52 protein-coding genes and 1 tRNA gene are annotated in these 57122 nt (G+C 56.3%); 11 read left to right on the forward strand and 42 right to left on the reverse strand.

From position 1 onward, the window contains the following. Nucleotides 1-310: 310 nt before the first annotated feature. Together ACCC84_RS11870 and ACCC84_RS11875 are read right to left on the reverse strand one after the other, a co-directional pair. Nucleotides 311-694 carry an acyl-CoA thioesterase gene (locus tag ACCC84_RS11870; protein WP_004958505.1) on the reverse strand — a complete coding sequence of 128 codons (384 nt, stop codon included), beginning with the start codon at nt 692-694 and terminating at the stop codon, nt 311-313. Between the two features lie 402 nt (nt 695-1096). Then, entirely contained in the window at nt 1097-1459 is a 363-nt protein-coding gene (locus ACCC84_RS11875; RefSeq protein WP_039991714.1) for a helix-turn-helix domain-containing protein, read from the reverse strand. Between the two features lie 1033 nt (nt 1460-2492). Here ACCC84_RS11875 and ACCC84_RS11880 point away from each other — a divergent pair. Together ACCC84_RS11880 and ACCC84_RS11885 are read left to right on the forward strand one after the other, a co-directional pair. Next, on the forward strand, nt 2493-3125 hold the full coding sequence (locus tag ACCC84_RS11880) for a response regulator (protein WP_039991716.1): 633 nt from the start codon (nt 2493-2495) through the stop codon (nt 3123-3125). Between the two features lies 1 nt (nt 3126). After that, nucleotides 3127-6756 (forward strand): response regulator, encoded by a 3630-nt coding sequence (locus ACCC84_RS11885; RefSeq protein WP_371901936.1) that lies wholly within the window; start codon nt 3127-3129, stop codon nt 6754-6756. A gap of 22 nt (nt 6757-6778) precedes the next feature. On the opposite strand, the gene ACCC84_RS11890 is transcribed toward ACCC84_RS11885, so the two are convergent. The 4 genes from ACCC84_RS11890 to gbpA form a co-directional block, all read right to left on the reverse strand. Next, nucleotides 6779-7417, reverse strand: a complete 639-nt coding sequence (locus ACCC84_RS11890; protein WP_004958523.1) for a response regulator transcription factor — start codon at nt 7415-7417, stop codon at nt 6779-6781. Nucleotides 7418-7763: 346 nt separating this feature from the next. Further along, nucleotides 7764-8501, reverse strand: a complete 738-nt coding sequence (locus ACCC84_RS11895; RefSeq protein WP_102991036.1) for a carbonic anhydrase — start codon at nt 8499-8501, stop codon at nt 7764-7766. Between the two features lie 200 nt (nt 8502-8701). Then, nucleotides 8702-10033, reverse strand: a complete 1332-nt coding sequence (locus ACCC84_RS11900; protein ID WP_371901937.1) for a PepSY-associated TM helix domain-containing protein — start codon at nt 10031-10033, stop codon at nt 8702-8704. A 130-nt stretch (nt 10034-10163) separates the two neighbouring features. Beyond that, entirely contained in the window at nt 10164-11582 is a 1419-nt protein-coding gene (gbpA, locus tag ACCC84_RS11905) for an N-acetylglucosamine-binding protein GbpA (RefSeq protein WP_004958531.1), read from the reverse strand. Nucleotides 11583-11900: 318 nt separating this feature from the next. Between gbpA and gspS the strand changes: the two genes are divergently transcribed. Then, a complete protein-coding gene (gspS, locus tag ACCC84_RS11910; protein WP_273872383.1) occupies nt 11901-12296 on the forward strand; it encodes a type II secretion system pilot lipoprotein GspS in 396 nt (131 codons plus the stop codon). A 3-nt stretch (nt 12297-12299) separates the two neighbouring features. Here gspS and ACCC84_RS11915 read toward each other — a convergent pair whose 3' ends face one another. The 18 genes from ACCC84_RS11915 to ACCC84_RS12000 all read right to left on the reverse strand — a co-directional run bounded on the left by ACCC84_RS11915 (nt 12300) and on the right by ACCC84_RS12000 (nt 27069). Continuing rightward, nucleotides 12300-13076, reverse strand: coding sequence for a prepilin peptidase (locus ACCC84_RS11915; protein ID WP_198773800.1), 777 nt, complete (start codon nt 13074-13076; stop codon nt 12300-12302). Continuing rightward, nucleotides 13069-13533: a type II secretion system protein M gene (locus ACCC84_RS11920; protein WP_371901938.1), complete on the reverse strand. Its 465-nt coding sequence runs from the start codon at nt 13531-13533 to the stop codon at nt 13069-13071. Before ACCC84_RS11920 ends, ACCC84_RS11915 begins: the two co-directional genes overlap by 8 nt. Next, nucleotides 13530-14681, reverse strand: coding sequence for a type II secretion system protein GspL (gene gspL / locus ACCC84_RS11925; RefSeq protein WP_371901939.1), 1152 nt, complete (start codon nt 14679-14681; stop codon nt 13530-13532). The genes ACCC84_RS11920 and gspL overlap by 4 nt, the downstream gene beginning before the upstream one ends. A gap of 10 nt (nt 14682-14691) precedes the next feature. Further along, a complete protein-coding gene (gene gspK, locus ACCC84_RS11930) occupies nt 14692-15594 on the reverse strand; it encodes a type II secretion system minor pseudopilin GspK (RefSeq protein WP_273872376.1) in 903 nt (300 codons plus the stop codon). Further along, nucleotides 15591-16172 (reverse strand): type II secretion system minor pseudopilin GspJ, encoded by a 582-nt coding sequence (gene gspJ, locus ACCC84_RS11935; RefSeq protein WP_198773804.1) that lies wholly within the window; start codon nt 16170-16172, stop codon nt 15591-15593. Before gspJ ends, gspK begins: the two co-directional genes overlap by 4 nt. Then, nucleotides 16169-16531 carry a type II secretion system minor pseudopilin GspI gene (gene gspI, locus ACCC84_RS11940; RefSeq protein WP_198773805.1) on the reverse strand — a complete coding sequence of 121 codons (363 nt, stop codon included), beginning with the start codon at nt 16529-16531 and terminating at the stop codon, nt 16169-16171. Before gspI ends, gspJ begins: the two co-directional genes overlap by 4 nt. Then, nucleotides 16528-17046 (reverse strand): type II secretion system minor pseudopilin GspH, encoded by a 519-nt coding sequence (gene gspH / locus ACCC84_RS11945; RefSeq protein ID WP_198773806.1) that lies wholly within the window; start codon nt 17044-17046, stop codon nt 16528-16530. Before gspH ends, gspI begins: the two co-directional genes overlap by 4 nt. Continuing rightward, nucleotides 17043-17480 carry a type II secretion system major pseudopilin GspG gene (gene gspG / locus ACCC84_RS11950; RefSeq protein WP_198773807.1) on the reverse strand — a complete coding sequence of 146 codons (438 nt, stop codon included), beginning with the start codon at nt 17478-17480 and terminating at the stop codon, nt 17043-17045. The genes gspH and gspG overlap by 4 nt, the downstream gene beginning before the upstream one ends. Nucleotides 17481-17512: 32 nt before the next feature. After that, nucleotides 17513-18718 (reverse strand): type II secretion system inner membrane protein GspF, encoded by a 1206-nt coding sequence (gene gspF, locus ACCC84_RS11955; RefSeq protein ID WP_198773808.1) that lies wholly within the window; start codon nt 18716-18718, stop codon nt 17513-17515. 2 nt (nt 18719-18720) lie between these two features. Further along, a complete protein-coding gene (gene gspE, locus ACCC84_RS11960; protein WP_371901940.1) occupies nt 18721-20193 on the reverse strand; it encodes a type II secretion system ATPase GspE in 1473 nt (490 codons plus the stop codon). 2 nt (nt 20194-20195) lie between these two features. Next, complete coding sequence (gene gspD / locus ACCC84_RS11965) at nt 20196-22145, reverse strand: type II secretion system secretin GspD (RefSeq protein WP_273872375.1); 1950 nt, start codon at nt 22143-22145, stop codon at nt 20196-20198. 47 nt (nt 22146-22192) lie between these two features. Then, on the reverse strand, nt 22193-22672 hold the full coding sequence (locus ACCC84_RS11970; RefSeq protein ID WP_198773811.1) for a type II secretion system protein N: 480 nt from the start codon (nt 22670-22672) through the stop codon (nt 22193-22195). Nucleotides 22673-22674: 2 nt separating this feature from the next. Continuing rightward, nucleotides 22675-23184: a winged helix-turn-helix domain-containing protein gene (locus ACCC84_RS11975; protein ID WP_198773812.1), complete on the reverse strand. Its 510-nt coding sequence runs from the start codon at nt 23182-23184 to the stop codon at nt 22675-22677. Between the two features lie 244 nt (nt 23185-23428). Further along, a complete protein-coding gene (locus ACCC84_RS11980) occupies nt 23429-23938 on the reverse strand; it encodes a cytochrome b (RefSeq protein WP_273872371.1) in 510 nt (169 codons plus the stop codon). Nucleotides 23939-24344: 406 nt separating this feature from the next. Further along, nucleotides 24345-24800 (reverse strand): hypothetical protein, encoded by a 456-nt coding sequence (locus ACCC84_RS11985; RefSeq protein ID WP_371901941.1) that lies wholly within the window; start codon nt 24798-24800, stop codon nt 24345-24347. Nucleotides 24801-25144: 344 nt separating this feature from the next. Further along, nucleotides 25145-25633, reverse strand: a complete 489-nt coding sequence (locus tag ACCC84_RS11990; RefSeq protein WP_198773815.1) for a hypothetical protein — start codon at nt 25631-25633, stop codon at nt 25145-25147. A gap of 187 nt (nt 25634-25820) precedes the next feature. Continuing rightward, nucleotides 25821-26543 (reverse strand): lytic polysaccharide monooxygenase, encoded by a 723-nt coding sequence (locus ACCC84_RS11995; protein WP_371901942.1) that lies wholly within the window; start codon nt 26541-26543, stop codon nt 25821-25823. A 355-nt stretch (nt 26544-26898) separates the two neighbouring features. Next, nucleotides 26899-27069 (reverse strand): hypothetical protein, encoded by a 171-nt coding sequence (locus ACCC84_RS12000; protein WP_198773817.1) that lies wholly within the window; start codon nt 27067-27069, stop codon nt 26899-26901. A 521-nt stretch (nt 27070-27590) separates the two neighbouring features. On the opposite strand from ACCC84_RS12000, the gene ACCC84_RS12005 reads away from it, so the two are divergent. Beyond that, nucleotides 27591-32237, forward strand: a complete 4647-nt coding sequence (locus ACCC84_RS12005; RefSeq protein WP_371901943.1) for an acyl-CoA-binding protein — start codon at nt 27591-27593, stop codon at nt 32235-32237. 197 nt (nt 32238-32434) lie between these two features. Here ACCC84_RS12005 and ACCC84_RS12010 read toward each other — a convergent pair whose 3' ends face one another. From ACCC84_RS12010 to ACCC84_RS12025, 4 genes are all read right to left on the reverse strand, one after another. Continuing rightward, a complete protein-coding gene (locus ACCC84_RS12010; RefSeq protein ID WP_273872367.1) occupies nt 32435-35869 on the reverse strand; it encodes an autotransporter outer membrane beta-barrel domain-containing protein in 3435 nt (1144 codons plus the stop codon). A 222-nt stretch (nt 35870-36091) separates the two neighbouring features. After that, entirely contained in the window at nt 36092-36433 is a 342-nt protein-coding gene (locus tag ACCC84_RS12015; RefSeq protein ID WP_273872364.1) for a hypothetical protein, read from the reverse strand. Nucleotides 36434-37238: 805 nt separating this feature from the next. After that, nucleotides 37239-37880, reverse strand: coding sequence for a hypothetical protein (locus tag ACCC84_RS12020; RefSeq protein WP_371901959.1), 642 nt, complete (start codon nt 37878-37880; stop codon nt 37239-37241). 458 nt (nt 37881-38338) lie between these two features. Continuing rightward, nucleotides 38339-38414, reverse strand: a tRNA-Phe gene (locus ACCC84_RS12025). 688 nt (nt 38415-39102) lie between these two features. Here ACCC84_RS12025 and speF point away from each other — a divergent pair. Together speF and ACCC84_RS12035 are read left to right on the forward strand one after the other, a co-directional pair. Next, nucleotides 39103-41268, forward strand: coding sequence for an ornithine decarboxylase SpeF (gene speF, locus ACCC84_RS12030; protein ID WP_004958715.1), 2166 nt, complete (start codon nt 39103-39105; stop codon nt 41266-41268). Between the two features lie 95 nt (nt 41269-41363). Beyond that, complete coding sequence (locus tag ACCC84_RS12035; protein WP_039992561.1) at nt 41364-42479, forward strand: GGDEF domain-containing protein; 1116 nt, start codon at nt 41364-41366, stop codon at nt 42477-42479. 46 nt (nt 42480-42525) lie between these two features. Here ACCC84_RS12035 and mltC read toward each other — a convergent pair whose 3' ends face one another. The 3 genes from mltC to mutY are packed head-to-tail and all read right to left on the reverse strand — an operon-like array spanning nt 42526 to nt 45056. Beyond that, entirely contained in the window at nt 42526-43602 is a 1077-nt protein-coding gene (mltC, locus tag ACCC84_RS12040) for a membrane-bound lytic murein transglycosylase MltC (protein ID WP_004958721.1), read from the reverse strand. 56 nt (nt 43603-43658) lie between these two features. After that, a complete protein-coding gene (locus ACCC84_RS12045; protein ID WP_004958724.1) occupies nt 43659-43931 on the reverse strand; it encodes an oxidative damage protection protein in 273 nt (90 codons plus the stop codon). Nucleotides 43932-43973: 42 nt separating this feature from the next. Continuing rightward, nucleotides 43974-45056 carry an A/G-specific adenine glycosylase gene (mutY, locus tag ACCC84_RS12050; RefSeq protein ID WP_198773684.1) on the reverse strand — a complete coding sequence of 361 codons (1083 nt, stop codon included), beginning with the start codon at nt 45054-45056 and terminating at the stop codon, nt 43974-43976. 165 nt (nt 45057-45221) lie between these two features. On the opposite strand from mutY, the gene trmB reads away from it, so the two are divergent. The 4 genes from trmB (at nt 45222) to ACCC84_RS12070 (ending at nt 48060) form a co-directional block, all read left to right on the forward strand. Then, nucleotides 45222-45941, forward strand: a complete 720-nt coding sequence (gene trmB / locus ACCC84_RS12055) for a tRNA (guanosine(46)-N7)-methyltransferase TrmB (RefSeq protein WP_004958730.1) — start codon at nt 45222-45224, stop codon at nt 45939-45941. Continuing rightward, nucleotides 45941-46267, forward strand: coding sequence for a YggL family protein (locus ACCC84_RS12060; RefSeq protein WP_004958734.1), 327 nt, complete (start codon nt 45941-45943; stop codon nt 46265-46267). Before trmB ends, ACCC84_RS12060 begins: the two co-directional genes overlap by 1 nt. A gap of 111 nt (nt 46268-46378) precedes the next feature. Then, nucleotides 46379-47302: a glutaminase B gene (gene glsB / locus ACCC84_RS12065; protein ID WP_039992564.1), complete on the forward strand. Its 924-nt coding sequence runs from the start codon at nt 46379-46381 to the stop codon at nt 47300-47302. A 41-nt stretch (nt 47303-47343) separates the two neighbouring features. Continuing rightward, on the forward strand, nt 47344-48060 hold the full coding sequence (locus ACCC84_RS12070) for a YggN family protein (RefSeq protein ID WP_004958739.1): 717 nt from the start codon (nt 47344-47346) through the stop codon (nt 48058-48060). Between the two features lie 218 nt (nt 48061-48278). Here ACCC84_RS12070 and hemW read toward each other — a convergent pair whose 3' ends face one another. The 6 genes from hemW to ACCC84_RS12100 are packed head-to-tail and all read right to left on the reverse strand — an operon-like array spanning nt 48279 to nt 52447. Next, nucleotides 48279-49430, reverse strand: coding sequence for a radical SAM family heme chaperone HemW (hemW, locus tag ACCC84_RS12075; RefSeq protein ID WP_198773680.1), 1152 nt, complete (start codon nt 49428-49430; stop codon nt 48279-48281). Beyond that, the gene (locus ACCC84_RS12080) at nt 49420-50016 is read right to left on the reverse strand and encodes an XTP/dITP diphosphatase (RefSeq protein ID WP_039991745.1); all 597 of its coding nucleotides are present in this window, start codon (nt 50014-50016) and stop codon (nt 49420-49422) included. Before ACCC84_RS12080 ends, hemW begins: the two co-directional genes overlap by 11 nt. 18 nt (nt 50017-50034) lie before the next feature. Next, the gene (gene yggU / locus ACCC84_RS12085) at nt 50035-50328 is read right to left on the reverse strand and encodes a DUF167 family protein YggU (RefSeq protein WP_004958746.1); all 294 of its coding nucleotides are present in this window, start codon (nt 50326-50328) and stop codon (nt 50035-50037) included. Next, entirely contained in the window at nt 50325-50879 is a 555-nt protein-coding gene (locus ACCC84_RS12090; protein ID WP_004958747.1) for a YggT family protein, read from the reverse strand. The genes yggU and ACCC84_RS12090 overlap by 4 nt, the downstream gene beginning before the upstream one ends. A gap of 18 nt (nt 50880-50897) precedes the next feature. Then, nucleotides 50898-51719, reverse strand: coding sequence for a pyrroline-5-carboxylate reductase (gene proC, locus ACCC84_RS12095; RefSeq protein ID WP_198773679.1), 822 nt, complete (start codon nt 51717-51719; stop codon nt 50898-50900). A gap of 20 nt (nt 51720-51739) precedes the next feature. Beyond that, nucleotides 51740-52447: a YggS family pyridoxal phosphate-dependent enzyme gene (locus ACCC84_RS12100; protein ID WP_004958752.1), complete on the reverse strand. Its 708-nt coding sequence runs from the start codon at nt 52445-52447 to the stop codon at nt 51740-51742. A 20-nt stretch (nt 52448-52467) separates the two neighbouring features. Between ACCC84_RS12100 and ACCC84_RS12105 the strand changes: the two genes are divergently transcribed. After that, on the forward strand, nt 52468-53463 hold the full coding sequence (locus ACCC84_RS12105; protein WP_004958757.1) for a type IV pilus twitching motility protein PilT: 996 nt from the start codon (nt 52468-52470) through the stop codon (nt 53461-53463). 68 nt (nt 53464-53531) lie between these two features. Here the strand turns inward: ACCC84_RS12105 and ruvX are convergent, their stop codons facing one another. From ruvX to endA, 5 genes are all read right to left on the reverse strand, one after another. After that, nucleotides 53532-53954, reverse strand: a complete 423-nt coding sequence (gene ruvX / locus ACCC84_RS12110) for a Holliday junction resolvase RuvX (protein WP_004958759.1) — start codon at nt 53952-53954, stop codon at nt 53532-53534. After that, nucleotides 53954-54517 (reverse strand): YqgE/AlgH family protein, encoded by a 564-nt coding sequence (locus ACCC84_RS12115; RefSeq protein ID WP_004958763.1) that lies wholly within the window; start codon nt 54515-54517, stop codon nt 53954-53956. The genes ruvX and ACCC84_RS12115 overlap by 1 nt, the downstream gene beginning before the upstream one ends. A gap of 109 nt (nt 54518-54626) precedes the next feature. Continuing rightward, complete coding sequence (gene gshB, locus ACCC84_RS12120) at nt 54627-55577, reverse strand: glutathione synthase (protein ID WP_004958765.1); 951 nt, start codon at nt 55575-55577, stop codon at nt 54627-54629. A 14-nt stretch (nt 55578-55591) separates the two neighbouring features. Then, nucleotides 55592-56323: a 16S rRNA (uracil(1498)-N(3))-methyltransferase gene (gene rsmE, locus ACCC84_RS12125; RefSeq protein WP_004958767.1), complete on the reverse strand. Its 732-nt coding sequence runs from the start codon at nt 56321-56323 to the stop codon at nt 55592-55594. An 87-nt stretch (nt 56324-56410) separates the two neighbouring features. Beyond that, the gene (endA, locus tag ACCC84_RS12130) at nt 56411-57106 is read right to left on the reverse strand and encodes a deoxyribonuclease I (RefSeq protein ID WP_004958770.1); all 696 of its coding nucleotides are present in this window, start codon (nt 57104-57106) and stop codon (nt 56411-56413) included. Nucleotides 57107-57122: the final 16 nt, after the last annotated feature.

Consider the following 57122-nt stretch of genomic DNA (forward strand, 5'->3'; position numbering starts at 1 on the left):
TCGGGCTTCCAGATTGATCATGGTTGCCGACCAGGCAGTGCTCCGTTGTCCTGCAAGCAGGGAGATATCCATCTGTGCCCTCGTTAACGATCTGTGACAGTGCTGGGCAAAAGCATATAACAACGTTTAGGCACTTGCATGTGCGCTTGCCGCACTGGCGAGGAGCATGGCACAGGTTTGGCAGCGGAGAAAAGTTTTATAGCGGGTAATCACCATGGTCGGTAATACACTATCGGTGTGATGCATCTGGGCAAGCGGATAAAACGCCCTGCTAGCGCTGGCTAGCCGGGCGGTTAGCGTAGCCGTGCGGTTATTCAAACAGCTGCGCCAGACTTTCCGGCACCGACGGGCGGCCATTGACCAAACAGGTGGCGACAAATACCGCTTCGGCGTAGACCACATTATTCACCAGAATTTGCTGCTCGAAGTTCACCCGGTTGCGTTTTTCACTTTTTACCGGTTTGCAGGTGACCACCATGCTGTCGCCGGCCTTCAGGCTCTTCTTAAACTTGAGCGAATACTCCAGCAGCATATGGACGCGGCCCTGCTTGAATTCCTCCTCGATATCCAGCCCCAGCGCTTCTGCCATAAACGCATGGCGCGCCCATTCAAGGTAGAAAGGGTAATAGAGGCCGTCTACCACGCCTTGAAAATCGACATGCCTGGGATCAACGTCATAGTTTTTGCTAAACATAAGTTATTTATTCCTATCGATATTTGCCGGGGCATTAGTTGCAGCGCTTAACGTTAACGCATTTATAAGGTTTTAACCAAACAATGTTGACGCTAAGGGGAGGGCACGCTCTTCCCGGGCGCACTGCCGGATGATGAGCCTCTGGCAAACGGCCTTTCACCCGGGGAGGGTTGGTACCGGCTCATGGCAATCAGACCGCGATAGGCGGATAACGCTTGCCGCAGGGGTCAATGAAAGGGATTTTTAGTTGGAATAATAGCGTGGGGGGCGCTAAATCAGCGTTGTAGCCCCAACTGGGCAAAGTGCGAATGACGCGGTTAACGGTAATTTTTATTTTAACACTATTTTTATATTTTTAATGGTGTTTGAAAAGCAATTCCCTGGTGCCAAATGTTATTTTTGTTAGCTGTTTCGTAAAAAATTACTTTCGATAACGCTAATGGCAGAGCTGTTGTTGGTAAAATAGTGGAATAAAGTATAACGGGTGGAGATATTTAATCTTTCCTTAATATTGCTGGCATGGCTGTAAACGGTTTTAACACTCAGGGTGTGTTTCTTGGCAATTTGATTGGTGCTCATGCCACGCATGATTTCGCGCATTACGCGCATTTGCGCCTCGGTAATATTAATGTTTTTTATGATGGTTGCATAATGCTCCGCGCAACTGCGCAAACGGCCTGAGCCTATTGCTGTGTTTATCTTATGCAGGATTTCCTCAAGGGCGCTGTTGCTATCGATATAATCATCACCAAGATGATGGGGCATTTTACTCCTGATGGGATCGGCAATGAAAATGCAGCGACGGTGGGGAAACAGTGTCTTTAGGGTTTTCAGCCGTAATACCAATTCTATCAATGATAGGTCATATCGGATGTCTATGATTAAAAGTTCGGCTGTCGGGGGGATGGTGACCGGCTGTGAGCCGATAAGTTGGCGTATGGCAACCCTGGTGAAATGGCACGGTGTTATTACATGGCAGCTTTTCATAATTGAACCCTTGGCAGGGAATGGAGAATTGACATGTTTTCCATAAATTAGCGCTATCCTTTAGTGAATGAATGATGGCATATAACAGCATAATTAATGGGCGTTATTAATGGGAATGGCGGAGCGATGCTGTAGGGAAAGGATTCAGCGCTAACGGCTTGTCAGCAATGGAATTGTACGGTGATAAATGCGCGATTTTCAGCATCGCGCAAAGGGTATAAAAAATGTTAAATCTGCAGGAGGTTGTTAGGTGATACGCTCTTTCATCGGCACAGGGGAATAGCATTTCCTCTGCTTGTCATCCATGCCTTACAAATTCCCTCATATTATCCGATTCACAATTTTTAACCTTTTGCTACGCTGCCAAGGCGATTAACGTCCAAAGAGACCTGTCGCATCACTATCTTCGACAACCTTTTAATTTTATCACCAGGAAGAAAATGATCGGCATAATTATCACTTTCAGCATAATCTGCGTTCTTTGCGTATTCAGCGCATTCAGCTTTTGGCGGCATACAAAATTACGCCAAAGGACAAGACTCTATTCGTACAAATAAATCAGGTCTTGGCGCCAGCATGCGGTGGCCCGCTGCCGGTTGCCAGTCCAATGGCTTTATCTTTTCTACTAAAATGGCGTGATGTGACTTCGTAAGCCGGCACAAGTGCCGGTTTTTCTTATTACTTGAGCATTGATAAAGCTGGTGTGCGGAAAGTTGGTAAAAAGGATCTCGCTGTTTTCAACGCAACGATACCCATCGCGTGTGGTTTATACTATTTTGATTACCTGGCGAAACGGGAGTTAAACACCAGCATGGCATCCATCTTTATCATTGACGATCACCCGGTAGCCCGCCTCGCGGTACGTATGTTGCTGGAAAACGCCGGGCATCAGATAGTGGGCGAAGTCGACGACGGGCTGCGGGCTTTACAACATATTCGCAACATGCAACCCACGCCAGACATTGTAGTCGTCGATCTGGACATTCCGGGCTTAAGCGGCATTGAGCTAATGGAGAAGCTGCGCCACGGCGGTTTTGACGGCGGGCTGCTGGTGCTGACCGGCCGCGACGACGACCACTACGTCAGCCGCTGTCAAGGTGCGGGTGCGGATGCCTTTGTCAGCAAGCGCAACAACCTTGAGGAACTGGCCGACGCGGTGCGTGCCATTGAACGCGGTTATGGGTATTTCCCGCTCAAGCGTCAGGCGCACGGTGCACCGTCAATGTTTACACCCGATAGCGAGGTGATAGCCGGGTTGTCCAACCGCGAGCTGCAGGTGCTGCAACACCTGGCGCGTGGGGTGAGGGTGATTGATATTTCCCAGCAGATGCACATCAGCACCAAGACCGTCAGCACCTACAAACGGCGCATCTTTGAGAAAGTGGGGGTGGATTCGACGCTGGCGCTGGTGGATTTTGCCCGCCGCCATAACCTGGACGTCTAACGTGCAGGCCCTGTTCCGCGCGCTGCTGTTAGCGCTGCTGACGCTGAGCCTGGCGCCGACGTATGCCGATGCGCCGGCGCAACCTCTGCTGATCAACAGCCGAGAAAGCTATTCGCCAACGGCGTTTCATTTGGACGACCGGGTGTGGCGCTGGTTGGGGAAAAAGTATGCCATCAACGTCGCCGTTTGGCGTCCGTCGATCCCGCCGCTGGACATTTTTACCGATGAGGGGCGTTTCGAGGGCATCACCGCTGACTATGTGCTGTTGATTTCGCAGTATCTCGGGCTGCGCGTCAACGTGCATGAATACCCCAGCCGTGACGCTGCCATCGCCGCTCTGCGCAAGGGGGCCGTCGATCTGGTAGTGGACTCTTCCGGCAAGATGTTTCCGCTGGACAACGGGCTGGAGATGTCTGACCCACTGATCGGCGACAACCCGGTGCTGGTGCATGCATACCGCCGCGATAATACCCCTTCCCACTATCAGCAAGGCATGCAACTGGCGGTCTCGCGCTGGTACTACGACCATGACTGGCTGCAGCAACGCTTCCCCGGTGCGCACATCGTGCGTTTCGACTCCGACGATGAGGCGCTGTCGTCGGTGGCCTTTGGCGACAGCGATTTTTATATCGGCAGCCTGGTCACCACCACTTACCTGATCGACCGCAACTACAGTTCCTACCTGGAAATACAAACCAGTTATCCAGAGCGTGATACCGGCAGCCGTCTACTGCTGCGCAAGGATCAGCATATGCTGCTAGACAGCATCAATCGGGTACTGGCGGTCATTCCCGACAGCCAGCATCAGGTGATCCTGCAGCAGTGGGGCGAACGGGCCGATCTGTGGCGGGTGCGCAAAGAAATCGCCTTCAGCGCTCAAGAGCAAAAATGGCTGGCGGCCAATCCGACCATCAAGGTATCGGTCAATGAATTCTATGCGCCCTTTACCATGATCGATGCCGACGGCAATTTTTACGGCGTTACCGCCGACGTGTTGCGCTTGATTGAATTGCGCAGCGGGCTGAACTTTCAACTGATGTCGGCCGGGGCGGTGGACGCGATGATGGAGCAGGTCGCCGACGGTGAAGCCGCGTTTGTCGGCGCCCTTAGCGCCAGCGGGGAACGTAGCCAAAAGTTACTGTTTTCCCGCCCCTATTTCAGTTCGCCGTTTGTGCTGGTGGTCAAGGCCGGCCGTGAGCAGGGGCGTCCGCTGGTGGCCGGTGAGCGGGTAGCACTGGTAAAGGGGAATGAACTGCGGCGCGACTTGCAGGCGCGCTATCCGGGTATCGAGATCGTTGACGCGCCCAACGCCAACCTGGCGATGCAGTGGGTGGACGAAGGCAAAGTGGATGCGACGGTGAACACCCTGTTTGGTTCGTCCTATATGATCGGCCACTATTTCAAAGATCGCCTGAAAGTGGCGGAGCGCGTCGGCAAGGATGTGGCGGCGATCCGTTTTGCCGTTGGGCGCGATCGGCCGGAGTTATTGAGCATTCTCAACAAGTCGCTGGAGAGCATCAGCCCTAACAATATGTCTGCCATTCTGAGTAAATGGCAAACCCGGCCGGACGTGCAGCTTAACACCTGGCAGCTGTACCGTACCCAGTTCTGGTTGCTGGCTGGCGGCGGCGGTGCGCTGGTGCTGACCTCGCTGCTGTGGATCTTTTACCTGCGGCGTGAGGTAGCCGCGCGCCACAAGGCGCAACAGGGATTGCAGTCGCAGCTGATGTTCAATGAAACCCTGCTCAACAGCGTGCCGATCCCGTTGTATGTGGTCGATCGCCACGGTGAACTGGTGATGTCCAACCCGGCGTGGCGTAATTTCTTCCACGGCGAGGCGCGTGAAACAGGGCTATGCGGCCCGCAGCACGTCGCCAGTCCGTTGCATCAGGTCTGGCAGACGGCGGCGGAGCGATTGCTCGACCAGCACAACCCACATCACAGCCACACCGACACCGTCGATATTTTTGACGGCGAGCGCCAGCGTACGGTGGTGCACTACGCGGTCACCTACGCCCGGTCGGATGCGCATGTCGACGGGCTGATCTGTGCCTGGATGGACATCACCGAGCACCAGGCGCTGGCCAAGGCACTGCATGACGCGCGCGAAAACGCCGAACAGGCTAACCGCGCCAAGAGCACCTTCCTGGCAACCATGAGCCATGAAATCCGCACCCCGGTCAGCGCCATCATCGGCCTGCTGGAGCTGGCGGTAAAAACCTCTGACCAGGCCCGCGACCGCGAAGATCCGGTGCGGGTGGCCTGGGAATCGGCGCGTTCGCTGATGGGGGTCATCGGTGACATTCTGGATATGGCGCGCATCGAGTCCGGCCGGCTGGAGCTGTCGCCGGAATGGCTGCGCACTACCGAGCTGCTGCCGCCGGTGGTGCGGGTGTTTGAGGGATTGGCGCGGCAGAAAGGGCTGCGGCTGCGCAGTTCGCTGCCCACGCAACTGCCGTACGAAATCTTTGTCGATCCGCTGCGCATCCGCCAGGTGATTTCCAACCTGGTCAGCAATGCGGTGAAGTTCACCGAACAAGGCGGTATTGATATCGATCTGGATCTCGCCGCGCTGCCTGACGGCCGCGCGCAGCTCAACATCAGCGTGCAGGATAGCGGGCGTGGGATTAGCGAGGCAGAGCAGCAGGATATTTTCGACCCCTGGGTGCAGGCGAAAAACGGCAGCGTGACCGGAGGATCCGGGCTGGGGCTGGCGATCTGCGCGCAACTGGTGAACATGATGGGGGGCGAGATCGCGATGAGCAGTCGCCCAGCGCAGGGAACCCGGGTCAGCTTCAGCATCCCGGTGGATCAACACCATGAGCGGCCGATCGGCGCAGTGCTGCAAGCGCCGGAACCCGTGGTGCGTCACGTCGCGCTGCGTATCTTGATCGTTGACGATCATCCGGCCAATCGCCTGTTGTTGCGCCGCCAGCTTGGCCACCTGGGTCATCAGGTGACCGAGGCGCAGGACGGCGAGCAGGGCTGGATGCTGTGGCAGCAGCAACGATTCGAACTGGTGATCACCGACTGCAGCATGCCCGGCATGGACGGCCTGGCATTGACGCGGCTGATCCGCCAGCATCAGACTCAACCCACCATCGTCATGGGGCTGACGGCCAATGCCTGGCCGGAGGAACGCCAGCGCTGCCAGCAGGCCGGCATGGACGATTGCCTGTTCAAGCCGCTGCAGTTGCAGCAGTTGCAGAGCATACTGGCCGACGCGGCGCAGCGCCTGCATCCACAGCTGGCAACGGCAGCGGCCGCGCAGGGCGTTGCGCTGGAAGCGCTGGTAAACTATCAGGGCCTGCGCAACTTGACCCAGCATGACGATCGGCTGATGGGGGAGCTGTTAAGCGCCACCCTCAACGGCAATCGGGCGGACTTGCAGGCGGCAGATCAATGCCTGGCAACAGAAGCGTGGCTGGCGTTGGCGAAGCGTATTCACAGCATCTCCGGGGCGGTGCAGATCGTTGGCGCGCAGCAGGTGGCCGAATGCTGTATCCGGCTTGAGCGGTTGTGTCAAAAAGAACCGTTGGAGCTGGAGGCGATCCGCCAGCAGTGGCAGGCGGTACGGCGGAGCGTCGACACGCTGAACCAGGCGATCGAGGCCTGGCTGGCGGCGCGCTGAGCGTGGCAGCGTCATGCGTTGATTATTCAACCAGCGCGTGACGTTCCGCCAGCGCGATCAGATCGACCAGATTGCGTGCATCCAATTTAGCCAGCAGCCGCGTCTTATAGGTGCTGATGGTCTTGTTGCTCAATAACAGTTCGTCGGCTATCGCCTTGTTGCTCCAACCCCGCGCCAGGTACTGCAATACCACCAGTTCACGATCGGACAGCGTAGCCAACCGCTGCGATTCGCTGCGGTTTTTTTCTGGCGCTATGGCGGCAATGCCTGTGCCGTAGCAGGATGCCGGCAAATACACCCGACCGGCGCGCAGCGTTTTCAGCGCTTCCGCCATCCCCTCCAGCGCGTCTTTTTTGGCGATAAAACCCTGCGCCCCTGCCAGCGCGCAGCGGCTGGCGAAATGCTCCTGCACCTGGGAGGAGATCACCAGGATACGTGTCGTCATGCCCAGGGCGCGCAGACGCGTGATCACTTCCAGCCCATCCATTTTGGGAATGCCGAGATCCAATACCATCAGCGCCGGGTTCAAGGTTCGCGCCAGGTTCAGTGCGCTTGCGCCGTCACCGGCCTCGCCCAGCACCTCAATGCCCTCGCGTTCTAGAATCAATCTTATCGCCATGCGCATCAGCGGATGATCGTCGACAATTAAAGCACTTTTCATGGGATCCTCGTGGTGCCGTCTGGTTTTGGCAGTCTGATAAACGTCATTTTCCGCTGGCGGCTATCGGACGCGTCCTACGCCGCCGGCAGAATGCGCCGACAGCGTGAAAAATTAAAAAAAGCTAATATTATTAAACAATAACGGAATTACTCACCTCCGAGGATAATCCTTTGGTTGCCGCTGTGGCTGCGGCAACGCTTTTTTCCCCGAGGCGGGTGCTACCATTAGTGATAATGTAAAATCAGGGCAGACGCAGTGGGTCTGTCCTTTTTGTTGCCGTTAACACGGCGGTTTGCCTATAGAGCCGCAGTGTGTCACTGCGGCTCCAGATAGCCGAGACGGGGGATCAGGCGAGAAACTCGACCTTGCCGCCGACCAGGTGGTAGAGGGCGCCGACGATCTTGATTTTCCCTTCCTGCTCCAGTTTGTTCAGCACCGAACTGCGGCGACGGATGTCCTGCAACGTCATCTGCACGTTGGTGCGGGCCACCGCATCGACAAAGTCGTAGTTGCTGGCGCTGCGTTCCCCGTCATAGCGGGTGGCGGCAATGGCCGGTTTGATCTTGTTCAGCAGTCCGGTCAGGTTGCCCAGTTCGGCATTGGCGATGGCGCCCTTTACCGCACCGCAAGAGGTATGGCCCATCACCAGCACCAGCTTGGCACCCGCCAGCGCACAGGCAAATTCCATGCTGCCGAGGATGTCGTCGTTCTCAACGTTACCGGCCACCCGGCTGTTAAAGGTCTCACCGATGCCGGCGTCCAGCAGGATTTCGGCCGGTGCACGTGAATCAATGCAGCTGAGGATCACCGCCGAAGGATATTGCCCTTTCTGGCTGGCGCGCTTTTGCGCCAGGTAGTCGTGCTGCAGCATTTTGCCGGCGCGAAAACGCTGATTGCCGGCCTTCAGGGATGCGATCACCTCATCGGGGGTCATGTTATCGCGTTGTTCCTTGCTCAGCGCGGCGGCGAACGACACGGCGGGCAGAGAAAAACCGGCTATGCCGGTCATTGCCAGCGCGGACAGGCCAGCGGTGCGTTTCAGCAAGCTGCGACGGGACGTATTTTGTTGCTCAGAGTGAGCCATGCTTATCTCCTGGATAAAGAAAGAACGCGGCATATCAACTGCCGCAGCCGGTTATCAGACCGGCTGCGGCGGATAGCCGCCAAGAGTGGTGCCTGTTTCATTACCCGGAATTATTGGTGTGATAAGAATTTTCTTGTATCGGTGCGCTGCACGCGCAACGTAGTCCTGCGCCTCCTCTTTTGTAGTCCATGGATGACAGGCTACCTGCGGCGGCTTAGCGCGCTGTCCAGCAGCAACAGCAGCAACAGGCTCAGGCACAATAGCGGCATCAGCCAGGCGCCAAACGCCGCCAACGGCAGTAATCCGCTCTTTACGCGCCAGGGCAGCCTGCGCCATAAAGCGACGATCCCCTGTGTGCCGGGTGGCGTGATGGCGAGCGTCGCTAAACGACGCCACCACATCAGATACCCCCAGACGATCATCAGGCACAGTGCGATACCGAACAGCGCCAGTAGTAACTGATTGATTACGCCGAACAGCACGCCCATATGGGCATCTATCCCCCAGCGAATCAGTTTGCCGACCAGCGGATACTGTGCGAACGCCAGCCGATCGAGGATCTTGAAGTTGCTGGCGTCAATGGCCACTGCGTCGACCTGGGTTGGCCAACTGCGGTCTATCTCGCTGACCGTCCAGGCGCGGTCAGCGGCGGCGGGTGGGCGGATTTCTACCCTGGCGGCGTCGATGCCGTGCAGACGTGCCTGGAGCAGCACGCCGTCGAACAGCCCCGGCCACGGGTTGCGCGGCGCGGTGCTCAGGGCGGCGTGTGTGCCGTGGTGTGCGTGTTCATCACTCTGCGCCGTTACCGCGCCCAGCCCGGTGTTTAACGCCGGTGATTGCCAGTGCAGCCATTGCCGGATCTGGCTAATGTTCTCTCCTGCCCATTGCGACCAGGTCAGCCCGGTGGCGGAGAACAGCAGCAGCAGCGGCAACAGCACCACGCCCAGCGTCGCATGGCGTCGGCGCAGATTTTTTTTAGCCGAGGGTTTGCGCAGCACCCAAAGCGCCACGCCGCCCAGCGCCGCAACCCACAGCCAGGACGCCGCCAGCTCGCTGTAGTAGCGGCCCAACGGGCCGAACAGCGTACCGCTGTGCAGATAGTCGATGGTCATGCGTAGCGGCAGCGCGCCGCTGGTGCCATACACCGTGGCTTCGCCCAGCACCGCCAGCGTAACGGGATCAATGAACAGCGCGCGGTTTTCGCCGGCTTTCAGCGTGGCATCGCTGAACATCACGCGGGTACTCTGTCCCGCGCTCGGCGCCGGGCGTACCGCGACCAACGGCGTCTGCACCCCGGCCACCCGCTGGGCGGCAAAAATCTGTTGTTCCAGCGATCGCGGGGCGCCCTGGCTATCGGTAAACAGCAAATGGGCGTACAGGCGGTTTTCCAACTGCGGCGTCAGCACATACAGCGTGCCGCTGAGCGCCGCCAGTAGAATGAAGGGGCCGATAAACAGGCCGAGATAAAAATGCAGGCGCAGCATCAGCGCCATCAGCGTCGAGCGCTGGGAAGAAGCGGGCGTGACGGACATGGCATTTCCAATGAATGAAATAACGCGTGAGGATCCACATATGACGCGGATAAAAATAAAAAATCGCGCGGTGAGTCATTTCTGAGCCCGGCCACGCGATTTGGCTTACTGGTTTAACGCTGCGGAACGATTATTTTTCGATCCAGGCGTCCTGCCAGTTGGAACCTACGCCCGGCACATAGTGAGGGGCATTGATGTTGCACCAACCGCTGTAAGGGAACGGCTTGCACTCATACACTTTGTCAGTCTGAGGTTGCAATACCACGGTGCCGGCCTTGTAGTTGCCCAGTCCTTCCGGATAGACGAACTCATAGTCGCCGCCGCTGCTTTCCGCACGCAGGGAGAAGTTGAAGCTGTCCTGAACGCTCTGGCCTTTGTCGTTGGTACCGGTGATCACCAGGGTGTATTTGCCGGCGGTGACATCGCTCAGCGGAATGTTAAAGCCCTGAGCGCTGTCTTCCAGCGCACCGCTGAAATAGCCTTTGGCATTGTTGTCGGCGTCAAAGATTTTGCCTTCCAAGGCCAGTTTGCCATTCACCGCCAGGTCGAAGCTGATGGTCGCCGCGTGGTCGGTAATAATGTACTGATCCTGCAAACCGTTTACGCTGAAGTTGCCAACGCTGCCTTCTTCGGCAGGAGTCACCTGGATCTCAACCCGCACCAGGCCGCTATCTGCTTTAGTGTAAAGGGTATTGTTGCCGTAGGTCGCTACCACCTCACCGCTGCTGTTTTTGCGGCCGGCGCGCAGATTGTCCTGCTCCTGATTGATCTTGCTGGCCAGGGCGTGTGCCCATACGCTCTTCTCGCCCTGAGCGGCCGAGTTGATGACGATTTCACTGGACAGATCCGGGCGTTCGCCGTTGGCGTCGAACACGCGACTTTTCACGGTAGAGCCTGGCAGCAGATCAATGGTTGGCATGATGTTGCCGATGGTGTTGCTCCACGGCGACGGCACGCCTTCATAGTCTTGTTCGAATTCGGCATCGATCATGTGGTGGAAGGTGGCGGCGGTGTCGGATACGTCCCAGGTGCCGTAGATCACATGGTAGCCGCTGCGCTCAGGCACGTCGCAGGTGTGAGTGGAGGTGCCGGTGGTTGAGGCCGGGCCGCCCGGAATGACGCAGAACGGCGTCAGTTCCAGCGAGTCGCGGGTCAGCGGCTGGTTTGGATTCCAGTTCTCTTTGGTGATGTAGTATTTGAAATCGGCGATCGGGTGGGCTGCCAGGAAGCGCCAGGTGAACTCGTTCGGGCCAGACTGCATTTTGCGCTTGGTCCAGCGATCGGCGGTCTGTTCGTTCAGTTTGACGCCGATCCAGTTGGTACCGCCGCTGGCACTGGCCAACTCACCGTCACGCGGGCCGGCTGCCGGGAAGCCGTCCGGACCTTCGCCGGTGCTTTGCGGCTCATACTGCGCTTGGCCGCAGTCGCTGTTCTGGCCCATTTTGCACAGATAAGCACGTGATTCCGGTTTCTCAATGTAGCCGTGGGCAAACGCACCGCCGCTGACGGTCATGGCCGCGATGGCCAACATGATCTTGTTCAGTTTCATCTTTATGTTTCCCTCTCCATGATGTCGAAAAATGCAAATGGCCGCCGGACTCGGGCTGACAGCAGGTGTATCGGCGACCGTGGGCAAGACTAAGTAAAACCGTGCACAATCCGTACTTAACAGACCTTAATCTCGGCGAGATTAAGGCGTTAATGCGCTTCGCCGCCTGTACGACAGCGCGGCCAAAAAGGGCTTAAAATCAGTAAGGGGGGAGAGGGGGCTTAAACAGTCTTAATCCATTGAGGGTGCCTTGTCAGCGTTAAGGGGCTGACCTAAGATAGTTGAATCTTTTGCCAATTCTCGGTGGGTTACTCCGTTATGCAACGCATGCTTCGTTCATTTTCCTTTGCCGCCGCGGCGGTGGTATTGCTGGCCGGCTGTCAACAGACCGCCCTGCAGCCGCAGACGCAACCGTCGCTGACCGCGCAGTTGGATCAGCTGTCTGCGCTGTTGGCCGGTAGCCAGTTCCTGCGACAACATTGTGCGCGTACCGATATTCCGGATGACGCCAGCCTGCAGCGTAGCGCGATCGGGGTGGCGCAACAGCGTGGCTGGAATACCCAGCCGGCGGAGTATCGCCAATTGCCGGTGCGCGCCCAGCAGCGTTATCAACAGTTGCAACAGGACGGTACGCCGCTGCAGCAAAAATGCGCCGCCCTGAATACCAGCACCGCACGCTTTATTGCCGCTGCACAGTCGGACGCCAGACAGTAAAACTCAGCTCAATGCGGCGTTATGCAGGAACAGCCCCCAACCGCTCAGCGCCAGTAAGGGGCCGAACGGTAATGGCGCATCGAGCGGCCGTCGATGGCTCAGCCGAGCTGCCAGCGTGACCACAATCCCCGCCGTCGCCGCCAGCAGCAGCAACGTTGGCAAGCTGGCCCAGCCCAGCCAGGCGCCCAACGCCGCCAACAGTTTAAAGTCGCCATAGCCGAGCGTTTCTCGCCCGGTCAGCAAACGAAAAGCCCAATACAGCAACCATAGGCTGAGGTAGCCGGTCATGGCACCGATCACCGCGTCCGCCAGCATGACCGTGCCGCCGGACAGTTGAAACAGCAGTCCCAGCCACAGCAGCGGCAGTGTCAGACAGTCCGGCAGCAGTTGGTGGTCGTAGTCGATCAGCGCCAGCGCCAGCAGCAGCCAACCCAGCGCCCAGGCGGCAAGCAGCGTCGGGCCGGGTTCAATGCACCACGCGGCGGCCAGCGCCAGCCATAGCGCCGCCAGTTCGGTCAGCGGGTAACGGCGCGCAATCGGCGTTTGACAATGACGGCAGCGACCGCCCAGCAGTAACCAACTGAGCAATGGAATATTGTCACGCCAGCCAATCGGGATTTGGCAGTGCGGGCAATGCGATCGCGGCCACCACAGCGAATAGGCGCCGGGAGCCGATTGCAGCATGCGCGGCAAGCGGTACACCACCACGTTGAGCAGGCTGCCGATACACAGCGCCAGCGCTGACAACAATAGCCAATGTGGCCAGTCGAGGTCATTCATCGCCCAGGAACCTCAGCGTGCCGCTCAGTTGCCCGCCGGGTTCCGCCTGCAAGGTCAATTGGCTGACCTGTACGGCATGGTTCAGCTCTAACTGCGTCAGCCAGGCCAGCAGCGGCGGGAAAGGCTGCGGCGGCAGCGTCAGCAGGTCCGCTTCGCCCTGAACCAGTGCGATCTGCATTTCGGTCGCACTGCGTTGGATCAGCGCCGGGCGCGTTTCATCGCCTTGCTGTGGCTGCTGCCGTTGCAATGCCTGCAACCGTGGCTGCTGCAATTGTATCCACTGCAGATCCTGATGGGCCCGCAGCTGGTGGTGCCATTGCTGCTGCCGCCAGTCGTTCAGTGGTGCCAGCAGTCCATGGTAAAAAACCAGTATCAGCAGTACCGCGGCGCCCAGCAGCAACAGCCCGCGTTCACGTCGGCTACATTGCCGCCAGCGCAATGTGAAGGTTTGCATCATGATTCCGGCCTCGTCAGCGTCAGTCGGGTGGTTTGCCCCGGGGCGGGCTCGGTCAGTATGCTGAACGACTCGGCAGCAAACCTGGCCAATAGCGGTTGCAGCCGCTGTTCCGGCGTGGACAGGGTTAAGGTCAGGCGTTTGCCGTCCCAGTCGAGCGTCTGCAGTTCACCGGGGGGCAGAGCGTTGAGCAGCGCGCTGCTGTGCGCCAACAGCGCCAACAGCCCGGGTTGCGGCAGTGCGGCCTGCGCGTCGGCAATGCGCTGCGCCACTTGTCGACGCGGCTGGGTGGCAGGCAGCGCCGTCGGAAAATAGCGTTGATAGAGCGCAGCGGCCTGCTGTTGCAGGCGTTCGGTTTGCTGCCGAGCCTGTAGACCGCTCCACAGCGGCTCGACAATGAATGACAGCAGGCAACAGCACGCCAGCGCCAGCGGCAGACGATGCCGCTTACTGGCGACGGCGGCAGGGCGGCGAACGGCGAACTCGCCGTGCAGCATATTGCAACGGCTGTTTACCACGCCCTGTGCCAACAGCGCCAACGGCGGCTCAACGGCAGCGGGTTGCCAGGCGACGCCACTGGGCACCGGCCGATGATGACAAAGGATATCGGGGAATAACCGCAGCAGCGGCAACGCGCTCTCGGCCGCATTAAAACCCTGGTAGTCGCCGCTGCGCACCAGCCATTCGTTGCCCAGCAAGGTGGCGCTGGAGCAGGGCAATGCCAACACGTCCGGCAGCGCGCGCCGTGGCTGCAATCCCCAGGCGGTCAACTGGCTCAGCCAACGTTTCAGGTGGCTTTTGTCCACCGCCGCCAGCCAGTAACGGTTGTCTTGTTGCTGTAATACCGTTACGTGCAGTTGTTCAATTTCACCCAGCGCAAAGTCCTCCAGTTGCCACAGCAGCGGTTGCGGCGTGTTGCGGCGCAGCTTGCCGTCGAAGCTGACCTGGCGCAGCAGGATGCGGCCGGCCGGCAGCAGCAGGATGAGGTTGCCATCCGTGATCGGCAGATTGTGCGTCGGGGCGTCTGGTGACAAACTGCCTTCCTGCGCCGCGCCCTGCGCAGGCTGGTAGCGCCAGTGCCACGCGGCATCCGGCTCGCTCGCAATACGCATAATCACCTGACCACGCCGGTCGTTTGGTTGTTTTTTCATGCTGCCCCTGTTATTCGGTGATGCCATAGCGGCGTTCGGTAACGCGAAAACCCTGTTCTGAGCGCACCAGGCGGCTGCGTAGCTGATGGCGGTGCTGGCCCTGTTCGGTCCACAGCCGCAGTTCCATATCATCGCTACTCAAGGTGACGACGCTTTGCAACTCGGCAAAGGCGTTGACCGCCGCGTCGTTCGGCGGCTGGCCAATCAGCGCCGCCACGCTGGGCCAGCCGGTTGCCGGACGAGCGGCGAGCCGCGCTTGTGCCTGACGTGGTGAAAGATGCCCCTGCGTCAGCGCCGTCAGTAGCTCGGCACCGGCCGCGCCGCTCAAGGTATTGGCGTTGATGCGCAGCCGATGATGGGGCTGAACGCACACCAGTGGTTGCAACCGCTGCCACCGTGGGCGGTCGACGCCGGGCAGCGCGCGCAGTTGGCTGCTGTCCCGCAGCGGAGTGGCGGCCGCCAGGCTGGCGGTCAGCGTCGCGGCTTGCGTTTCATTCATCCCTTGCTGGAGCATCAATTGCTGGAACAGACGCTGGGGCAGAGGGGCGCGCGCAGGCGCCGGCGTCGTTGCCTCGGTCGGCTGGGCGCGCACTGGCCTGACGGCGTTCAGATTAAAGCAGGCGTGGTTGTCACGCAGTTGATAGGCGACGGTGACGTCGTCCAGTTGAAAACGCTGGCCGGCCTGTGCCCAACGCTGGCCCAGATGCACGCTGTCGCTCGGTAAGCCCTCCAGCAATTGCAGACGTACCCACTCTTCCGCGCCAAGCAACGTCCACTTTGCCTGCTGGCGAAACTGCTGGCTTTCGGCACGGTTGACGGCGCGCAGCCAGTATTCCTGCGTGTTGACCGCTACGGCGGCCATGGTTGCCACCATCAACAGCACGATCAGCAACGCCATACCGCGTTGTTTCATGACTCCTCCGTGATGAAAATCACCCGCTGCAAGCTGCCGTACCCGTCCATGTCCAACGTCACCTCAATCGCCTGCGGCAGGGCATAAGCGGCGAACCAGTTATCCAGCCACCGGCCGTTGAGCCAATAGCGCAGGCGCATGGCGCTCACCTGTGGGAACTGCGTGCGGAGCAAGGGCTCGTCCTGCGGCGGGTAGCCGAAGCTGTGGCGCTGCAGGCGTTGCTGGTGCACACGCCATACCACCTGTTCCAGCGAGGCGCGCGGCAGGTAGCCGCCGGGGTTAAACCAATTACGCCGTAGCAGCCGCAGTTGCTGATTGTCGCCCGGCAGCACCAGCGATGCGCCATTCAGTTGCCGCGTGCTGGTTACCGGCGGCGTTAGCGCCTGGGCAATATCCTGTTCCAACAGGCTGAATGCGCGCTGTGCCTCCGCTAACCGCCCGACATGCTGCCGGCTGAGTTCACCACTGCGCAGTACGCCCTGCAAAATCTGGAAGCCGATCAGACCGATCAGCGCCAACAGCGCGAGGGCGACCAGCATTTCCAGCAGCGTAAAACCGCGTTGTGTCATCGCTCTCATGGCCGCGCCTGGTAACTGCGCAGCAGGGCCAGCGGCGCGGCATCCTCGACATCCAGCCGCACTTCGATCTCCACGGCGCGCAGTGCGGCAGCGGAGGTTGCCACTCCGCGCCAGCGCCAGTGCCACTCCAAACCGGCCATGACGCTGACGCCATGGTGCCAGCGTTCTGCCGGCCACACCTGCTGCAACCGCAGCAGCGTCAATTGATTGTCGGCGACCCAGGCGGCAAACTGTTTTTGCTCCAGGCGATCGAGATTACGTATCTGCTCGCCGCTGGTTTTCATTACCGCCAAACCGGCCAGCGCCAGGATCGCCAGCGCCACCATTACCTCCAGCAAGGTCATGCCGCGCGCTTTCACCCAACGGATCCCGGCTCAGGGGCGATGATGCGCGGCGGCTGGTTCTCCGCCAGCAGCCGCAGCTCGAAGCCGCTGACCTCACCGCCCGGCATAAACAGAATGCGCGGTTCCAGCCCCTGATCGTGCAGCCGGGAACTGAGCGGCAGCTCATGACCTTCCAGCAACAACTGCAGGCTGGCACCCTCAGGCAGTGGGGGGAGCTGCGCCGACCTGCCGTTATCCACCGGCTGCCAGTAACGGCCTGGCCAGTAATAGCTGGGCTGCCCGCCGTCCGACGTCTGCACCAGTTTGACCAATTGCCACTCCCGGGCGGCAACCGCCAGTCCGTACACCTGGCCTTCCTGCACCGCACGTTCATTGGCCCATTGCAGTTGCGCAGACAGGCGCTGTTGGTGTTGCTGTAGTGCCGGTTGGCCGGGCAAGGCGCCGATGACCAGCGTTGCTACGCCGCCAAGCAACACCAGCACCAGCATGATTTCCAACAGGCTGAATCCGCTGCTATTTTTTTTGTTCATCGGGTGTGATCCTCCAACACCCAGTTGCCGATATCGTCCTCGTTGCCGCTTTCGCCATCCGGGCCGGATGAGAACACATCGACAGTGCCGTGTTGCCCGGGGCTGACGAGGTGATAGTCAATACCCCAGGGATCCTGCGGCAGACGGCGCAGATACCCGTCGGAGCGATAGTTGCGCGGCAGCGGCGCCAGTAACGGCTTGCTGACCAGTGCGCGGATGCCCTGCTCGGTGGTGGGGTAGCGGCCATTGTCCAGTCGGTACATATCCAGCGCATTTTCCAGCGTCACGATATCGCTGACGGCTTTTTGCCGATCGGCCCGATCTTTGTTGCCCATCAGACTGGGAATGGTCAGGCTGGCGAGTACGCCGAGAATGACGATCACCACCATGATTTCCAGCAGGGTAAAACCGCGCTGATGCGTTGTGTGTTGCATGCCGTTGTCTCCGGTATTATTGAGCCTGGGGTCTAGGCCATCAGGCTGTTGAGTTGCAAAATCGGTTGCAGGATCGCCAGAATGATAAACAGCACCACGCCCGCCATGCTGACCACCAACAGCGGTTCAAACAGGCCAAGCGCCAGCGTCATTTGGCTGATGAACGCCTGATCTTGAATATCGGCGGCACGACCGAGCATGTTGTCCAGCTCGCCGCTGCTTTCGCCGCTGGCGATCATATGGCGCATCATTGGCGAGAGCAGGCGGGTCTGTTCCAGCGCCGTGGCCAGCGAGCAGCCTTCTCGCACCCGATCGGCGGCCTGTAGCAATTGGCGGCGGGCGTGATCGTTGGTCAGCACCGCGGCGCTGATGTGCATGGCCTCCAGCAGCGGCACCGCGCTGGCGTTGAGAATGCTCAGGGTGCGCGCATAACGTGCAACGTTGAGCCCCAACGCAATGCGGCCAACCACCGGCAGCCCCAGCAGTCGGCGGTGCCAGCGCAGCCGGTAGTGCGGGCGGCGCAGCAGACGCTGCCACACCAGCAGGGTCAGCAGTACTGCCAGCAGCAGCCACAGACCGTAGCTGCGCACCAGATCGCTGCTGGCGATCAATAAACGGGTGCTCAGGGGCAATACCTGCTGCATATGGGTGAACTGCTCAACCACTTTGGGCACCACTGCCGTCAGCAGAATGGCGATGACGCCAAGCGCCACCAGCGTTAGCGTCAGTGGGTAGAGCAATGCCTGCATCAGCTTGCTCTTCAGGCGTTGGGTTTGTTCGCTGTGATCCGCCAGCCGCGCCAGCACCGGCGCCAGATGGCCAGAGGCTTCGCCAGCGGCGATCATCGCGCAATACAGCGGGCTGAAGGTGCGGGGAAACGCACCCAGCGCCTCCGCCAGCGAGGCGCCCTCCAACACCTTGCTGCGCAACTGCTGGATCAGGCGCGCCTGCGGCGGTTTTTCACACTGTTGCGCCAAGGCCCGCAGCGCTTCCTCCAGCGGCAGCGCCGCGCCAACCAGCGTCGCCAGTTGACGGGTGAGCAACACCAGATCGCCGCCGCGAATGGCGCCGCACCGGTCGCGCGTCGGCCAGCGGCTGGCCGTGGCCGGCGCAATGCTCCATACCTGCAACTGTTGCTCACGCAGCCGCTGGCGGGCGCTGCCCGCCGAGTCGGCGCTGATTTCGCCGCGCACCACCTTGCCCTGCGGATCGCGGGCGCGATAACGGTATTGGTTCATCTTCAATTCTCTCGGGTCACGCGCAGCACTTCTTCCAGCGTGGTTTCGCCGCCAAGCACTTTTTCCAATCCATCGTGGCGAATGCCCTGGCTATGGCGACGGGCGATATCCAGCAACTCGGGTTCACTGTCGCCGCGGGCGATCGCCTGGCGCAGCGCATCATCCACCGGCAGCAATTCATGGATACCGGTACGGCCGCGGTAACCGCTGAAATTGCACTGGTCGCAACCGACCGGCTGATAGCATCGCCATGGACGCGGCGGCAACGCCGACAGGCCAGCCTGTCGCAGGCGTTGCTCGTCCGGCTCAAACGGTTGGCGGCAGTGCTGACACAGGGTGCGTACCAACCGTTGGGCCAGCACGCCAATCAGTGAGCTGCCCAACAGGAACGGTTCGACGCCCATATCGCGCAGGCGACCGATCGCGCCGAGGGCGCTGTTGGTGTGCAGCGTGGATAGCACCAGATGGCCGGTCAGCGAGGCCTGGACGGCGATTTGCGCGGTTTCGCCATCGCGGATTTCGCCGATCATCACCACATCCGGATCCTGGCGCAGAATGGCGCGTAACCCGCGCGCAAAGGTCATATCGACTTTGGGGTTAACCTGGGTCTGTCCGACCCCCTCCAGCTCGTATTCCACCGGATCCTCTACCGTCATGATGTTGCGTTCCTGGCTGTTCAGCCGGTTCAATGCGGCATACAGCGTGGTGCTTTTGCCTGAGCCGGTAGGGCCGGTGACCAACAGGATGCCGTGCGGGTTGAGTATCAATTCCTCCAGCGTCTGACGCTTGGCGGCGTTCAGGCCAAGGTGGCCGAGATCCAGCTTGACGGTATTTTTATCCAGCAGGCGCAGTACCACGCGTTCGCCATGGCTGGCGGGCAGGGTGGAAACGCGCACGTCAATGGCGCGGCCGCCGACGCGCAGCGCAATGCGGCCATCCTGCGGCAGGCGTTTTTCGGCAATGTCCAGCCTGGCCATTACCTTGATGCGTGACACCAGCACCGGCGCCAGTTGGCGCTGCGGGGTGAGGATCGAGCGCAGTACCCCGTCGATGCGAAAGCGGATCGTCAGCCGGCGTTCAAACGGTTCGATATGAATGTCGGAGGCGCCTTCCTTGATGGCTTCAGCCAGCATGGCATTGATCATGCGGATAATCGGCGCGCCGTCGTCGCTGTCGAGCAGATCCTCATCCTGCGGCAAGGTGTCCACCAACTGATAGAAGTCGACCTCGTTGCCCAACTCCTCCATCATTTGCCGTGCCTGGTTGGAACCCTGCTGATAGCTGCTCAGTAGCGCCTGCTCAAAAGCGGTATCGTCCAATGGCAGCAGCGTGCACGGTGGCAGTACGCGACGCGCTTCCAGCATCGCCTGTACGCTGGCACCGGTGCGAAACACCAGTTGATGCTGTTGATCCAGATAGCGGTACAGCACGCCCTGTTGTTGTGCCCAGGCGAAAGGCAGCGGTTTTGCTTCCATGCTTATCCCTTACGATAAAATGCGTCGATGTCGCGCTGGATCTCTGCCAGCGCATGGCTGTTTTGCGGCAGTGCCAGTTGGTCATCAAGCGCCTGGGTCAGCTGCTTGCTGGTTTCGCCGTCGGCCTGCTGACGGTTGAACTTGTCCAGCCTGCCGTTGCTGAGCCGGTTGTAGGTTTCCTGCTCGCGAATGATGGTCGGGCGGATGAACAGCATCAGATTGCGTTTGGCGGTTTTTTGCGATTTGGCGCCAAACAGATTGCCGAGCAGAGGAATACGGCTGAGCAGCGGCACGCTACTGTTCTGATCGTTATGGGTGGTGTCGAGCAGGCCGCCGACCACCACCGTATCCTGGCTGCCGACCAGCACCGCATTGCGCACGGTTCGGGTATTGAACGTCGGGCCGAGGGCGTTGTTGCCGGCCTGCGCATCGACGCTGGAGACTTCCTGTTCGATCTCCAGCAGTACCGAATCACCCTGGTTGATCTGCGGTTTGACCTTCAGCTTGATACCGACGCTTTTGCGTTCGACGGTGTTGAACACATTGTCGCCGCTGGTGGTCTGTGAACCGCTGAGCACCGGCACGTCCTGACCGACGTTGAATTCGGCCTCCATGTTGTCGAGGGTGACGATACTGGGGGTCGCCAGAATATTGTTGCGGCCGGTGGTTTGCAGCGCGGTGAACAGCCCGGCCCAATTGCCATGATAAAAACCGGCCGCCAGCCCGCTGACCTTACCCAGAGTGTCACTGATGCCGCCGGGCTGCATGTCTGCCACCGGAGCGCCGGTGTCAGGATAGTTGGTGCCGCCGCCGTATTTGTTGAACCATTGCACGCCGAGGCTCATGCCGTCGGCATCCTGCACTTCGACAATGATCGCTTCCACCAGCACCTGCGCGCGGCGGATATCCAATTGCGCGATCACCTGTTCCAGATCGCGCAACATATCCGGTGCGGCGTTGATGATCAGTGCGTTGGTCTGCTGATCGGCCTTGATCACCACGTTTTTCAGCATCGCCACATTGGGGATTGCCGCAGCGTCGGTCGGCTGGCTCTGGCCTTCCTGTAGCGAACTGCTGACGCCGTTCAGCACTTCCAGCAGGCTCTGTGCCTTGGCATATTTCAGATAGACCACTTTGGTGTTGCCGCGGGTTTCCCCCTCGTCATCCAGCTGCAATACGGTATCGATCAGCCGTTGGCGGGACTTTTCTTCGCCGCTGATCAGCACCGAATTGGTGCGCTCATCGGCGACAATGTTCGCTTTTTGCCGGCCGTTGGCGGATTTGCCCTGATCCTTTTGCAGCGTGTTGACGATCCGCGCCACCTCACTGGCCGAGGCGTGATCGAGCTTGATGGTTTCCACCGCGTGGTCGCCGGCGCGGTCGACATTGTCGACAATGGCCAATAGCTGGTTAACCACCGCCGCGCGGCCGGTGATCAGCAACACGTTGGACGGATCGTAATGCACCACGCTGCCGACCGCGGCGTCATTGAGCTGCTGCAGCAAGGGCGCCAGTTCTTTTGCGGTGACGTTGTGTAACGGCACCACGCGCATCACCACCTCATCGCCGATCGCCGGATGCTCACCGTCCACCAGCGGGATCGCCGCGCCCTTGGCATTTTTGGCCGGCAACACTTTCAGCACGCCGTTTTGCATATCCACCACCGCAAAACCGTAGACGTCCAGGACGCTAAGAAAGAACTGGTAATATTGCTCCTCATCCAGCTGTTCATAACTGCGTACGCTGATATTGCCCTTCACCGCCGGATCGATAATCACCGTTTTATGCAGATTCTTGCTGACGGTATTGATGAACTCATGGATGTCGGCATGGTTAAAACTGGCAGAGTAAGCGCCAGCTGTTTCGGCCCTGCCGGCCGTGGGCAGGCACAGTGCACTGGCCAGCAACAGGGCGACGCAGAATAAACGGGAAACGGGGCGCTTGATGATCATAATCGGTCTTCGGTTCGGGCAGGTCGCACGCGGCGGCTGCGGCTAGGTTAATGCAGCGCTAGGGCTTCGTATTGCCCCTGGCGGCTGATGATGATGCGATCGCTAAAGATGCGGACGATTTTGGCCTGGTCGGCCAGGGTATCGCCGGCCACGTAGCTGTTCTGGCGTTTGGCGTACTCCACCACGGCGATGCCCTGCGGGCCGCTGAGCACCCCCGTCAGGCGAGCATCAAGCAAGCTCAGCGGCGCGTTGCGCAACTGAGGCGATGTCACGTCGATGGCGTCGACGCGAAAAGCCGACGGGCCGGTCGCCTGCGCGGGCTTGAACAGATGCAGGTTTGCCAATGCAGCGCTGTCCAGGCGTGGTACGTCAGGTGCGATGGCTGGCAGGGGTAGCGCCGGCATGTGGGGCGGTTGTGGCCACATCAGCTGGACGCGGTAGCCAAACACGGCCAGTAACAAGAGGGTTGCCAGTAGCCACAGGCCCTGCGTTGGCGAGAATGATTGACGTAACCGTATCGGCTTCATGGTTACCCCAGCGTCAGTAAAAAAAGGGGAAAAAAAGAACGCCCGATTTGTATCAGGCGTGCGAGGAGCGAGGATTTGAGCTCGCCAGTTTCACCGGAGTTATGGATCTCCTGCCGTGTCGGCGTCACGCAAGGAGTGGGCGCTATAGTCTGGTGCAGTTGGCTCAGCAGCGGTTCGTTGAGTTTAAGGCCGTAATAAGGCACCGTCAGTACCAGTTGGGCGGGTAACTGATGCTGTTTCAGCGAGGCGCGCAATTGGAATACCAACTGATGGTAGTTGTTATCGCTGATGCGCAAGTGGTTCTCGTACCAGACGATATTAATGATCTGCCGTTTGCAGTTAATTCCCTTAATCAGGCATACCCACAGGCGTTTTTGCGCTTCGTTTAACGCCAGAGCCTTGCCACTGGCACGCAGCGTCAAGGTGTTCATACGACAATCCAGTAGCAGCAGATCCTGAAACGGCAACTGGTCGGCATCGATGATTTCTCTGCATTGCTCACGGGTTAACATGCCTGGTTTCCTTAAACGCATTAAAAAGACTTAGTGCGAAAAGAAGTATATCGACAGGCTTTATGGGTGAAGAGTCGGGCATTTCCGCTGGTCGGGTAGGAATTTTCTGAAGTGGTTTAATAAGGCCAGACCGTCTGGCCGATAAAATATAATCTGTACTAACCGAGTTAACCCTCAACCGACTGCAGGCCTGACGCGATATCTTCACGTCAGGCCTGCGGGTTAATAAGGCGTGTGCGACGGATTACAGCCACATTTTGCGCATGATACGGTTGCCGAACAGTTCGTGTTTAATCACCGCCAGAATATGCAGCAGCACCAGCCCACCCAGGGTAGCGCAACAGACAATATGGATGCGGTTGAACAGCTGTGTCAGCGCCAGGTTGTCGATCGGTTGGGGTAACACAAACAGATTGAAGACATTGATATCCCGTTCCATCATTAATACACCGCTGATCAGCACCAGCGAGATATTGATATACAACAGCATGTGGGCGATATCCGCGGCGCGGCTGGCCAGTGTCGCTGGTTTATCCTGTTTGGGTTTGCCCAGTTTGAACAGATACCACACCCGCAGAATAAAGAATGGGATAAATACCGTGGTCAATGACACGTTGAAAAATCCCATCCAGTCTTTGAGTTGTGGTGATACGTCAAATAATGCCACGTAGAAGCCGCTGATGGTTGCCCAGATAATAATCGCGGCAGACAGCCAATGGAGAATAACCTGCTGCCAGGCGTATTTGGTTTTCATGGTAAATAGTCCAAGCTATGGTTTTGCCGAACATCAGTAATTTTATGAGAGGCTCTCTCTCTGGGGTACCCCAACAGATTCGGCAATCGATAAGTTTCGTTTCGAACAGGGTGATTAACCCAAATGATGGTGAGAGTAGCCTAGCGTGCTGTTCCGCTGAGCGGTATCAGGTTTTTCTGGTGGCTGCGTAGGAAAGTTCCTATTGCGCAATAGTGCAGGTCACGCCAGGGTGGTAGTATTTATTGGCTTGATATGGCTTTTGCTTTCGCTATTGCAGGTTTTGCTAAAACACACAGGGCAGTAAGCTATTAGCTGGCTTTGGTCGGTGGGGTTGGATAATGTATTTTTCGTTAGGGATTAATTTATTTTTTAACCTCGGGAATATTTCACACCCAAGGTTATTCGGTTAATTGTCTGTCAGAGTGACTATCACATAAATGGGTTTTGATAGGTCAGTCTTTTTATATAAACCTTTTGCTCCTCCATACTGTGAGCCTGCTCTAGAGAACTCTGTTTCGGCCACCAACTCATCGTCACTGTATATTTCCCATTTAACTTTATACCTTTCCGGCATGTTACTGTCGTTTTGGAAAGACCCACTGCCCAAAGTAATTGAGAATTCGTTAGTCGATTCCCATAGGGAAATATCTCCATTCAATAGCCCCAATATCTGAGGCCCGTTTCCCTCGGTAGGAGCATAAGGCGTTATACTAAAGCTGAATCTTTCTTCAATATCATTAACTGAATCCTCTTGCGGGTTTATTTTTATATATTTACTGCCATGATTATTCCAATAATCCAGGTAAAGATACTCACGTGCATTATTTCTAATGGTTATTTTACTGCGTTGCGTACTTTCCATTTTCTATCACCTTTCAAATTGTGCAGGTTTAAGACGTTGCCCCATATGGCGCTTAAATGTATAGGAGCCTTCTTCTGGTCTGTCAAAGTGGCGTCAGATTTCATTGGCTGTGTGGTTATTAAAGATACAATGATATTTTGATGTGGCTATATTTCCAGGTGCGTATTTGGCATGTTTTCTACCATGCTGATGGCGGTGTAGAAAACACGGATAGATTGACGATAATGGCGCTACTTCTGCTAGCGGCAGACGACGAGGCGGTTGGTTATTTATGTTCCAGATAGCGCCAGAAAGAGGGATCTTCAGGCGCTTATTCAACGATTAACCTTGTTGTTTAGCGATTATCAGGTTGGCCCAACGTATAGCTCGCCTTCTGTGACCTCAAACTGTCGGACCGAACCATCAGGCTGAGTAACGGCAAGCGAAAATGCGAAACTGCCCGTCACCTGGTACTCAGCGAAGTTATGCGTCAATATCAGATGCCCTTGGGTGACCGCCAGCAAAAATTCCGTTTCATCGCCATCTTCGGCAGGGAATAAATGGGTAAAACCAACGCTGACCGGTAGGTCCGGCTGCGAGAGATCGTATTCTTCACCATTGGACAGCTCGGCCCAGCAGGAGATAAAGACCAGCGCATGCGTGGTATCACCTGCGGACAGGGGGCCTCTGCCCCAGGAGCGTCTTATCCAGTTGGTTTCATCCCCATCATAGCGCCCGCCAACAATGGTGGCTTCGAACGGCTGACCGTTGATGACCGCTCGCAGGAAGTTGTTCGACTTAACCGTAGTACCATGGCCATTGGATTTTAACGGCACGCATTTGTTATCCGCCATATGCATCACTCCTTAAGAAATTACGCAAGAACAAGTATGACTGAGATACCTGAGAAGCGTTAATTCCAGTCTGGCACGTTATATAAACAAGCGATGTAATAATAATCATTAAAGATTGCATCATGGTTTCATAATCATTGAAACCAGATGCAACCTGAGCGTCACAGCGGCAAACCGCTGATATCAATTAGCTGGCATTTTTTAGCGTTACATCGCTACAGCTAAAGAAGGTTTCATGCGCAGGGTCATCATTACGTTCCCACATGATATAGATAATAGCCTTCTTATCAGCGGCATAACCCTCTGGCAATTTAACATCCAGCGTATAATGCCCCGGTATTGCTCCGCGGCTGTCAGGCGTTCCCTCGGATTTAACCTCTGGAGATTCCAGCAGGTCGCTCCACTTCAGCTTGCTGGTTTCTGGATTGAAGTCAGGTTTGCTTACAAATACTCTGAATTTACTGGGGTCGTGCATTTGGCTGGCCTTATAATCCAGCGTCACTCGGCCATCTTTAACATCCAGCGGCGTGGTTTCCCAATCGGCATGAGGCAAGTTTATGCTGTCATAATCGGCGATGCCGGCAGAACACAGTTTTTCATCCGGAACCAATTTTTCAACATCACCATTTGAAAGGTTTTGCGAGTAGGCATTCCAATTATTAAATAATCTGGCTCTTTCCCAGTCGGCATTTCCCGCTGCCACAAAGGCCGCTTTGCACGCTGGGTTTTTGATCTTGTCGCTACCATCGTTGAAATCTTTTTGTAGGTAACAATAGTATTGCCGTGAAGGGGGCGTTTCCGATGTTCCATGCCTGGGTTCTGGCGATTTTTCGACAGTTTTATTTTCTGCTGCCATAGCGGCAGAACTAAATGCCAGAATACAACCCAACGTCAGTGCAGAGTATTTCATTATGTTCACCTTTCATTGAAAACACCCAAAGTGGTGTGACTGAAAAATGAGTATAGTCGGTGCGTGAAAAAAACAATAAATATTTAGCGTGAGCTATTTATGGAACTTTTTACTCTTTGTATATCAAGGCGTTTTCATTGACTCACAGGAATATAATTAATAACGGGAACTATTTTTAATATAATAAATAGCTTTGTTGTTTTTATCGGATCCGGGGGCAGTGAAGAAAGTTTTTGTCTCGATCATCGCCGGACTTATCGAGACGAAAAAGTATATTTTTTCTCACCAGTGGTGGCAAAAAATAGCGTATTGGCAGGGGAAGCAGGCGTACGGTTGATTACCCGTACGCCTTTGATTATTTCGGTAGCACTTGCATGGCCAGGTCGATAACCAATCTGGCCTGTTCCTCTCGCACACCGTCTCTTACTTGAATGGTTAACCCAAACAGCAAGGTAGCAAAATATTCGGCAAGGACATGCACATTCTGGTTGGCTGCAATATCGCCTTCTTGCTGGCCGCGGATCAAACGGGCTTCAAACAGGCTGGAGGTTCTGCCCGTTCTTCATTAAGCATATGCTGTACCGGCATGCTGTCTTGTGAGCCACAAAGTGCGGCCAATACCACTAGGCAGCCTTTGGGTGCTTCGTTGGCATAAAACTGGCCGGTTGTCATGATCTCTCTTTTTGTGCCGGTTAATACACAAATAGCTTGACTGCTGTTGCGCCAATTTTGTGCTAATCGACATAGAAATGGCGAGGAGAGGATGTCAAGTGAAACAACGAATAATGGTTAGTGGACTTCACCAACTCACCTGGATATGAAGGCACGTAAAACTGACAGGACATTGGGGCGTATAGTCTGTCCACAGAGTATGGCTTTAAAACTGGGGTTTACACCGTGGATGCCGTGTTTGCAGCCAAGGTAATGCCTCTTGCTGCGGCAGAATTATCGCCGTTGGCAGACTGAGCTCGGGGAAGGGAACTGGCAGATAAGCTCAGCGTATCTATTCTTTACTTTTGGCGTTGACGACCATTAGCGGAGTAGATCATGAGTGATTTGGAGCATCGGTTCAGTCAGGCAACGAAACAGGCCCTTGCGCTGCCTGCCCGGTTGGGGAATGCAGAGAAGCTGGCGCTTTATGCCCTGTACAAGCAGGCGACGATGGGGGAAAACGCTACGGCCAAGCCCGGATTTCTCAATATGGTTGCTTTAGCCAAATGGCAGGCCTGGACTGATTTGGCGGGAACTGCGCAGGATGTCGCCAAACAGCGTTACATTGAGCTGGTTGCGCAATTGATGCCGCCGCCAGCGATACGCTCTGCCCCCATCGAGGCTGTCGCAGATACGCCAGCCGTCACGACCAATACGCTAAACGATGTCAATGACTCAACGGAGGGGGTAACGCTGGACGTTTGTTTGCGCCAGCGAGCATCCCGTTATGCCAACAAAAACGTTTTCACCTTTCTTGATATTAATGCTGAACCCGTTGACCGGCTTACCTATCTAGAACTGCATAACCAGGCTTGCGCCATTGCAGCATCACTTTTGGCACGAGATCTCAGGGGGCAGCGGGTACTGTTATTGTTCGAGCCGGGACTCCATTTCGCCGCCGCTTTCTATGGCTGCATTTATGCGGGGGCCGTTGCGGTGCCGGCTTACCCGCCGGATCCAACGCGTTTCGAGCGCACGCTGTCACGCTTGCAGACTATCGCTGCCGATGCCACACCCTTGGTGGTGCTCACCAGTGCCTCAATTCTTGCCGTTGCCAAAAATCTGCATGAATTTGCCCCCGATCTTGCCAGGCTTGAATGGATGGCCCTTGAACAGCTATTGATGGAGCATAATGCTGGCGAGCTGCAGTTACCGACGTTAGAGCCGCAAGATATCGCGCTTATCCAATATACCTCGGGGTCGACGTCGACGCCCAAGGGGGTGGTGGTCAGCCACCAAAATATGTTGATAAATGCGCGGATGATGCAGAATGCGGCCAAGATGGACCAGCGGCGCACCATTGCGTCATGGCTGCCTTTGTATCATGACCTGGGGTTGATGACCGGCATTATTCTGCCTGTTATTGCCGGTGCCGGTGTGCTATTGATGTCGCCTTTGGATTTTCTGAAACGCCCGGCGCTGTGGTTATCGGCAATTAACCAGTATCAGGCGACCGATACTGCCGTACCAAACTTTGCACTGGATTTGTGTGTGCAAAAAATCAGTCATGACGAATATCAATCCTGGGATCTGCGTTGCCTGCAAGTGTGTCTTATCGGTGCAGAGCCGGTGCGACATGCCAGCGTAAAACGCTTTTTGCAACGCTTTGAGAAAATAGGATTATCCCCGTCGAGTCTCTATCCTGGATATGGATTGGCGGAGGCCGTAGTGGGGGTCAGCTGTGGGCCTGTTGGGCATCTGTGGCGAACGGTGTTCGTCGATGCTGACGCGTTGGCCGAGCAGCGGGTGCTTGAAGTTGAACATACTGACTCCAGAGCGTTACCCGTGGTTGCCTGCGGTACTCCTATTGAAGAAATGCAGCTGACCATCGTTAATCCGCAAACCGGTGAACCGCTTGGTGAGGCTGAAATCGGCGAGGTGTGGCTCGCAGGCCCACACGTTGCCATGGGATACTGGCAAAACCCTGCAGAAACTATCACCACCTTTATGGCGCATCTTGCCAGTGATCATCAGCGTGACTGGCTTCGTACCGGCGACTTCGGCTTTATCAAAGACTCGCATCTTTATATCACTGGCAGGATGAAAGACACCCTTATCATTCGGGGTAAAAATTATTATCCACAGGATCTCGAAGCCAGCGTTGAACACTGTCATCAACGCGTGCGCAGAGGTACGGTTATCGCCTTCAGCATTGATGATAACCAGACTGAACGCGTGGTCGTCGCCGCCGAAGTTGACCTGCGTCTGCTTTCTTCAGAATCACGCCGGCAGCAGAGCTTGGCTGAAATTGCCATGGCCATCAGGCATGCGATTAATCAGGCTCACGGCCTGTCCGTTTTCGCGATAGCGCTATTGAAACCCAGAACCATCGATAAAACATCCAGCGGCAAACTGGCGCGACAGAGTTGTCGACAGCGTTATCTGGACAATACGCTTGACGGTGAATACCTGTGGCAATCCCGCGGGGAGCAGTTGGAAATGCCCCTTGCTGCGTCTGCTGCGACTACTGCGACTACTGCGGCAAACCGCGTTGCGCACCACGGCGTGTCACTGATGGAGAGTGTCAGATCGGCGCCTGCCTACGCCCGTCAGTTACTGCTGATCGAATATATGGAAAATCAGTTGGCGCAGTGGGCAGTCGGTACTGAGAGTAATGGGCACTTCGCTGATTCTCGATTTGCTGATATGGGCCTGGACTCCCTGACAACCATGGGGCTGATTAGCGGTATCGAACACCAGCTACAGGTGGTTATCCCGCTGGAGCAATTTCTGTCTGCTACCTCCGTTGGCGCCTTTGCCAATGACATCCTGCAGATGATAGACCTGGATGAGACGGGCGCGTCTGCGGCCAAAAAGTTGCCCGGCCACAACCGATTGACTCAGGCGATAGCATTACAGCAGCCGTCGATACCCACCCCCCTGTTCTGCATTGGCGGATTAGGCGGAACGGTACAGTATCTGTCGCCGCTGGCAGACGCACTGGCACCTGGCAGGCCGTTTATTGTCTTTCAGGCAGTCGGGATCGATGGCGCAGAGTCGCCCTTGGGGTCTGTCGAAGAAATGGCGCAGCGCTACCTGCAGGAAATAAAAGCCATCCAGCCGCAGGGGCCATATGTCTTCATCGGCCACTCTTTTGGCGGAATGGTCGCGTATGAAATGGCGCGCCATCTGGCTGAGCAGGGGGAGCAGATTGCTCATTTATATCTGATTGATACCACAGTGGTTAAAAGGGCCGAACCTATCGCAGATGGCCATGGCGTTGCCTCAGAATCAGCGATGGCGCTGTATGAACTGCTCAATATGCTGAGGCAACTGGGCAGGAAAGCGCATAATCCCCCAGGGCCGCAGGATTGGGCTGACGGGGAAGACGCGCTGCGGCAGCGGCTTTACCAAGAGTTCAATATTCAGGGGACGACGCTGGAAAATATGCTGCTGGTCTATCGGGCAAGTTTTTCGGCGATGATGCAATACCAGCCTGTAGCGTATTCAGGGCCAGTCACATTATTCCGTGCCGAGGAAGGTTTCCCTCCGGCAACGCTTCACCCCTTGCGGCGTGTAGATACCTGTTTCGGTGAGGCGTGTTTGGGGTGGAAACAATTTTGCCCGGCATTAACCGTGAGCACCGTTCCGGGGGATCATTTCTCAATCGTCCTATCGCCTAATGCCGTCCCGCTGGCGGAAGGGATACTCTCCAGGTTAAGCCATACCTCACGCCTCAGTATTGGCTTACAGCAATTGACCTCGGCGAAATATACACCGACACCAGGGCGGGCACTCGATATTTCACCGAGCAGGATTAGCTTTGATCCCTTTCATCCCGAGACTATCCGTAACCCTCACGCTATATTTCGCCAGCTCCAGGATCGTGCCCCGGTTTACTGCGATGACTCTTCCAACTGGTGGGTGACTCGACATGCGGATGTCGCCAGCGGGTTACGTGACAGGCGATTTTCCGTCGATACACGAAAAGCCATCGCCGATGGGCAGGATGACAATATTGGTGCGATAGCCTCACTGGCCGGTACCTGGTCTCGCCGACAGGAGTCTCTGCCTTTATCGCAACTGTTTAATAATTTCATGCTGATGCTTGATCCGCCCAGGCATCAGCAATTGCGTCGACTGTTCGCGCCGATTTTTCAACCGGCAATGATAAAACGCTTGCGAGCGGATATTGACCGGCGAGTGGATGATCTTATTACCGACATGCGTCTGCACCCTGAGCCCGATATCATGCGGGATTTGGCATTACCTCTGCCCGTCAGCGTTATTTCCACCATGCTGGGCACGCCTCAGCAAGATGCTTTTGTGCTGCAATCATGGGCACACGATATTTTTCGGGGCGCGGATCCGATGTATACACCCGAGAGCAGTCAATATATCAACGCCGTTGCTCAGGATTTTATGCACTATATGACCGAGCATATCGAAAAGCGTCGCAGTTCGCCGGCTAAAGATGATCTATTAGGCATGCTTTTGACGTCAAATGACGTTCAGCAACTGACCGCCACTGAATTGGCAGCAAATTGTATTTTGTTGTTTGCTGCGGGATTTGAAACCACCTCCAGCGTTATTGGTAATAGCCTATTGGCGCTGTTGCGCAATCCTGATCAGTTACAGTTACTCCGCCAACGCCCGGAACTGATAGAAAATGCGGTGGAGGAATTTCTACGCTACGAAGGGGCGCTGCGCGCCGCAGTTCGCACCGCGCTGGACGATGTGGAGATGGGAGGGCGTGTGATTCGCCGTGGGGATACGGTACTGTTTGTCCTGTCGGCGGCTAACCGGGATCCTGCCGTTTTTACCGATCCCGATAAACTGGATATCACGCGTAATGCCAAACAGCACGTGGCGTTTTCTCATGGCGTTCACTATTGCCTGGGAGCGCCATTAGCCCGCCTCGAAATCCAAAGTGCGATCTCCTCGCTAATACGCTATGACCTTGCACTGGCTGCCGAGGAAATTTCGTGGCGTGACAGCGTGGTATTCCGCAATCTGCAAAAGCTGCGTATAAAAATAACCTGAACCAGCCGATGAACGGCATTGCTGGCGGATATCAGTTGGTTGGTAACAAGAGGCGCAGGCAAGGTGGGTAACGGGGCAGGGAACCAAGCAGCTCAGTGCTATGCGTAATTAAATCACCAGACCCCGGAGCTGTTTTTTCGGGGTCTGGTGCACCACTCGACTGGCATGCTTTCATTGATACTGAAACAAGGGCGTAATCAGAAATTCCATACTACGCCAGCATTTACACCGTTATCCTGATAGTTCTGAGATAACAGACCGGTATAGTTGAGGGACACGGCAACCGACTTGGTAACATTGATTTCTGCCCCCGCTTTCATCACCATGCCATCCCGTGAGGCGGCGACGGTGGCGGTATTGAAGGTGGCATCAGTGCCGGCAAAGCGCAGGCCGACCTGGCGTTCCGTGTCGTTGTACTGATGCTGCCAACCCAGTTCGCCACGCAGGGTGACGGTGCTGTTTTTACCGGTCTCCCAGCGTTTGTCCGCGCGCATACCCAGGGTGGACAACGTTGCGCTGGTGCTTTGACTGTCGGCAGTCAATGCCGCTGCGCCACCGTTTTCCGCCATATCATCACTGCGATAATTTACCCACGCCAGATTGGCAAAGGGTTCCAGATTGAGCCAGCCAGGATTGATACGGTAAGCCGCCTCCGCGTAGATTTGGCCGGTTCCGGCGTTATAGCGTGACTTGGCGTTATCAGACTGGCCGTAATAGCCGATGCCCCGAGAGGTTTCAACCCGGTGCCAGGTATAGGCGGTACCGGCGCGCAGATTCAGGTTGTCATAGGTTTTGCCAGCATAAACGGCCAAATGGTAGTTATCACTGTCGGCAGAGGCGCCGTCTGCATGCAATGAGGTGCGGGTGTAACCGGTCGCCAAGCCCAGACGCCAGTTATCGGCCAGCTCATTATCCGCACCGAGCAATACCCCGAAGGTTGAGTCGTGGAAACCCGTGGCATTGTCATTGCCGCTGGCGTGTTGCCAATTGCCCAACAAACTGACCCAGGCTCCGTTCTCGTCCTGTTTAATGTCGCTATTATCCGTTGCCCCCTGCGTCTGGCGTAAACGCCCGTTCAGCGTATCGCGAACATAGCGACTGTTATTTACCAGTGCCGAGGCGATGTCGGCGTGGATCTGTCCCGACAGTTGGCGATAGGCTTGCCGCGCCAGCTCCGCAGAAGGCGCCAGCAGCAAGCTTTGATACACCGGGTTATCCGCTGGCAGGCGTTCAATGGCCGTTGCCAGATTACGTTGATTGGCTGTGGTGGCGACATCGGCAAAACGCGTAGCGCTGCGTTGTAAACCCAGGGAGACACTATTGGCCTGATAGGCCAGATCGGGGGTTAAAAACAGCCCGGCATCGGCTGCACCAAACTGACCGGTGACGCCTTGCGCGGCAGTGAGCACGGTATAACGCTGCGCCAGGATATTACCGGCTGGAGCGCTTGACGCCAGCAGGTTATTCCCCGCTTGCGGCAGCACGCTAATGCCGCCATTGTTCAACCTTGCCTGGCCATTGACCTGAAGCAGATCGCTAGCGCCGGCCTCGACTTCAGCCAGATAACGGGAGCCATTCTCTAGCGTTAAATCATTATCGATGGTCAAGGTGCCGATGGAATTGCCGGGCGCAACCGAGCCGTGGTTATGCGCCGTCAGCGTAGCGAGATGGCCAGTACCGCTGACCAGTCCACCCGAATGTACCACCGTGGCACCGGACGCCTTACCGTTGGCAATAAACACCCCGTCAACCGCGACATCACTGGCTAATGCGCCGCTGTTGGTCAGCTGTAATGCGGCACCTTTGGCAATTTGCGTCTGGCCGGTGTAGTCGTTTTTTCCACTGAGTGTCTGCTGGCCGCCGGCGATAGTCAGGCCGCCTTTATAATGCGTCCCGTCTGGATTGCCGAGGTCGACGTCGGTAATACGGCCAGAAAAGTTATCCCTGGCCTGGCTCAACACCAGCGTTCTGTCCTTCAGCGTTACCACGCCATTGCCGCCCAGACTGCGGATGGTGGCATTATTCATGCTGTCCGGTACCCCCCACAGCGGATTGAAATTACCGTGCTGGGAAATGTCAAACCAACCGTTATTTTGCAGCGATGCGGAGTGGGCAAGACTGCCCGGGCCGGCAAGATATAACACCGCGCCCTTATTCACATGGGTGACGCCGGTATAGGTATTGATGCCGGTCATGTTGACCACCACATCCGGCATCAGCGTTAGGTCGCCGGCGCCGGAGATGGCGCCCGCCAGCCCCAGATAAGCTTTTCCTCCATTCGGATCCCCTGAGGGATCGCCATCAGGGGCGCTCATCAGATTCCCCATTTGCTTGGTGACGCGGCTAAGATGCAATCCGCTACCGTTGACGTCGGTTGAGAAATTATCCGCATTGACCACGAAAGGCGTAAATGCCGTCAGCTGATTTTGTAAATCATACATCACTGAATATTGGGTAAAAAAATCTACCCCCAGCGTAATGTTCCAGGTTTCTTTATCGCTGCCGTCTTGCTTGATCTCCAGGTGATCGCCCTCGCCACCTTGCAGACTGAGCGCTTGACCCGCGTTTTTCCCCTTGGCATCCACCGGTTGCAGCGTCAGGGAAACTACCGAGGTGTTGTTTTCGCCTTGCTGGTCAAATTTCACGCCATGTTGTTCGAGGAGATCGCCGAATTTTTTGCTGTCTATCGTTGCATGGGTCGGGTTACCGGTATCGAATAAAATTGCTCCGCTCAATGCCTCGGCGGGAAGCTCGACAATACGCGACTGGCCGTTGATATTGAGCGTGAAGGCGTATTTGAAGCGACCTTCATATTGCGATGACGCTGGGACGCCAGAATTGGGGAAGTGGGTTATATCGCCTTCATTGCGTGTTGGTGCCCAAGGGACCAGGGTATCAAACTGCGCCCGCAGGCTGGGAGTCAAATTGAGGATGGCGCAGGGCGCACAACCCGGTGAAAGCGTGGTTCCCTTTTCATTGGCATTGTCATTACCGGCGACGATAAAACCGGTTTTGGTGATGGTGCTGAAGGGGCTGCCGCCGTTGGGATGACCTTTTTCATCGGTAAGCAGAAAATCCCCTACGCCAAAGGTGCCGTAGTAGTACTGTTCTTCGGTCGGCTTTCCAGTGGTTATTTTTTTTTCTGCCGCGAGATCGATATAATAAGGTTTGCCATCCAGGATCTTAAACGGTTTTTGATCGGGCTGTTGCTGCTTTGCGAGCAACAAATGTTCAACCTGGCCAATCACGTAGCCTTTATTATTGCTATCGGGAGTCACTACCGGTATCGGCGTAGCATCAGCGGTGTAGTAGGTCAGGCCGGTTATCTGCTTGCGCTGTAACCAGTAGCCGCCCCAACCATCGTTACCATAGAGATACTCGTATGCCTGATGCACATTCGGCAAGCGCGAGGTATCCTGTTGCGCGAGAACCGCGTTGAACTGATCGGAGCCGGTATCAAAGATATATTTTTGCGCAGGCCCGCCATTGACGCCAACATTGATGGTTAGGCGATCCTCTAAATGTCCCAAAGGAATGGTTATTGGCTGCGTAGCACCCATAACCGCGGTAGGGTAATACCAGGAAAATGGAGATACGATCAGTAAACTCAACAGTTTGCGGTTAGGTATCATGTTTACCCCCCAGAAGGTCAATCTTGTAAAATTAACGGTAAGTGGAACCCTGCGTAATAATTACAATGCTGTAATAAAAAATAATGCCCTTACGCCAAATCCGTCGCCCCTTTGGTGTGATATCTCTCAAGGGCTTACGATTAACGACCAAACCTGATGGCCGCCGTGGTTAAGCAGATTTTTTATAACTTAACCTAGCCCTGATACTGTTTTTTATATTGTTTAGGGCAGTCTGGATGTGATAAACGAAATTTCATAATCATGTCCAGGGTATTGGCTTTTCATTTGTTGTGTGAATTCTGCCTTGGTGACTTTATGGCGATAGGTATCGTGCAATAGAATAATAAATTCTTCTGATTTTTCAGTGGTTTCAATCGGTATGCGTTGGTATTGGCGATCGGATTTTATTTGGCTTAGCAATCGATCGAACCAATCGCTAAAGGGCTTATCTGCCATGGCAGAAACAACCTGAGGGTTGGTGGTAGGGGTGCTACAGCCTTGAACCAAAGGTAAGCAAAGTGCAATAAAGAATGAACCAATCAAAATTAACCTCTTGTTTTTCATTACCGATGACTCCTGGTTTATTGATTTTTAAGGTGCCGTATGGCACATGGATTGTGGCATGGATAAAATAGTATCACTCAGCAATTATCGATTAAGCCAATAGAACCCCCTCTAAGCGTTACCGCAGCGCAAGCTGACTGTTTCGCGATGGTAATAAATGACCTGTGGGTTTTTATTCTGTGCGCATTTCTCTAATATGCTATGGGCATCAGCATATTATATTCATTTACTGCTTGACCAGAGCGTTGGACGTATTTATTGGCGCCGAGTTTACTTTTCCAGTCACTCTCGTTTGTTAAGACAGCGGCTAAACCGCTTGTTTTGCGTATGAATTTTTAACGTTAATTTTCTGGTCATGATTGAATATGACGCCAAATTTATTTTAAACAATAATAAAATCACTGAGTTATGACATAATGGATTTGAGTATAGATCATAATGTTTCATTAAGCGTAAAAAATAACATTGATAATACAAGTGATATTAAATCAATGGGTTAGTTATGATGGTGGCCTTTATTATTGTGTGGCATTTATTACGGCGGGGATGACAACATTTATCATCGACACAGGAATACACTCAGTTCCCTGCGATATCCTAGCCGATGGTTGATGCTGGATTTCCGCTTGGCAAAACGACCTCCTTTAATCATCAGATAAGGAACTATCCAATGCCACCTGCCACCTGCCACCTGCCACCTGCCACCTGCCACCTGCCACCTGCCACCTGCCACCTGCCAACGGCGGCTAGGTCATGTTAATCGTTCATTGTTAAACGTTAATAGAATCGGAGTGGGGCTAAATTATTACAGTGTGGTGTTTTCAGTCACTGGTGTGACAGTCCAAATGTTATCCCTGACACTCTCTAGACGATAGGTCGACAGCGTGCTCAGCGTCCCACTGGTCAGTCCAGAGCCTAATGTGATGAATATTAGCGAGTTACCCTGCAAGCTTTTAAATACCTGGTATTGGCTGACAGCGTAAGCGACCTGCTCTTGATCCGACACCATACGCCCATCTTTTAGCTCCAGAGATGGCGTCCATTCCTGCAATGTTTTACCCGCGCCTTTGGCTTTCAATTGCTTGGCATCTTTATCCGACACCACCAACGCGACACTGGCGGGGAAGTGCGCGACCACTTGCTCAATAGGTGGCACGCCAGCGTGAGAGTCCAGTACCAACCGATGCCGTTGCGCATAGTTTTGGATGTTGCACTGGATCAACGAATCCTGAGCTTGTGCATAATCGCGTGCAGACAAACCGCTAAGGGAGGTGATCTGCTGGTTATTTTTTCGCAAAGCAAGGTAGTCCGCGCAGGTAGCCAGAGAATGGTTTTTCCCGTCAGCAGTCACTACCTGCAGAGGCTTACCCTGAATGGAAATATCCTGCTCGACAGCTAGCACCGAGGCAGAAACCAGCAAAGCACCACCTGCGACCAATAATTTCATTTTGTTCACGATACCGTTCCCTGACATGACAGATAAGATAGGCCAACACTTCACCAGGCAAGCCTGTCACAGCGAAAATTAAACCCTGGGTGATAAGTAATATATCAGTGAACTTGATAAGGAAAGGTAGCAACATGCATGGAGGATGCCGCACCATAAACAGCGGAAAATAGAAGCCCTGTTGCAGTAACAGACATCCTTATCAACCTGCCAGCCCCTTTGTATTGCATGACAGCAAAAAGGAATAATGAGCCCGCAGAAAGCAAAAAAAACCGCCATAGGCGGGTTCTTCTAAAGATGGTGCCCGGACTCGGACAACCGTCGCTGGCGACGGGTTGAACAACGCTTGGCGTTGGCCCGCAGGGTGAGGCCGTCAGGCCGAATAATCGAACGTAGTTCGATGGAGAGTCCATACCCCAGAAAGCAAAAAACCCGCCATAGGCGGGTTCTTCTAAATATGGTGCCCGGACTCGGAATCGAACCAAGGACACGGGGATTTTCAATCCCCTGCTCTACCGACTGAGCTATCCGGGCAACGGGGCGCATTAAACCGTAAAGGCCGCTCGTCGTCAACGGCTTTCTGTCATCAAGCCGTTCGGTTGCTCTATTTTCAGTCAGTTAGCCATGATGCGCCACCGAACAGGGCGGCTGTTCCCTGATAATTATGCAGTAATTGCGTGTTTTTATACCGTTTTGATTTTACTGTGTTTTATTTTAAGTTAATAAATTACAGTGAGTTATGCAAACAATGTGTCGTTATCGTCACAGGAATTGTCACTTGAACCACGCAATAAAACATGCAATCATTGCGCAAATTTTGCCACCCCCTATCACATAACGGCGATCTCGCTAATCAAGCAGAGGATTACGGGCATGACTGGTTTTGTCGCATTAGCGCCATCGCGCACCAGACATTTACAAATGCCTTCCTGCCGCCGTGCGCTTTACCGAACGCCATTCTCCCGATCTTGCCATCTTTATATGCGGTAAGGCCAGCCGATGCTCGCTGTTAGGCATTATTAAAAATAGAGCCAAGGCTCTGATTTTACTGATGCCTATCGGACGCTGCCGATCCCAGTTGCCGATAGTTGCCTGATGCCCGTTCATCAGCCGGTTACGCCTGTCTCAAGCGCTGCCGGGCGTCATTTGCCGGGATAACCGCCGTTATCTCATCGCGTGCCTGTGGCACACCCTCATCCTTAACCGTTTGAGAGTTAGCTCTATGAAAGAATTGAAAATAGCAACCAGCGCCGGCCTGGTTGCCAGTATCGAAACCCTGCGTGAAGTGGTGCGCATCGAGCAGACCGATTATACCGATGTGGCGGCGGTGGTGGTGTCCGTCAAGGACGTTGACGCCGGTATCCTGACGCACTTACAGGCCACCGGGTTTGCTATCCCGACCTTCGTTGCCGTTGAGGGAGAAGATCACCTTTCGCCGGATTATCTGCCGTTTATTACCGGCGTATTCGCCCTGAGCCATGCCACCAAGGCGTTTTACATGGCGCAGCTGGAAGCGGCGGCGGATGCCTACGAGCAGGCGTTGCTGCCGCCGTTTTTCAAAACGCTGAAAACCTACGTTGAAATGGAAAATTCGACCTTTGCCTGTCCGGGGCATCAGGGCGGCGAGTTCTTTCGCAAGCACCCGGCCGGGCGCAAGTTTTTCGAGTTTTACGGCGAAACCCTGTTCCGTTCCGATATGTGCAATGCCGACGTGAAGCTCGGCGATCTGTTGATCCACGAAGGTTCGGCCAAAGACGCGCAAAAACATGCGGCGCGGGTGTTTAACGCCGACAAGACCTATTTTGTGCTCAACGGCACCTCGGCGGCGAACAAGGTGGTGACCAATGCCTTGCTGACGCGTGGCGACCTGGTGCTGTTCGATCGCAACAACCATAAATCCAATCACCATGGCGCATTGTTACAGGCCGGGGCGACGCCGGTATATCTGGAAACCGCGCGTAATCCGTTTGGATTTATTGGCGGCATCGATGCCCACTGTTTCGATGAAGATTACCTGCGCGCGCAGATCCGTGAAGTCGCGCCGCACAAGGCCGGCGAGGCGCGGCCATTCCGCTTGGCAATCATCCAGCTTGGTACCTATGACGGGACTATTTATAACGCTCGCCAGGTGATCGACACCATCGGCCATCTGTGCGACTACATCCTGTTTGATTCCGCCTGGGTGGGTTATGAAGGCTTTATTCCGATGTTGAAGGAGTGCTCGCCGCTGCTGCTGGAGCTGGATGAACTCGACCCGGGCATTTTTGTTACCCAGTCGGTGCACAAGCAGCAGGCCGGTTTTTCGCAGACCTCGCAGATCCACAAGAAAGACGACCATATCAAAGGGCAGAAGCGTCACTGCAACCATAAGCATCTCAACAATGCCTTTATGTTGCACGCCTCGACCAGCCCGTTTTATCCGCTGTTTGCCGCGCTGGACGTTAACGCCAAAATGCACGCCGGCGAGGCGGGGCGTCGCATGTGGATGGACTGCGTGAAGCTGGGGATTGAAACGCGCAAGCAACTGTTACAGCGTTGCTCGCAACTGCAGCCGTTTATTCCGTTACAGGTTGCCGGACAGGACTGGCAGACGTTTGCCACCGATGAAATTGCCAGCGATGCGCGCTTCTTTACCTTTGTACCGGGTGAGGCGTGGCACGGTTTTGCCGGCTATGCGCAGGATCAATATCTGGTCGATCCCTGCAAGCTGCTGCTGACCACGCCGGGCATTGATGCGGCTACCGGACAGTACAGCGCGTTCGGCGTGCCGGCCACCATTCTGGCCAACTTCCTGCGGGAAAACGGCATCGTGCCGGAAAAATGCGATCTGAACTCGATCCTGTTCCTGCTGACGCCGGCGGAGAACCCGGCCAAGATGGCACATCTGGTAGATATGCTGGTGCAGTTCGAACGTTACGTGGAGCAGGATGCGCCGCTGAGCGAGGTATTGCCGACGGTATATCGCAAGAACGAGCAGCGCTATCGTGGTTATACCCTGCGCCAGCTGTGTCAGGAAATGCACGATCTTTACGTCAGCTATGACGTTAAGCAACTGCAAAAAGAGATGTTCCGACAGGATCATTTCCCACCGGTGATGATGAACCCGCAGGATGCCAACGTGGAATTCATTCGCGACAATGTCGAACTGGTACCGATCGCCCAGGCCGAGGGGCGCATTGCCGCCGAAGGCGCGCTGCCTTATCCACCAGGCGTACTGTGCGTGGTGCCGGGCGAAGTGTGGGGCGGGGCGGTTCAGCGCTACTTCCTGGCGCTGGAAGCGGGCATCAACCGTCTGCCGGGGTTCTCGCCGGAGCTGCAAGGGGTTTATATTGAAAAGAAAGATCACGGCTGGAAGCGTATATTTGGTTACATGATCAAGCAGGCGTGATGCAAGGGCCGGCGATGCCGGTCCGAATTGCGGATATGACAAATAGGGCCGGTGCCACTACAGTGAATGGAGCGGTACTGGCAATGAGCATGGTGATGGAAGATAAAAATTATTCTGCCTGGGTGGCAAGCGAAAAGCGTGACTCGATCTTTCACAGTTTTGGCTGGTTTTTATTGGTCAATCTGCTGGTATCCCTGTTTCTGTTTTTTCATCGTTTTCGTTCAACCGATTACGATTCAAGCGCGGATTTCATGCAGAATGCGCCGGCAATCGTCGCGGTATCGCTGGTGTCGGCCCTGGCGTATCTGATGTTGAAGCTGCTCATCCCGCGCAGCAAGCGGGGCGCCTGGTGGGTGCTGGTGGGCTGCGTGGCGCTGTTGGCGCTATTGTGGTGCGTGGTGTTCGATCACCTGATTGACCTTAACGCGGTCAACCTGATTTACCCACTGACCGTAGCGCTGATGTTTTCGTCGCTGATCCCGTTTTACCTGTCCCCAATGCTGCTGTTTCTGTTTTCGGTGCCGATCCTCAGTATGGTGATTGGCGAAAACATTGTGATTCGCGGCGCATTCTCGCTGGTTAACCTGGCGTCATACGCGCTGATATTGATACTGATCTATTCCGCCAAACGGATGCTGGAAAAGTGGTTTATGCTGGCGATGGAACGTGAGCGGGAAAACCAGCGTCTGATTGAGCGCCTGAGCAAGCTGGCGCACCGCGATCCATTGACCGGTCTGTCCAATCGCCGATACTTCAATGCCTACTTCGATTCGGTGTTTGCCCGTGAATCCTCAGGGGTTGAGCACTTCTCGGTGATCCTGATCGACGTTGATTATTTTAAGAAATATAACGATCACTATGGGCATCAGGCCGGCGATGAGTGTCTGGTGCGGCTGGCGGAATGTTTTCTGCGCTGTGTGCGCCGTTCGCAGGATCTGGTTGCGCGTTACGGTGGCGAAGAATTTATCATTCTGCTGCCGAAGTCCGACCGGCGTGAAGCCATGGCGGTGGCCGAACGTATCAAGACGCAGGTGGCGGCGTTGCAAATCCCGCATGCGCAATCCGGCGTGTCGCCCTGGGTCAGCGTTAGCCAGGGCATTGCCCAGTGGCGGCCTGGCGTCGATAAGGAGCGGTTGATCGCCAGTGCCGATCGGGCGCTGTATCAGGCCAAATCTCAGGGGCGCAGCAGTTATCAGGTTGCCGACGGCTAATATAAAAAAGGCCGGGACAACTGCCCGGCCTGGCTGATGGCCGCGCTTAACGGCGGCGGTAACTCTTCTGCGCGTTGTTCACCTTCACCAGATAGCGGCGAGACTCGCCGGCCGGGTGCTTGCTGGCCAACGTGGTGTACACATCGCCCGGCTGCATGCCGTTGATGATGCTGACCGCTTTGGTCCTGTCGCTTGAGAATACCCGCAGTACGCTGCCCGCGCCGCCGTTATAGGCCGTAATCACCGCATAACGCCGTGAGGTCGGGTTCTGAATACCGCCCAGATAGTTATTCTGCAAAATCGCCAGATAAGCGGTACCGGTGTCGATGTTGTTCGCCGGATCAAACAGGTAGCTGCGGCTTGGCGTGCCCCACTTGCCGCGCATCTTGAACACGTCCTTGCCGGCGGTGTGCTGCATCACCTGCATCAAACCCAGCGCATCGGAGCCGCTGACCGCATACGGGTTAAAGCTCGATTCGGTCTGCATGATAGCCAGAATCAACGACTCTTCCACACCGTATTTTTCGGCCGCTTTACGCACCATCGGCAGGTATTTGTGCGCGCGCTTGTCCAGGTGGTTGGGCACCAGTTGCACGGTGACCGAGTAGATCACATGCAGGCCGGAGGTGCGTTTTTGCAGCTTGTTCTGTACCAGATAATCGGCAAAGTGCGAGGCGCGCCATTCCCAGCGGATCGCTTCGCCATTGTTGTCCAGTACCTGGCCGTACAGGAACGGCTCTTTGCTGATCTGAATGTCATTGGCGTCGGAATACAGATCTACCGAGCTCGGATCGTCACCCATCAGCAGGGTGGTAACGATCGCCTTACGCAGGCTGTCGGCCGGATCGGTCGGAGAAATGGTTTCAAAGGTGATGGTGCCCGCATCAAAGTTGATGTGGCTGCGCGTCAGATATTGATCGGTATATTTGACGTAATCTTTCGGCCCGGCGATCAGAACTTCGTTCAGACCCCAGATGTTTTCGATGTTATGGGCGAACTGGCCCATCAGAATGTCGAAGCCGTTGGTGTCTTTAACCCAGGCTTCGTTGAACTCGTCGCTTTTTTTACCGGAACAGGAAATCAGCAAGGGTGCTATCACTAGCAAAGCTAAAATTTTCTTCATCTTAAGCCGTAATATTTTTGGGTGATGCAGGGGCCAGCGCCCGGCCCCAAAACAGATTATTCGCTCGGCGGTGTATAGCCTTCAATGTGGACGTCGTGTCCTTCAAACAGAAAACGCACCATTTCCGCTTCCAGCAGCTTGCGATCGTCCGGGTTCATCATATTGAGCTTTTTCTCGTTGATCAGCATGGTTTGCTTTTTCATCCATTCTGCCCAGGCTTCTTTCGAGATTTCGTTGTAGATGCGTTTACCGATCTCGCCCGGATACAGTTGGAAATCCTGGCCTTCGGCTTCGCGTTGCAGGTAGGTACAAAAAATGGTTCTGCTCATGCTAATTCCTCGTTGATAACGCTAACCCGTTGATAGTTTTCTTTAAAAATCATCCGGGTATAAAGATGGCTGAGCCGGGGGCTGCTTGGCCAGTTGCAGCAGCAGGCGTTCGACCGGTGCGGCCAGCCCGACCGACGGCGGCTGCGCTAAGTTATACCAGAGACCGCTGCCTTCATCCATGGCGCCGCCGACCTGCTGCACCGGCAGCCACATTGGCACGATGTCCAAATGGAAGTGACTGAATGTATGGCGAAATGCGGTTAACTGCTGCAACCGATCGTCTTTCAGACCGCGTTGTTGCAGCCAGAGTTCCAACGCCTGCCGCTCACTGAACTGCGGGAAGCAAAACAGGCCGCCCCACAGCCCGACGGCCGGTCGCTGTTCCAGCCATACGCTCTGGTCACGTTGCAACAATAAAAAGTGGGCCGATTTTTCCGGCAGCGTCTGCTTGGGTTTTTTGCCAGGGTATTTCGCCCAGCTGTGATTGGCATAGGCGATACAGCCGGCGTTGAGTGGGCACAGTTCACATTTGGGTTTGGAGCGGGTGCACACCATGGCACCCAGATCCATCATCGCCTGATTGAACTGGCCGACGCCGTTAGCCGGCGTTACGTCGCTGCTGATTTGCCACAGACGATTTTCAACCTCTTTTTTACCCGGCCAGCCTTCGACCGCATAGCAGCGTGCCAGCACCCGCTTGACGTTGCCGTCGAGGATCGGATAGTGCTGGCCGAGCGACAGCGACAGGATGGCGCCGGCGGTGGAGCGGCCAATGCCCGGCAGCGCGGCGATTTGTTCAAAGGTTGTCGGGAACTCGCCGCCGTGCTGTGCGACAATGGTTTGCGCCGCCTTGTGCAGGTTCCTGGCGCGGGCGTAATAGCCGAGCCCGGTCCACAGATGCAGCACTTCGTCCAGCGGTGCTTCGGCCAGTTGGCGCACGTTCGGAAAACGTGCCATAAATCGCTGAAAATAAGGAATGACGGTGGCAACCTGAGTCTGTTGCAACATGACCTCAGAAAGCCAAACTTGATAAGGCGTCTTGTCGAGCTGCCACGGCAGGGTTTTACGGCCGTAGCGCTGGTACCAGTCAAGCACCACGTGCGAGAACTGCTGTGCTTGCATCATCATCGGGTATCGTATCAGGCTGATATTTGATGCGCGATTGCAGCATAGAGTCCGGGTGGTGTAAACCGGAACTTTCCGACGTTAAAATATGAACACTTGCTAAACCAGTCTATCTTTGCATAATGCGCGTTTCCCTAATTGGCAGCCAAACAGACAGAAAGCACTATGATTAATGACGTCATCTCTCCGGAATTTGATGAGAACGGCCGCGCAATGCGCCGTATCCGCAGCTTTGTGCGCCGCCAGGGGCGGTTGACCAAAGGCCAGCAGCACGCGCTGGAAAACTATTGGCCGGTGATGGGCGTGGAGTATCAGGCGCAGCCTGTCGATCTGACCGCGCTGTTTGGCCGCGATGCGCCGGTGGTGCTGGAAATCGGCTTTGGTATGGGCGCTTCGCTGGTGACCATGGCGGGCAACAACCCGCAGCAGAACTTTTTAGGGATTGAAGTTCATTCGCCAGGCGTCGGTGCCTGCCTGGCCGATGCCCACGAGGCGCAATTGAGCAACCTGCGGGTGATGTGCCACGACGCGGTCGAAGTGCTGGAAAACATGATCCCGGACGGCTCGCTGGATATGGTGCAGCTGTTCTTCCCGGATCCGTGGCACAAGGCGCGCCACAACAAACGCCGCATCGTACAGACGCCGTTTGTTGAACTGGTGCTGCGCAAACTGAAGGTCGGCGGCGTATTCCACATGGCCACCGATTGGCAACCCTATGCGGAACATATGTTGGAAGTGATGAACGGCGTGGCGAATTACCGTAATCTGTCGGAAAGTCACGATTACGTGCCGCGCCCGGACACACGTCCACTGACTAAATTTGAATTACGCGGCCAGCGTCTGGGACACGGCGTTTGGGATTTGATGTTTGAGAGGAAGGCATAATGGCTAACAACCGCAGTCGTCGTTTACGTAAGAAGTTGCACATTGATGAGTTTCAGGAACTGGGCTTTTCCGTCGCCTGGCGTTTCGCCGAAGGCACCGCGGTTGAGGATATCGACGGCACGCTGGACGCGTTCATTGACGAAGTGATCGAGCCGAACGGCCTGGCGTTTGACGGCAGCGGCTACCTGCAATGGGAAGGGCTTATCTGCCTGCAGAAGATCGGTCAGTGCACCGATCAACACCGCGAACTGGTCAAAAACTGGCTGGAAGCGCGCAAGCTGTCCGAGGTAAAGGTCAGCGATCTGTTTGATATCTGGTGGGATTAATCGCCCGAGATTCAGCGTTGGGGCCAGCTGCGACTGGCCCGTTATCGTTATACAGCAGAATTGTTTGAAGGTGCCTTAATGGCGCCTTTGTTTTGTCTGGAGCATGGCCTGGTGGAAATAACATTGGATAACGCGTTGCTGGAAGAGATCCTGCAACAGGTTCGCCCGCTGATCGGCAGCGGTAAAGTCGCCGATTACATCCCCGCGCTGGCAGAAGTGCCGGCCAATCGCCTGGGGATCGCCGTTTGCACCGTTGATGGCAACATGTTCCAGGCCGGCGACGCCGCCGAACGGTTTTCCATTCAGTCGATATCCAAAGTGCTCAGCCTGACGCTGGCGTTGACACGCTATCAGGAAAGCGAAATTTGGCAACGGGTCGGCAAAGAGCCGTCCGGTTTGCCGTTCAACTCGCTGTTACAGCTGGAAATGGAGCAGGGCAAGCCGCGTAATCCATTTATCAATCCCGGTGCGCTGGTGGTCTGCGACATGCTGCAAACCCGGCTCAGCGCGCCCAAACAGCGGATGCTGGAAGTGGTGCGACAATTGGCCGGTGAGGATGACCTGGCCTACGACGCCCGCGTGGCGCGATCGGAGTTCGAACACTCCGATCGCAATGCGGCGATCGCCTACCTGATGAAATCGTTTGGCAATTTTGAAAACGACGTGCTCACCGTACTGCAAACCTATTTCCACTATTGCGCGCTGCGCATGAGCTGCCAGGAACTGGCGCGCGGCTTCGTCTATCTGGCGAACCACGGCCGCGATCTGCAGGGCAATGAGGTGATCACGCCGTTGCAGGCGCGGCAGATCAATGCGCTGATGATGACCAGCGGTATGTACGACGGCGCCGGTGAGTTTGCCTATCGGGTCGGCATGCCGGGCAAGTCGGGCGTCGGCGGCGGTATTGTCGCCATCGTTCCGGACGAAATGGCGATCGTGGTCTGGTCGCCAGAGCTGGATCCGTCCGGTAACTCGCTGGCGGGAACTGCGGCGCTGGAACTGTTGTCTCAACGAATTAGCCGTTCGATTTTTTAATCCCCCGCTGTTACGGTTGGAAGGGAGTCTCAGGAGATACTATGTTGAAGAAAACCGGGTTGGCCTTGCTGTTGCTAACCGCATCACAGGCGCATGCTGCCTATCAGTGTGCCGTCAGGCCACAGGATGACGTGATTATCAGCCAACAGAATGTGCAGGTGGTAGGCACCAGCGGCAATCTGCAAATCTCACCGGATGGCGACGTGACCCGTAACGGGCAGCCGCTGACCCTCAATGATAGCCAGCGCCAGAAGGCGTTCAGCTACCAGAGCGCTCTGCGCAAGGAACTGCCGTGGATAGACAACGGCGCGCAGCAGCACCTGGAAAAAGCCCGTGTGGCGCTGGATAAGGTGATCGTCAAGGAACTGGGCAGCGACAGCAACGTACGCAATCGCCTGACCACGCTCAACCAGCAGCTGAAGCAGCAGATGAACCGCATTATCGAGCACCGCAACGACGGCTTGGCTTTCCATCATAAAGCCATCGATCAGGTCGAGCAGGATGGCCGCAATATCGTGCAGCAAAGTATGGGCGGCGTGCTGCAAGACAGTCTGAACGAAATGGGCGTCAAACAGGCGGCCAACAGCGGCGGTAACCCGTTGCAGGCGATTATGGGCAACCTGGGCGGTTTGCAAAAGGCGATTCAGAACGAGTGGAACAATCAGGAACAGGATTTCCAGAACTTTGGCCACGACGTCTGCAACCGCGTCACCGCGTTGGAAACCCAGCGTAAAGACCTGCTTAATGCCTTGAAGTAACAGCAAAGACGAGTCGCCTGGCGGCAATTTGCCGTGCTGGTTAAACTGCAATCAACCAAAGGCAGTTGTGTTGATGCCAGTGATACTGCGTTATCGCGGTTATACGATTTCGATTGAGGGGCTTTTGCAGGGTAGGGGGATGTGACTCGTCGGCTTCACCATGCAGCTTGATGATACTACCAATAAAAAAGCGCTGAATTCTCAGCGCTTTTTGCTATCTACTCGTCCGCCAAAAACAGCTCCAGCAGCGAATTGAGGAACAGTTTGCCTGTTTCGGTGATTTGCCAGTGTTGCGCCGTTTCGACCAGATAGCCTTTCGCCAACGCGGCGTCCAGCTGCGGGCGGATGGTGCTTTCATCCAGCCCGGTATAGGCGCTGAACTCCGCACGCGGCGCGGCTTCCAACAGGCGGAAACGGTTCATAAAGAACTCGAACGGCCGATCTTCGGTTGCCACTTCATGCTGCTTGTCGAGGTATTTGCCCTGCATAAAACCGCGCGGGTGCTTGGTTTTGGCCGTCCGCACGATGCGCCCGTCGCTGAAGGTCAGTTTGCCGTGCGCGCCGCAGCCAATCCCCAGATAGTCGCCGAAGCGCCAATAGTTGAGATTGTGTTGGCACTGATAGCCCGGCTTGGCGTAGGCCGAGGTTTCATATTGCTGATACCCGGCGGCGCTCAGCAGCGCGTGGCCCTGTTGGAAAATATCCCACAGCGCGTCATCATCCGGCAGGACCGGTGGCCGCGAGCTGAACAGGGTATTCGGTTCGATGGTCAGTTGGTACCACGACAGGTGCGGTGGATTGAGGGCGATCGCCTGGCGCAGATCGTCCAGCGCTTCCGCCAGCGACTGATCCGGCAAGCCGTGCATCAAATCCAGATTAAAACTGCGCAGCCCCAATCCGGTTGCCAGATGTGCCGCTCGCTTGGCTTCATCCGGGCCGTGAATGCGCCCCAGACGGGTTAACTTCTCGGCGCTAAAGCTTTGTACGCCGATCGAGATGCGGTTGACACCGGCCCGTTGGTAGCCGCTGAAGCGATCGGCTTCGACGGTGCCCGGGTTGGCCTCCATGGTGATCTCGGCGTCATCGTTCACCCGAATGCGCGCGCGCACGCCATCCAGCAACGACTGCATCGCTTCGGCGCTCAACAGGCTCGGCGTACCGCCGCCGATGAAAATGGTGCCGATGCTGCGCCCGCTGGTCATCGGCAGATCGGCATCCAGATCCGCCAATAGGTGATCGACATATTCCTGATGCGGCACCTCGCCCTTCAGCGCATGCGAATTAAAGTCGCAGTAAGGGCATTTTTGCACGCACCATGGAATATGGATGTAGAGGCTGAGCGGTGGCAGTTGTACGGCATTATTGGGCATTGCGCATCGCTTCCAGCAGCAGCGTCAATGCCTGGCCACGGTGTGATACCGCGCTTTTCTCATCGCGCGACAGTTCGGCGGCGGTGCGTGACAGCGCCGGTACGTAAAAGATCGGGTCGTAGCCAAAGCCGCCCTGACCGGCGGATGCAAAGGTAATTTCCCCGCTCCAACTGCCGTGACAGACCAGCGGCGTCGGGTCTTCCGCATGGCGCAGATACACCAGCACGCAATGGAATTGCGCGCCGCGTTGGCCCTGCGGTAGGTCTTTTAATGCCACCAGCAGTTTATCCAGGTTCTGCTGGTCCGAGGCGTCTTCGCCCGCGTAGCGTGCGGAGTAAATGCCCGGCGCGCCGCCCAGCGCGTCGACCGCGAGACCGGAGTCGTCGGCAATCGCCGGCAGGCCGGTAATTTTTGCCGCGTGGCGGGCCTTCAGGATGGCGTTTTCAATGAACGTCAGGCCGGTTTCTTCGGCCGAATCCACCCCCAGTTCGGTCTGCGCCACCACATCGAGGCCGAAGTCGGCCAGCAGGTCGGCAAGTTCGCGTACTTTCCCGGGGTTGCCGGTGGCAAGAACCACTTTTTGCATAGTCATAACCTTGAATAATTACTCTGTGTACAACGCCGCGATGGTCGGCGGTATCTGGTGCGGATGCATAATGCGTAGCTGCTTATGCCGCCCCAGTTCACCCTTTTCGATCGTCACGTTGCTTTTTGCTACTTTAAACTGCTTGGCAATAAACTTGAGCAGATGCGCATTGGCCTGGCCATCAACCGGCGGGGCGGTGATGGCGACTTTGATTTCGTCGCCATGCAGGCCAATAATCTGGTCTCGGCTGGCTTTCGGCTGAATATACAGCCTGACCACCAGCCCGTCTTGTTCAACGCTGACGGCACTCACAACAAGAACCAGATCTCACCGAACAGATCCATACCCAGATAATTGATCAGATACAGAATCAGAATCACCACCATGGCCGAAAAATCAATGCCGCCCATCGCCGGGATCACGCGGCGGATCGGCGCCATCAATGGCTCGGTCAACTGATACATCACGTAGTCGATGGCGTTGCGCCCCTGGCTGATCCAACTCATCAGCGCGCGGATAATCATCACCCAGAAGATCAGATAACCGGCGGATTTAACCAGTGAAATCAGGCCAAACAGCAGGTTGTACGGACTGAGGGAGATGGCGCCGCCCTGGATCAGCAACAGCAGCGGATACTTGATGGTCATCAGCAGGAAAGCCAGCAGCAACGACGCGCTGTCGATCGGCCCCAGCGACGGAATGATGCGGCGCAACGGGCCGACAATCGGCTGGGTGATTTTCACGACAAACTGTGAAAACGGGTTGTAGAAGTCAGTGCGCGTCCATTGCATCCAAATGCGCAACAGCAGCACCATGACGTAAAGATCAATAACCGTCTTGACCAGAAAAGTCAGCGTTAACATGTAGTGGCCCTTCTCCTATTAAAATGATTTTTCCATTTCTTGTGCACGGGCAACGGCAGCCTGCATCGCCTTGGCGACGGTGTCGGGCAGCCGTTGTTCATTCAAAACGCGCAGCGCTTCGGCGGTGGTGCCGCCTTTTGAGGTGACCTGTTCCCGCAGGGTCGACAGCGCAAGCTGTGGATTGGCCTCCACCAGGGCGGCGGCGCCGCTGGCGGCCTGTTGCACCAGCTCGCGCGCCTGCTGGCTGCTAAAGCCCATGCGTTCCGCTTCTTGCTGCATCGATTCCATAAACAGGAAGAAGTAGGCCGGCGCGCTACCGGCGGCGGCGATGACGCCGTTGATGCCGTTTTCGTCATCCACCCAGCACACCTTGCCGACCGAACCCATCAGCTCGCCGGTGAACTCGCAATCTTGCCGGCTAACCTGCGCGGGGGCGTACAGACCGCTCATGCCTTTGCCAACCAGCGAGGGGGTATTTGGCATGATGCGCACCATATTCAGGTTGTCGCCCAGCAACTGATAAAAACGGCTGACCTGGATGCCGGCGGCAATCGACAGCACCAGTTTGCCGCTAAAATCGACCTGCTGGCGCAGCGGTTGGCACACCTGTTCCATCAGCTGCGGCTTTACCGCCATTACCACCACCTCGGCCTGCTGCGCACAGTAGAGGTTGTCGTCGCTGCTAATCACGCCGTAATCGGCGGCCAGCGCATCGCGGTTTTTCGCCGAAGGCGCGCAGACGCTGATTAATTGTGCCGGATAACCGCCGTTCACCAACCCGGCGATAATCGCACGCGCCATGTTGCCGGCGCCGATAAAGGTAATCTTACGATGTTGCATTGCGTCCCTCGTTGGTTCTGTCAGGCCTGCGAATAATCACGGGCGCCAAAAATCGCGGTGCCGATGCGCACCAGGGTGCTACCGGCGGCGATTGCTGCGACCATGTCGTCAGTCATGCCCATCGATAGCGTGTCGACCTGCGGATAGTCCTGTTGCAACTGCTGGAACGCCGCGGCCATTTGGCGAAATACCGCCAGCTGGCGCGGAAAGTCGCTCTCCGGCGCCGGTATTGCCATCACACCACGCAGCGTCAGCCGTGGCAGTGCTGCTACCGCTTGCGCCAACAGCGGCAACTGTGCCAGTTCAATGCCGGATTTGCTCTGTTCATCGCTGATATTAATCTGGATCAGCACGTTCAGCGGCGGCAGTTCAGCCGGGCGCTGATCGCTCAGCCGCTGGGCAATACGCAGCCGGTCAACCGTGTGGCACCAGTCGAAATGCTCTGCCACCAAACGGCTCTTATTGGATTGCAGCGGGCCGATAAAGTGCCATTCCAACCCGGCACCGTCGGGCAGCGCGGCGAAATGACGGATCTTGTCGACGCCTTCCTGCACGTAATTTTCACCAAATGCCCGCTGCCCGGCGGCAATGGCTTCTGCGATCGCCGCGACAGGTTTGGTTTTACTGACTGCAAGCAGCGACACCTCTTCTGGAGCACGCGCGCAGTTTACGGCTGCGGCATCAATACGCCCCCTGACATCCTGCAGGTTCTGTTGGATAGTGCTCATGATTGACCCAGGAGATTGATATGGATTTCGATGAATTAGTGGCCCTTAGTGTAAAGCATAATGCCTCCGATCTGCACCTTTGTACCGGACATCTGCCAATGTTGCGCATCGATGGCGAACTGCAACCGTTGCCGCAGGGGGAAATCCTGTCGCCGGCAGCGATACAGACCCTATGCGCCAAGCTGCTCGGCCCACAACGGCAACAGGCGTTGCAACCCAGTGGCCAGCTCGATGGCACGCTGACCAGCCGCGACGGCCGGCGACTGCGTGCCAATGCCTTTGTGCATCACGGCGGTATTTCGCTGGCGTTGCGCATGATTGCCGAGCATATCCCCCGGCTTGCCGCCTTGCAGGTGCCGGCGATTATCCCGGCGTTGACCCGGCGCGAGGACGGTCTGATCCTGGTGACCGGTGCCACCGGCAGCGGCAAATCCACTACCCTGGCGGCGATGATCGACGAGATCAATCGCCACCAGCGGCGGCACATTCTGACGCTGGAGGATCCGATCGAGTTTATTCACCACAGCCAGCGCTCGCTGATCCACCAGCGTGAACTGGGGCGTGATACCCACAGCGTCGAGCTGGCCTTGCGCGCCGCGCTGCGTGAAGATCCCGACGTGATTCTGCTGGGTGAACTGCGTGACCTGATGACCATTCGCCAGGCGCTGACGGCGGCAGAAACCGGCCATCTGGTGCTGGCGACGCTGCACACCCGCAACGCGCCGCAGGCGGTGGAACGGCTGGTGGACGTGTTCCCGGCGGAAGAAAAACCCTACGTGCGCGCACAGCTGGCCGGCAGCCTGCAGGCGGTGATCGCACAAAAACTGGTGAACAAACCGGGCGGAGGGCGCACGGCGATTTTTGAGATCCTGACGGCGACGCCGGCGGTCAGCAGCCTGATCCGCGACGGCAAAATCCATCAGTTGGCCAGCGTGCTGCAAACCGGCGCGCAGTTCGGTATGCAGACCTTTGAACAGGGACTGCGACAGCGTATTGCGCAGGGAATATTATCCTGAACAGGCGCTGGCCAGGGGGAATCGGCTATTGCCGTTACGCCACGCTAACGCGAGCGTGCCACGCCAACTTATCCCAGATGCTGTTCGAACCAGCTTTCCAGTATCACCACCGCCGACGCCGAGTCGACGCTGCCCTTGTCCAGCGCGCGAAAGCCGCCGCGATCGAACAGGTGGGAACGGGCTTCTACGGTGCTCAGGCGTTCGTCGTGCAGGTCGATCTTTACTCCAAAACGCCCATGCAGGCGGTTGGCAAACTTGCGGGCGCGTTCGGTCAGCGGTTGTTCGCTGCCGTCCATGTTGAGCGGCAGACCGACCACCACCAGATCCGGCTGCCATTCCTTCAGCAGCTTTTCAATTTTTTGCCAGTCCGGCGTGCCGTCCTGCGCCTTGAAAGCTGCCAGCGCGCGCGCGGTACCGGTAATTTCCTGGCCGATGGCCGCGCCGATGCTTTTGGTGCCGAAATCAAAGGCGATGATGGTGCGGTTACTCATCAGGCGTGTCCTGCGTGATTGGCGATGCTGCGGATGTCGATGCCCAGGCGGTTGGCCGCCTCGCGCCAGCGGCTGGCTATCGGCGTGTGGAACAGGATATCGCTGTCGGCCTCGATGGTCAGCCAGACGTTTTCCAGCACTTCCTGCTCGAGCTGGCCCTTTTCCCAGCCGGCATAACCGAGAGCGACCAGCACGTCTTGCGGCTGCTCCGGCGTACCGAGGGTTTCCAGCACGTCTTTGGAGGTGGTTATCATGGTTTCCGGCGAAATCTGAATGCTTGAGCCAAAACCGGAACAGGGGGTGTGCAGGATAAACCCGCGATCGTCCGCCAGTGGGCCGCCGGCAAACACCGGTTTGTCGAGGTTGACGGCCGGATCGCGTTCGATAGGCAGAATCTGCAGTTTGCTCAGCACGCTTTCTACCGTGAACTGTTCCACGGGTTTATTGATCACCAAACCCATGGCGCCTTCTTCGTTGTGCTCGCAGATATAAATCACCGAACGCTTGAAGCGGGGATCCTGCATGGTTGGCATGGCAATAAGAAAGTGGTGCTGTAAATTCATGGCGATAAAAGGATTCGATCCATTGGCAGTTTAACAGCCGTCAGTATGCGGCTAAAAGGCGGTGAAGTCACGACAGCGGGCGACATCCATCGCCCGTATCATGGTCACATTAACGTGCGGCAAGGCGCTTTTCGATGGCGTCCATCAGCATCCCGGTAATCGAAACCGGGAAGGCGGCTTCGATCTCGCGCGCGCAGGTCGGGCTGGTAACGTTGATTTCCGTCAGACGGTCGCCAATGATATCCAGACCAACGAAAATCAGCCCCTTTTCTTTCAGCGTCGGTGCTACCGCGCGGGCGATTTTCCAGTCGCTTTCGCTCAGCGGGCGCGCTTCGCCACGGCCGCCGGCCGCCAGGTTGCCACGGGTTTCCCCTTGCGCCGGGATGCGCGCCAGGCAGTAGGGCACCGGTTCGCCGTCCACCACCAGAATGCGCTTATCCCCTTCCTTGATGGCCGGCAGGAAGTTCTGCGCCATGCAGAAGCGGCTGCCGTGTTCGGTCAGCGTTTCGATGATCACCGACAGGTTGGGATCGTCCTGCTTGACGCGGAAAATCGAGGCGCCGCCCATGCCGTCCAGCGGCTTGAGAATGATGTCGCCATGCTGCTGATGAAACTTGCGGATATGTGCCGCGCTGCGGCTGACCAGCGTATCCGGCGTCAGTTCCGGGAACCAGGCGGTGAACAGTTTTTCATTGCAGTCGCGCAGGCTTTGCGGCTTGTTGACCACCAGCGTGCCTTTGACTTCCGCGCGCTCAAGAATATAGGTGGCATAAATATATTCGGTATCAAACGGCGGATCCTTGCGCATCAGGATCACGTCCAGATCCTGCAACGCCAGATCCTGTTCGCTGCCAAAGCTGTACCAGCTTTCCTTGTCTTCCTTGACCGCCAGCTGTCGCGTGCGGGCACGGCCGTCGCCGGCGTGCAGATAGAGATCGTTCATCTCCATGTAGTGCAGTTCCCAACCGCGGCGCTGGGCTTCCAGCAGCATGGCGAAACTGGTGTCTTTCTTGATATTGATGGATGCGATAGGGTCCATCACGATGCCGAGCTTAATCATTCTTTCTCTTCTCCTTAACCCAGATCGCCAAAACGCACCTGCAATGCGGTGATCGCGGTGAGCGCGGTGGTTTCTGTACGCAGAACGCGTGGCCCCAGCAGGATATCAGTAAATCCATGCGCTGAGGTCATCGCAATTTCGTCGGCGGATAGGCCGCCTTCCGGTCCAATCAACAGGCGAACGTGATTCACCGGCAACGCCAGCGTATTGATGCTGTGGCTGGCGCGCGGGTGCAGATTCAGCTTCAGGCTGTCGTCCTGCTCGGCGCACCAGGCCTCCAGCGGCATCGCCGGGCGAATATCCGCAATGCGGTTGCGGCCGCACTGTTCGCAGGCGGCAATGGCGATTTTTTGCCACTGTTGCAGTTTCTTGGCCAGGCGCTCGCCATCCAGCTTTACCCCGCAACGTTCCGAGAACAGCGGGGTGATGGTATTGACGCCCAGCTCGATGGATTTCTGAATGGTGAATTCCATCTTTTCGCCGCGCGAAATCACCTGCCCCAAATGCAGATTGAGCGGCGACTCGCGATCTTCCTGCCGTCCGGCACCGATCTGCACCTGAACGCTTTTTTTATCCACCCGCGTGATTTCAGCATCGAACACCTGGTTGCTGCCGTCAAACAGTTGCAGCAATTGGCCTGGACTCATGCGCAGTACGCGACCAACGTGGTTGGCCGCGTCTTCGCTCAGGACGATTTCCGTATCGGAACGCAGCGGCTCCGGGTGATGAATGCGAGGTATGCGCATAGATTTTTCTGACCCATAGATAAAAGATTCGGCGGGCAGCAATAGTGCCAGCACCGATGCAGCTTCAAATATGCAGGGTATAGTAGGTCAGCCCTTTTGTCGCTGACAAGCCTGTTGAATATACGGGTTGCGGTTGCCCTGTACCTTAGCGATGCGTGCCTCGCGCTGACATTCCCACTGGCTCACCGGATATTGACGGTTCCAGACCTCAAACAGCTGGGTCTGCTGGCGTGACAGGCGCAGATGATAACGATCGCGCATGTAGAAGTAGGTGCGGGCAATGGCGCCGCGTGCACGCGCCGGCGGTTCGGCCTGCTTGTGCTTGAAGTCGACCTTCATTGGGCACTGACCATACTGGCCTTCGCCGCCGCGCCATTGGCTGTACATGAAGTTGTTGCGATCGCCGTTGACCTCGCCAATCGCCGGTTGCAGGTTATGCAGATCGGTTTCTATCTGACGGTAGACCGGATCGCGATTGCAGTTTTTGCGCCCGCCATCCTGCCAGCATTGCAGCTGGTGGCCGAACTGCCAGGCAGGCACCACGTGCTCCCATTCAATGCGCCCGGCACGCTGGGCGTTTTTACGCGGCTGGTAACCACAAGCGTTGAGATCGGGGAGGCCTTTTTTGCCGTGCCAATTGATTTTACATCCGCAGTAAAAGCTGCCGGGGGCGTCCTGATTGATTTTGGCTGCCGCGGCTTTGGCTTGTGAAAAGTTGTTGATACCGTGCGCCTGTACCGCGCCGGAGATAAAAATGACTGCGAACAAAATTTTGCGAAGCATATTCCAAAACAGCTCA

Origin of the sequence: Serratia odorifera, assembly GCF_041448735.1 — a bacterium.
In the GTDB taxonomy this organism is placed as follows: Bacteria; Pseudomonadota; Gammaproteobacteria; order Enterobacterales; family Enterobacteriaceae; genus Serratia_F; species Serratia_F odorifera.

What these genes read in the sequence shown, in the direction of transcription:
- ACCC84_RS12060 (WP_004958734.1), top strand. Translation starts at nt 45,941, where the DNA reads ATGGCTAACAACCGCAGTCGTCGTTTACGTAAGAAGTTGCACATTGAT.
- ACCC84_RS11915 (WP_198773800.1), bottom strand. Translation starts at nt 13,076, where the DNA reads ATGAATGACCTCGACTGGCCACATTGGCTATTGTTGTCAGCGCTGGCG.
- ACCC84_RS12070 (WP_004958739.1), top strand. Translation starts at nt 47,344, where the DNA reads ATGTTGAAGAAAACCGGGTTGGCCTTGCTGTTGCTAACCGCATCACAG.
- ACCC84_RS12045 (WP_004958724.1), bottom strand. Translation starts at nt 43,931, where the DNA reads ATGAGCAGAACCATTTTTTGTACCTACCTGCAACGCGAAGCCGAAGGC.
- ACCC84_RS12035 (WP_039992561.1), top strand. Translation starts at nt 41,364, where the DNA reads ATGGAAGATAAAAATTATTCTGCCTGGGTGGCAAGCGAAAAGCGTGAC.
- ACCC84_RS11875 (WP_039991714.1), bottom strand. Translation starts at nt 1,459, where the DNA reads ATGCCCCATCATCTTGGTGATGATTATATCGATAGCAACAGCGCCCTT.
- gshB (WP_004958765.1), bottom strand. Translation starts at nt 55,577, where the DNA reads ATGATTAAGCTCGGCATCGTGATGGACCCTATCGCATCCATCAATATC.
- ACCC84_RS11880 (WP_039991716.1), top strand. Translation starts at nt 2,493, where the DNA reads ATGGCATCCATCTTTATCATTGACGATCACCCGGTAGCCCGCCTCGCG.
- ACCC84_RS11895 (WP_102991036.1), bottom strand. Translation starts at nt 8,501, where the DNA reads ATGGCTCACTCTGAGCAACAAAATACGTCCCGTCGCAGCTTGCTGAAA.
- gspH (WP_198773806.1), bottom strand. Translation starts at nt 17,046, where the DNA reads ATGAACAAAAAAAATAGCAGCGGATTCAGCCTGTTGGAAATCATGCTG.
- gspG (WP_198773807.1), bottom strand. Translation starts at nt 17,480, where the DNA reads ATGCAACACACAACGCATCAGCGCGGTTTTACCCTGCTGGAAATCATG.
- ACCC84_RS11980 (WP_273872371.1), bottom strand. Translation starts at nt 23,938, where the DNA reads ATGAAAACCAAATACGCCTGGCAGCAGGTTATTCTCCATTGGCTGTCT.
- ACCC84_RS12080 (WP_039991745.1), bottom strand. Translation starts at nt 50,016, where the DNA reads ATGCAAAAAGTGGTTCTTGCCACCGGCAACCCCGGGAAAGTACGCGAA.
- ACCC84_RS12020 (WP_371901959.1), bottom strand. Translation starts at nt 37,880, where the DNA reads ATGAAATTATTGGTCGCAGGTGGTGCTTTGCTGGTTTCTGCCTCGGTG.
- gspK (WP_273872376.1), bottom strand. Translation starts at nt 15,594, where the DNA reads ATGAAACAACGCGGTATGGCGTTGCTGATCGTGCTGTTGATGGTGGCA.
- ACCC84_RS12100 (WP_004958752.1), bottom strand. Translation starts at nt 52,447, where the DNA reads ATGAGCACTATCCAACAGAACCTGCAGGATGTCAGGGGGCGTATTGAT.
- speF (WP_004958715.1), top strand. Translation starts at nt 39,103, where the DNA reads ATGAAAGAATTGAAAATAGCAACCAGCGCCGGCCTGGTTGCCAGTATC.
- ACCC84_RS11900 (WP_371901937.1), bottom strand. Translation starts at nt 10,033, where the DNA reads ATGTCCGTCACGCCCGCTTCTTCCCAGCGCTCGACGCTGATGGCGCTG.
- gspD (WP_273872375.1), bottom strand. Translation starts at nt 22,145, where the DNA reads ATGATCATCAAGCGCCCCGTTTCCCGTTTATTCTGCGTCGCCCTGTTG.
- ACCC84_RS12105 (WP_004958757.1), top strand. Translation starts at nt 52,468, where the DNA reads ATGGATTTCGATGAATTAGTGGCCCTTAGTGTAAAGCATAATGCCTCC.
- gbpA (WP_004958531.1), bottom strand. Translation starts at nt 11,582, where the DNA reads ATGAAACTGAACAAGATCATGTTGGCCATCGCGGCCATGACCGTCAGC.
- gspF (WP_198773808.1), bottom strand. Translation starts at nt 18,718, where the DNA reads ATGAACCAATACCGTTATCGCGCCCGCGATCCGCAGGGCAAGGTGGTG.
- ACCC84_RS11970 (WP_198773811.1), bottom strand. Translation starts at nt 22,672, where the DNA reads ATGAAGCCGATACGGTTACGTCAATCATTCTCGCCAACGCAGGGCCTG.
- hemW (WP_198773680.1), bottom strand. Translation starts at nt 49,430, where the DNA reads ATGCCCAATAATGCCGTACAACTGCCACCGCTCAGCCTCTACATCCAT.
- gspL (WP_371901939.1), bottom strand. Translation starts at nt 14,681, where the DNA reads ATGAAAAAACAACCAAACGACCGGCGTGGTCAGGTGATTATGCGTATT.
- proC (WP_198773679.1), bottom strand. Translation starts at nt 51,719, where the DNA reads ATGCAACATCGTAAGATTACCTTTATCGGCGCCGGCAACATGGCGCGT.
- gspE (WP_371901940.1), bottom strand. Translation starts at nt 20,193, where the DNA reads ATGGAAGCAAAACCGCTGCCTTTCGCCTGGGCACAACAACAGGGCGTG.
- rsmE (WP_004958767.1), bottom strand. Translation starts at nt 56,323, where the DNA reads ATGCGCATACCTCGCATTCATCACCCGGAGCCGCTGCGTTCCGATACG.
- ACCC84_RS11920 (WP_371901938.1), bottom strand. Translation starts at nt 13,533, where the DNA reads ATGATGCAAACCTTCACATTGCGCTGGCGGCAATGTAGCCGACGTGAA.
- ACCC84_RS12115 (WP_004958763.1), bottom strand. Translation starts at nt 54,517, where the DNA reads ATGAATTTACAGCACCACTTTCTTATTGCCATGCCAACCATGCAGGAT.
- ACCC84_RS11890 (WP_004958523.1), bottom strand. Translation starts at nt 7,417, where the DNA reads ATGAAAAGTGCTTTAATTGTCGACGATCATCCGCTGATGCGCATGGCG.
- ruvX (WP_004958759.1), bottom strand. Translation starts at nt 53,954, where the DNA reads ATGAGTAACCGCACCATCATCGCCTTTGATTTCGGCACCAAAAGCATC.
- ACCC84_RS12015 (WP_273872364.1), bottom strand. Translation starts at nt 36,433, where the DNA reads ATGAAAAACAAGAGGTTAATTTTGATTGGTTCATTCTTTATTGCACTT.
- ACCC84_RS11995 (WP_371901942.1), bottom strand. Translation starts at nt 26,543, where the DNA reads ATGAAATACTCTGCACTGACGTTGGGTTGTATTCTGGCATTTAGTTCT.
- ACCC84_RS12005 (WP_371901943.1), top strand. Translation starts at nt 27,591, where the DNA reads ATGAGTGATTTGGAGCATCGGTTCAGTCAGGCAACGAAACAGGCCCTT.
- gspS (WP_273872383.1), top strand. Translation starts at nt 11,901, where the DNA reads ATGCAACGCATGCTTCGTTCATTTTCCTTTGCCGCCGCGGCGGTGGTA.
- ACCC84_RS11975 (WP_198773812.1), bottom strand. Translation starts at nt 23,184, where the DNA reads ATGTTAACCCGTGAGCAATGCAGAGAAATCATCGATGCCGACCAGTTG.
- mltC (WP_004958721.1), bottom strand. Translation starts at nt 43,602, where the DNA reads ATGAAGAAAATTTTAGCTTTGCTAGTGATAGCACCCTTGCTGATTTCC.
- ACCC84_RS12010 (WP_273872367.1), bottom strand. Translation starts at nt 35,869, where the DNA reads ATGATACCTAACCGCAAACTGTTGAGTTTACTGATCGTATCTCCATTT.
- trmB (WP_004958730.1), top strand. Translation starts at nt 45,222, where the DNA reads ATGATTAATGACGTCATCTCTCCGGAATTTGATGAGAACGGCCGCGCA.
- ACCC84_RS11985 (WP_371901941.1), bottom strand. Translation starts at nt 24,800, where the DNA reads ATGGAAAGTACGCAACGCAGTAAAATAACCATTAGAAATAATGCACGT.
- ACCC84_RS12090 (WP_004958747.1), bottom strand. Translation starts at nt 50,879, where the DNA reads ATGTTAACGCTGACTTTTCTGGTCAAGACGGTTATTGATCTTTACGTC.
- mutY (WP_198773684.1), bottom strand. Translation starts at nt 45,056, where the DNA reads ATGATGCAAGCACAGCAGTTCTCGCACGTGGTGCTTGACTGGTACCAG.
- gspJ (WP_198773804.1), bottom strand. Translation starts at nt 16,172, where the DNA reads ATGAGAGCGATGACACAACGCGGTTTTACGCTGCTGGAAATGCTGGTC.
- endA (WP_004958770.1), bottom strand. Translation starts at nt 57,106, where the DNA reads ATGCTTCGCAAAATTTTGTTCGCAGTCATTTTTATCTCCGGCGCGGTA.
- ACCC84_RS11990 (WP_198773815.1), bottom strand. Translation starts at nt 25,633, where the DNA reads ATGGCGGATAACAAATGCGTGCCGTTAAAATCCAATGGCCATGGTACT.
- ACCC84_RS11870 (WP_004958505.1), bottom strand. Translation starts at nt 694, where the DNA reads ATGTTTAGCAAAAACTATGACGTTGATCCCAGGCATGTCGATTTTCAA.